Below are 56,250 nucleotides of genomic sequence, written 5' to 3'. Positions count from 1 at the left end.
GGAGGCGTCGGCGACGGGTCCGGCGTGGCCGAGCTGGGCGCAGGCGGCGGCACCTTCGGCGTGCACCGCGTCGGTGAGGCGGCGCAGACCGGGTACGGCTTCCGGGCGCATCCAGATCTGGCGGCGTTCGGTGCGGCCCTCCGGGGCGACGGCGCAGTAGGCGACGGTCGTCATGGCGATGCCGCCGGCCGCGTGCCGGCGGTGGAAGTCGACGAGGTCGTCGGTGACGAGCGCGTCGGGGGTCATGCCTTCGAAGGTGGCGGACTTGATGACGCGGTTGCGCAGGGTGAGCGGGCCGAGGCGGGCGGGTGCGAGCGGGTCGGGGGCCTGGTGCGGGCGGGGCTCGGGCATGGGGGTCAACCTCCTGACGGGTCAGGCGAGTTGCGTGTCGAGGGAGTGCGGCACGGCATGACAGCACGCCGCACCGCACTTTTCCATCGCCGCGTCCCGACGGCCGGGACCACCTACGCCGTCGGCCGCACCGGTCAGCTGTCGAAGAGACCCTTGAGGGTGCGCTCGCGGGAGGCGCGTACGTGGTCGCGGGCCGCGGTGGCGGCGGCCTCGGGGTCGCCGGCGACGATGGCGGCGGCCAGGGCCTCGTGCTCGGCCTGGATCATGCCGAAGTCCTCGACCTTGCGGCGCAGCCAGTCGACGCGGCCGACGATCGGCTCCAGGGTCTCGGCCAGCAGCTTGTTCCCGGCGAGGGCGGTGATCTCCTCGTGGAGGCTGGAGTTCGCGTCGTGCACGGCGGAGGCGTCCCCGGCGCCCGCCGCGTCCCCGGCCCGTTCGGTGGCGGCCGAGAGCCGGGTCGGCGCGCCCTCGGCGACGCGCTCGGCGGCCTGTCGCGCGGCGAGCACCTCGAGGGCCTCGCGCAGGTCGTACAGCTCGGAGACCTGGCGGCGGTCGAGGGTGCGCACGACCACGCCGCGGGTGGGCAGATGCTCGACCAGACCCTCGTGGTGCAGGATGCGCAGCGCCTCGCGGACCGGCAGCCGGGACACCTTGAACTGCTGGGCGAGTTCCTGCTCGACGAGGCGGGTGCCGGGCGGCAGGGTGCCGTCGTAGATGCTGTTGCGCAGGTGTTCGCGGACGATGTCGCGCAGCGGCTTCTTGTTGCGGTACAGCTTCGAGGACGATGAGGACGAAGTCGTCACGGGTCTCTGCTCACACTCGTTCGACGGACCGGGGGTGCCAGTCTGGGCCTGACGGGCCTGTCTTCGCCAGGCCGGGGCGCGGTGCGGGCTCGGTTCAGCCGCCGGCGGGCGCTCCGAGCAGGTCGAGGACGAGGGCGGCGGCGCTGGGGACGGGCTCGACGATGTCCACGAGGCCGAGTGCGGCGAGCCGGCGGGCGGCGTCGCTGAGCGGACCGCCCGCGATGATCACGGCCTCGGCGCCGTCCCGGTCGACGCAGGCGCGGACGGCGCCGGCTAGTTCCTCGTACTGCTGGTCGGCGGAGGCGGCGAGCAGCAGCGGGTCGGAGGGGGTGAGGCGGACGCCGGTGAAGGCGGCGGCGTGGCCGTGCCGGGCGACGAGCTCGGTGAGCGAGTCGACGAGCAGCGGGGTGCTGGTCGCCATCCCGAAGGGGCGGCCCCCGGCGGCGGCCTTGTGGACGGAGGCCTGGCCGATGCCGATGACGGGGACGTCGATCTCCTCGGCGAGGCGGTCGCGGGCGGGGTCGCCGATGGCGGCGACGATCACGGCGGCGACGGGCGGGGCGCCGGTGTCGGCGAGCCGGTCGCGGACGGTGTCGACGACGTGCTGGGCGGATTCCTTGAGGGTGATCGGGTCGGTGATCATCGCGGGGCCCCGCCCGACGGTACGGCCCTCCACCGTGAGTCCCGCGGGAGCCAGGCGGGTCCGGGCCAGCTCGGCCATCATCGAGGTCGTGCCCCGGTTGGTGTTGGGGTTGACGAGCAGGACGGTCCGGGTTCCGGTGTGCGGCGCGTGCGGGGGCAACGGAGGGGCCCTTTCGTTGGGCGCCCGAGCGGGTTCGGGCGTGGGGTGACGTGAGCGTCCCATGATGACGGCGGGGGCGGCGGGGAGGCCGGGCGGGCCCGGCCTCCCCGTGCGGCGCGCGGGCTACTCGCCGAGGTCGAGCAGGCGGTCCGGGTTGCCCTTGACCATGGTGATGATCTCGTCGGGCTTGAACTCGAGGTCGAGCAGCGAGCTGATGAGGGTGCGCATGCCCTCGACGGGCGTCGGGCCGGAGCGGATGCCGTAGTCGGTGCCGAGGATGAAGTGCTCGACGCCGATCTCGCGGATCTGCCGGGCCCAGGGCATGATGCCGGTGAACTCGGGGGCGTTGGCGATGCCGGCGATCTCGTCGGCCCACTCGCGCTCGACGTAGTAGTTGGTGCGGGGCAGGCCGCGGTGGAACATCCAGTCGGAGACGGCGCCCTCCAGGTAGACACCCCTGGCGGCGAGCTCCTTCTGCTGCTCGGTCGTCATGCGGCCGCGGCACGGGTGCGCGACGACGATCTTGCGGATGCCGGCGGCCTGCGCGAGCTCGACGAGCCGGAAGGCCTCCGGGACGGAGAGGTGCCCGGTGTTGAGGTGGACGTCGGGCCGCTCGGCGATCAGCCCGAGGATCTCCTCCAGGTCCCCGGGGACGGGACCCTCCAGCGGGATGCGGATGGCGCGGGACAGCTCCTGCTCGGCGAACTTGGGGTACTGGTCCTTGAACGGCACGGGCTTGCCGTCGACGTAGGAGCCCTCGTGGCTGGCCATGAAGTGAGTGCAGTGCGCGCCGAAGTGGACGAACTTGGCGCCGGCGCCGTAGTGCAGGGCGGTCTTGACGGCGCGCGGGTTCAGGCCGCCGAGGACGGAGGTCATGATGATGCCGCCGAAGATCTCGATCCCGGGGACCTGGCGCTTCACCAGCATCGAGGTGCCGTTGCTGATGCCCATGGTGTGGTCGTAGTAGACGAGGGACTTCATACCGGCGTCCCGTGCCTGCTCGGCGATGGCGAAGGGGTCGAGGCGGCCGGGGCAGGACTTGAGCCACGGGCCGGCGTGGACGTGGACGTCGCTGACGCCGCGGATCAGCTCGTCGGGCAGGTCCATGGAGCGTTCTTCGGAGGTCTCGTACAGAGCGGTCACTTGGCGTTCTCCTCACAGATGGCACGGATGTGGGCGGCGCTGTCGCGGATCTGGCGCACGGCCTCGGTGTAGCCGAAGGGCTGTGCGGCGTAGGTCTCCAGGTCCGGCAGTTCACCGGCGGCGATGCGCTGTTCGTAGGCGCGGACGGTCTTGAGGTAGGCGGCGAACTCGGCGGTGGTCAGGTCGGGGTGGGCGTGGAGGAACTCCTCGTCGTAGATCTCCAGGAGCCACTTCTCGGGGCTGCGCGGGCGGTCCTCGTACGATTCGTAGGTCTCCAGGGTCAGGTTGAGTCCGGGGTTGGCCTCCATGAGGATGGGGAGGACCTGGGTGAAGTCGACGACGCCGGTTCCGCAGGGGCGCAGCTGGTACCAGAGGCCCTCGTCGCCGTGGGCGAGGTGGGCGTCCTTGATGTGGGTCTGGCGGACGTAGGGCGCGACGCGGCGGGCCGTCCGCACGGGGTGCTCGACGCGGTGCAGGGCGTTGGCGGTGTCGTAGACGATGCCGACGACGTCGGGTCCGACGGCCTCGGCGAGGCGGACCAGCTCGAAGGAGGTGATCTCCTCGTGGGTCTCCAGGTTGATGTGGACGCCGAGGTCTCGGGCGTAGGGGGCGAGCCGGCCGAGGAAGCGCTCGGTGGCGGTCAGCTGCTCGTCCCAGGTGACGTCGGTGCGGAAGCGGTCCCAGGCGAGCCGGCCGTGGTACTGGGGTTTGACGAGGGCGGTGGAGCCCCACAGTTCGCGGCAGTCGATGGCGGCGGCGGCCTCCATCATGCGGCGGAAGCCCAGCAGGGTGTCGCCGTCGCCGATCGCCCGCAGTTCGGGGGCCTCGGGGATGGCGAAGGGGTTGACCTTGCCGAGGCCGGTCTCCAGGTAGAGGCCGAGGTCGTCGGCCTGCGCCCGCAGGGTGCGGAGCTCGGCGGCGTCGAGGGTGGGGCTCAGGTCGAGGACCGAGCGGAAGAAGACTCCGTCGAGGCCCAGTTCCCTGGCGTGGGCGAGCGTTCCGCCGGGTCCTCGTTTGGCGGACTCGGGGATCTTCAGCCCGTCGATTCCGATGCGCACGGCCGTGTCCAATCCTTGGGTCGGTGAAGGAGCTGTCGTGGGTGGTCAGTTCTCGTCGTGGAGTTCCTCGAGGGAGCGGCCGAAGGTCTCGGGGCCGAAGGGCACGGCGACGAGGACGACGGCGCACATGACGGCGACTAGGCCGAGGAGTGCGGTGGGGCCCATGGAGCCGAGGAGGGCGCCGGCGACGGGTGGCAGGAGCGCGCCGCCGATCATGCCGAGGTTGGAGATGACGCCGATGCCGAAGGCGCGGACGCGGGTCGGGTAGAGCTCGGGGCACCAGGTGGAGATGGAGCAGTTGGCCCACCAGGAGAAGAACTCGAAGAGGAAGCCGAGGATCAGGATCTCGGTCGCCCCGTCGGCCAGGAACGGGAAGGCGAGGGCGGAGGCGCAGGAGAGCGCGGCGGCGACGGCGATGGTGGGCTTACGCCGGAAGCGGGTGTTGAGGTAGGTGGCGAAGAGGGTGCCGGTGACCGCGCCCATGAAGATGATCATGGTGAAGGTGAGGCTGGTGGCGACGGGGTAGCCCCGGTCCACGAGGAGCGTCGGCCAGAAGGTGAGCAGGACGAACTGGGCGCCGAACAGCGCGGCGGTGCAGGAGCCGAGAACCGCGGAGTTGCGTCCGAGGCGACCGCGCAGGATCTCCGTCCACTGGGCCTTCTCCTCGCTCAGCCTGAGGCCCTCGGGCAGGTAGCTGGTGACGGCGAGGCCGCGCGGGTTCATCTTCCCGGAGGCGAGGACGCTCAGCGCGCGGTTGGCGTCGGCGGTGCGGGCCTTGGAGATGAGGTAGCGCGGGGTCTCCGGCATGTGGCGCCGGGTGCAGAGGACGAGCAGTGCCGGGAGGCAGAGCAGCACGAACACCCAGCGCCAGCCGGCCTCGGGGCCGCCGAGGAGGGCCGGCAGGTGCGGGCCGATCCAGCCGACGGTGAGCAGGCCGAAGAGGTACGCGGCCGGGTTGCCGAGGCCGCCCGCGCCGACCTGGAGCAGGGAGATGGCGGTGCCGCGGAACTGGGTGGAGGTCATCTCGGCGAGCAGGGTGAGGCCGACGACGAACTCACCGCCGAGACCGAGCCCGACGACGATCCCGCCGGCGACGAGGACCTCGAAGTTCGGTGCGAGGGCGCAGATCAGGGCGCCCAGGCTGTAGAGCGCGAGGTTGAAGTTGAACATGGTCTTGCGGCCCTTCAGGTCACTGAGCCGGCCGGCGAGCGCGGCTCCCACGTACATCGCGCCGAAGGTGGCGGAGGCGAGGAAGCCGATGCCGGTCGAGCTGACGCCCCACTGCTCCTTGAGGAACGGGGCGACGATCCCGACGGTGTTCTGCTCGATGACGTCGAAGAAGGCGCCGAAGACGACGATCGAGAGGATCACCTTGTGACAGCGGTTGGTGCCGATACGGTCCATGGCCTGGGCCAGCAGGTGCTGGGCCCGGCGCTGGTCGTCGGCGCCGGATGCGGCGGGGGCGACGGGGGTGGGGGCGGCGAGGTTCAGGGGCGGTTCTGGTTCCGAGCGGAAGTGCGTCATCGCGGGCTCCTTTGAGCTCCGGGCACGGGGCGTGGCGTGAACCTGGGGCTCCGGCCCGGGCGAGGACGCCGGGGGCCGGAGCCGTTCGAGGGGTGGTCCCGGTGTGGAGCGGCCGGGGGTTGCCCGGCGCGTCTGACACCACCGTTCCGCGGTCCGGAAGCAGCATTCCGACCCCGCTTGGGATCCCATAGTGCTCTCACGGAATCCGGGGGTCAACACTTGGGATCCCATTTATCGGATCCCCGGCGGGACGCGCTCCAGACCTCTGACAGTCATTCAACAGACTGTTGAGACACCGGAGTTGAGAGCGAGGAAGAAGTGAAGGGAGCCTTCTCCTGCTTGATGAACAGGAAGATGAGCACCACGCCGATCAGCTCCACCCCCGCGATGACCAGCAGGCCCAGCGAGTAGGAGCCGGTGTTCGCCTTCATGGCGCCGAGGAACTGGGGCGCGAACCAGCCGGCGAGATTGGCGCAGGAGTTGATGAGCGACGCCCGCGGCGAGCGCGGTGCCGGAGAGGTAGCGCGGCGGGAGGCTCCAGAAGACCGGGATCGCGCCCATCGTGCCGCAGGCGGACAGGGCCAGGGCGGCGAGCACACCGAGCGTGCTGCCCGCCGACTGGGCCGCGGCGGCCAGCACGAGCCCGACCGCGCCGGTCGCGGCGGCCCAGGCCGTGTGCCGGCGCGCCTCGCGGCGCCGGTCGGACCACCAGCCGTTGACGGGCATCCCGACCCAGCCGAGCGCGAAGACGCCCGACATGATCCAGCCGAGGGTGGCGAGGTCGGTGAATCCCGCGTCGGCGACGAGGCTCGGGCCGTAGAAGGACAGCGTGGCGTTGCTGGTGATGACGCAGAACAGGGTCAGGATCAGCACCCAGGTCGTACGGAGCCGCAGGAGCCCGCGCAACGAGTGCTCGCGGTCGCCGCCCACCTCGGCCTCGCGGCTCAACTCCCGCTCGACGAAGGCGCGTTCGTCCGGCGTGAGCCACTTGGCCTCGCGCGGGCGGTCGGTCAGGAGGAAGAAGGTGAGCAGGCCGAGGAGTACGGACGGCACGCCCTCGATGACGAACAGCCACTGCCAGTCGGCGTGGCCGAGCAGGCCGTCGGTGTGCTCCATGATGAATCCGGCCAGCGGACTGCCGATGAGCATGGCGAGCGGCGAGGCCGACATGCAGACGGCGACGGCCTTGCCTCGCCGGTGCGCGGGGAGCCAGTACGTCAGGTACAGGATGATGCCGGGATGCAGTCCGGCCTCGAACGCGCCCTGCAGGAACCGCAAGGCGTAGAAATGCCACGGGGCGGTCACCCAGGCCATGGCGACGGAGACGACGCCCCAGCCGAGGGCTATGCGCATGAGGGTCTTGCGGGCACCGATCCTCTCCAGCAGCAGGTTGCTCGGCACCTCGCACAGGAAGTAGCCGAGGAAGAAGATGCCGGCGCCGGCGCCGTAGACGGCCTCGCTCCAGGACAGGTCGTCCAGCATGGTCAGCTTGGCGAAGCCGACGTTGACGCGGTCCATCCAGGCGATGACGTAGACGATCGTGATGAAGGGGACGGTCCGCAGGACGACCCGCCGGAAGACGCGGTCACGGTGCTGCGGGTCCAGGGGTGCGGTGTGTGCGGTGCGGGAGTTCGGTGCGTGCTCGGCCATGCCCTGCTACCACCTTTTCTCCGCGGAGTGCTCCGCGGAATGCTCCGGGGAAGCGGAAGGAAGGAGTGCGCGCGGGCCGGGCGCCGGGCGTCTCGGGACGCGGGTCGGGGCCGGCGGGCGCGCGCGAGGATGGTGGGCCGGCAGGCCGAAGGGTCCCGGCGGGCGAGGGTGGGCCGGCAAGGCGCTTCGGCGAGGGCGTCACTGGCCCCGACCGGGACGCCGGAGATCCTGGCGTCGCTGCGACCGGGCGGGGCTACTGCCCGACTGTGGGGCCTCGGGTTCCGGGGCGTCAAGAGCCGTGCGGGAACAAGCCCGAGCGCCGGAACCAGTCGTTCCGGCGCCCTGTGCGCGGGGCCGCCCGGCGCACGCGTCCGGCGGGACGGTGCCGTCGTCACGGTGCCGCCCCGCGCGGAAGCGGAACCAGGTGTCGGGCCTTGTCAGACCCCGATGACCGCCAGCTGGTCGGCGACGACCACGCCGTCGTGCAGGACGGTGCGGTCGGTGCCGCGGTCCATGACGGCGCTGCTCGGGCTCTCGCCGTCGACCAGGAGGAGGTCGGCGCGGTCGCCCGCCGCGAGTCCGGGCCGGTCGGCGATCCCCTTCAGGCGGGGCACGTCGTGGTCCATGATCGAGGCGCCGCCGAGGGTGGCGACGGCGAGCGACATCTCGATGAGCTCGTCGCGCCGGTAGTTGTTGGTGAAGGCGAGCTGCCAGGTGCGGTCGAGCATGTCGCAGTTGCCGTACGGGCTCCAGTAGTCGCGCTGGCCGTCCTCGCCCAGGCCGACGCGGACGCCCGCCTCGGTGAGGTCCGCGAGGGAGAGCTGGTTGCTCACCGAGGGCGCCACGGTGGCCATGGCGACGTCGAGTTCGGCGAACTCGTCGATGAGGCGGCGGCTCACCGACTCGCTGATCGAGCCGAGTTCGTAGGCGTGCGAGAGGGTCACCTTGCCCTGCATGCCGAGGGCGCGGGTGCGCTCCAGAATGAGGTCGGTGGAGAACACGCCGAGGTGGCCGGGCTCGTGGAGGTGGATGTCGACCTCGACCTGGTACTTCTCGGCGAGGCCGAAGACGATGTCGAGGTGCTGCTTGGGGTCCTTGTCCAGGGAGCAGGGGTCGATGCCGCCCATGACGTCGGCGCCCGCCTTCAGCGAGGCCTCCAGGTAGTCGACCGTGCCCTTCTCGCGCAGGATGCCGGCCTGTGGGAACGTCATGATCTGGACGTCGGCGCGGCCCGCGAACTTCTCCTTCGCGGCCACGACCGCGTCGAACTTCTCCAGCTTGCAGTCCACGTCGACCTGCGCGTACGAGCGCACCCGGGTGGTGCCGCGGGCGATCATGCGCTCCAGAGTGCCGGCGACCCGCTCGGGCAGCGGGACCTCCGCGGTGCGCCAGTTCTCCCGGTCGTTCATCGTCATCGTCCACACGCCGGGACCGCCGGTGTGCGGGCGGAACGGGAGGCCGATGCGGGTGGAGTCCAGGTGGACGTGGACATCGCTGAAGGAGGGCAGCAGGAGCCGGCCGCGGCCCTCGACGACCTCGCCTGCCGGGGCGGCGGCCGGGTCGTGGGGGCGGATCGCGGCGATGCGGGTGCCGGACAGCTCGACGTCGCTGCGCTCGCCGCCCCAGGGGCGGACGTCACGGATCAGCACGGAGGTCACCTTTCTTCGATGTCGATGTCGATGTGGTGGCAGGCGGGGCTGCCGGTCGGGACCTCGTCGGCGCAGCGGCTCGCGCTCTTCTCGTCGAGGGTGAGGCGCAGCGGGCAGCGCGAGCGGAAGACGCAGCCGGAGGGCGGGTTCGCGGGGCTCGGCAGGTCGCCGGCGAGCCGGACGCGTCCGCTGCGGTCGGCGTCCGGGTCGGCCTGCGGCACGGCGGACAACAGGGCCCGGGTGTAGGGGTGCCGGGGGTGGTCGAAGACCTCGCGGGTGTCGCCGTGCTCCATGATCTTGCCGAGGTACATGACGGCGACGCGGTGCGCGAAGTGCTTGACCACGGACAGGTCGTGGGCGATGAACAGGTACGCGACGCCGGTGTCTTTCTGGATGTCCTCCAGCAGGTTGATGACCTGGGCCTGGACGGACACGTCGAGCGCGGAGACCGGCTCGTCGCAGATGATGAGCTTCGGGTCCAGGGCGAGGGCGCGGGCGATGCCCACGCGCTGCTTCTGGCCGCCGGAGAACTCGTGCGGGAAGCGGTTGTAGTGGTCGGGGCGCAGGCCGACGCGGTCCATCAGGTCGCGGACGGTGGCCTTGATGCCGCTCGGCGGGTTGATGCGCTGGGCGAGCAGCGGCGCGGCGATGGCGCTGCCGACGGACTGGCGCGGGTTGAGCGAGGAGGACGGGTTCTGGAACACCATCTGGACGCGCCGGCGGTAGTCCTGGAGGTCGCCGCGGCGCAGCTCGGATATCTCGCGGCCGTCGAGCTTGATGCTGCCGGAGGTGGGTTCGAGCAGCCGCATCAGGAGGCGTCCGGTGGTGGACTTGCCGCAGCCGGACTCCCCCACCAGGCCGAGGGTCTGGCCGGCGCCGACGGAGAAGCTGACGTTGTCGACGGCCTTGACGACGCCGCCGGAGCGGAAGGCGCTGGTGCGGGTCGGGAAGTGCTTGGTCAGGTCGGCGACCTGGAGCAGCGGGGTCGGGGTCATCGGGCCACCTCTCGGGCGGGTGCCGCGACGGTCAGGTGGCAGCGCGACGGGTGGTTGTCGGGCCCGGTGAGCGCCGGGCGGCTGGTGGCGCAGGCCGCGTCGGGCACGCGGTGCGCCTCGGGGCAGCGGTCGGCGAAGAGGCAGCCCTCGGGCAGGGCGAGCAGCGAGGGCGGGAAGCCCGGGATGGGCCGCAGCCGCTCGGACTGCCCGGTGAGGGACGGCATGGACGCCAGCAGGCCCTGGGTGTAGGGGTGTTGGGGGTCCTTGAAGAGGTCGGAGACGGTGGCGCGCTCCACGCACTCGCCGCCGTACATGACGACGACCTGGTGGCAGACCTCGGCGACGACGCCGAGGTCGTGGGTCACCATGATCACCGAGGTGCCGGTCTCCGACTGGAGTTCGGCGAGCAGGTCCAGGATCTGGGCCTGCACGGTGACGTCGAGGGCGGTGGTGGGCTCGTCGGCGATGAGGAGTTCCGGCTCGCAGACCAGGGCCATGGCGATCATGGCGCGCTGGCGCATGCCGCCGGAGAACTCGTGCGGGTAGGCGGAGTAGCGCTTCTTCGGGTCGGGGATGCCGACGCGGCCGAGCATGTCGACGGCGACGGCGGCCGCGGCCTTCTTCGAGACCTGGTTGTGCACCCGGTAGGCCTCGGCGATCTGCGTCCCGACGGGGTAGAAGGGGTGCATCGCGGAGAGCGGGTCCTGGAAGATCATGGCGATCTTCTTGCCGCGGTAGGCGCGCATCTGCGCCTCGGTCAGCGGGTTGAGGTCCGTGCCGTCGAGCAGGATCTGGCCGCTGATGCGGGCGGAGGTGTCCTTGAGCAGGCCCATCAGGGCCTGGCTCGTGACGGTCTTGCCGGAGCCGGACTCGCCGACGATGCCGACGGTCTCGCCTCGGGCCAGGGTGAGGTCCATCCCGTTGACGGCGTGCACGAGGCCGTCGTCGGTCGGGAAGGTGACCCGCAGGTCGCGGATCTCCAGCATGGGGGTGGGTGTCGTGGTCATCAGTTGACCCTCACTCGCGGGTCGATGACCGCGTAGGCGGCGTCGACCACGACGTTGGCGACGATGATGAAGAAGGCGGCCATCATGGTGATGGCCATGGTCACCGGCAGGTCGCCGGACTGGGCGGCGTGCACCGCGGTGAATCCGATGCCGGGGACGGAGAAGATCTGCTCGGTGAGGACGGCGCCGCCGAGCAGCAGCCCGATGTCGAGGCCGAGCATGGTGACGACGGGCGTGATGCCGGCCCGGGCGCCGTGCCGGAAGACGATCTTGGGCCGGGACAGGCCCTTGGCGCGGGCGGTGCGCATGAAGTCCTCGCCGAAGGTCTCCAGCATGTTGCTGCGGGTGACGCGGATGTACTGGGCGCTGAACAGGACGGCGAGCGCCACCCACGGCAGCAGGTAGTTGAGGACCCAGCCGCCGGGCCCGGCGGACCCGAACGGCGAGGTGATCTCGTTGGTGGTGAACGGCAGGACGTGCAGCGTGCTGACGAAGAACAGCAGGAGCAGCAGGCCGGTCACCGGGATGGGCAGGGACACGCCGACGGAGGCGGCACCGACGATGACCTTGTCGGTGAACTTCCCCTTGCGCAGCGCGGCGAGCATGCCGAGGCCGACGCCGACGACGGTCCACAGGACGATCGCGCCGACGGCCACGGACAGGGTGTACGGCAGGGCTCGCGCGATGATCGCGGTGACGTTCTCGTTGGTCTGGAACGACTTGCCGAGGCAGGGCCATTCGCACAGGCTCTGGCTGCCGGGGGCACCGACCCACCGGCCGTGCAGCAGGCCCGTCATGTAGTCGACGTACTGGGACAGGAACGGCTGGTCCATCCCGAGGGCGACACGGGCCTGGGCGACACGCTCAGGGGTGCACTCCTGGCCGCAGGCCGCCGCGGCCGGGTCCGCCGGACCGAGCTGGAACAGGCTGAAGGTCACGAAACTGATGACGATCAGCAGGGCGATCATCGCGGCGAAGCGCCGCAGCAGGAATCTGGTCATGGTCTCGTCAGTTCGCTCGTCGGTTCGTCAGTTCGTCACTTCTCGACGCCGACGGTCGACAGGTCGATCGAGCCGAAGAAGTAGCCGACCTGCGCACCGCGGATCTTGGAGCCGACGACGCTGTTGGTGAAGGAGCGGGTCAGCGGGACCAGCGGGTAGTCCTGCATGATCTTGTCGAAGAGGCCGGCCCACTTCTTGCCGAGCTCCTCGCTGGTGCCGTTGGCGCCGCGCAGCTCGTACAGCTCCTTGGAGAGCTTCTTGTCGTAGTAGCGCGGGATGTTGGAGAACCCGTAGGTCTTGCCGTCGACGCTCGGGCCGATGTTGGGGTCGATCGTGGTGCGGACCGAACCGCTGTCGGCGCCGCCGCACCAGCCGCTGCGGGCGATGTCGGGCATCTGCTCACCGGCGAGGATCGTGTAGTAGTTGGCCGCCGGGATGGGCCGCAGCTGGAGGTCGATGCCGATGGCCTTCAGGTTCTGCTGGAGGGTGTTGCCCATGCTCTTGTAGCGCGGGGTGGCGTCGGCGTAGCCGTACACGAGCTTCTTCGGGAACTTCTTGCCCTTGAGGAGCTTCTTGGCCTCCTCCGGATTCGGCTTGCCGGCCGGGTCCAGGGCGGTGTGCTGCTCGACGTAGCCGCGCTGCGCGTCGTTGATGTACGACTGGGCCAGCTGGCCGAAGCGGTTGCCGCCGTACTGGACCTGGATCGCCTTGCGGTCGATCGCTATCGCGATGGCCTTGCGGACCTGCGGGTCCTTGATGGTCTCGGTGTTGAGGTTGAGCACATCGGTGCAGCCGAGGAGGCCGGCGGCGGTGCGCTTCTTCACGTCGGGCTGGTTCAGCTTCGAGGCGTCGGAGGCCTGGAGGCCGCCCTGGCTGTCGAGGGTGATCGCCGTCGGGTCGGAGTCGGCGAGCAGCTGCTGGCTGATGGTCGCCTGCGCCGTGGAGAGGCTGAAGGTGAACGTGTCGGGCAGGGCGGGCCGGTTGGGGTCGGTGGCCGCGTCCCACTGGTCGTTGCGGACCAGCTTCATGGTGCGCCCGCGCTCGTACGACTTGATCTTGTACGGGCCGGAGGAGACCGGGTGGTTGGTGTAGTCGAGCTTGGTGTCCTTCGACTTGGGCACCGGCGCCGTGTTGGAGCGGGAGACCAGGGCGGGGAACTCGGCGAAGGGCTGCTTCAGGTGGAAGACGATCGTGCGGTCGTCCGGGGTGTCGATGGCCTTGAAGTCGCCGCCCTTGTAGGGGCCCTTGTACGTGTCGTCGGTGAGCGCGGCGTTCAGCTCCTGCGGCGCCTGGGTGTAGACGTCACGGGCGTAGGTGCGCTCGACGCCGTACTTGATGTCCTGGGACATGATCGGCTTGCCGTCCTCGAACTTCAGGCCCTTCTTCAGGGTGTACGTCCAGGTGAGGCCGTCCTTGGAGGCCTTGCCCAGGTCGGTGGCGAGGTCGGGGACCATCGTGGGCGGCTGCCCGGCGGTCTCCTTGGCCATGACGAGCGTGCGGTAGTAGAGCTGACCGACGTTGGCGGTCTGCACGTAGTTGCTGTTGCCCGGGTCCAGGGTCTGGAAGTCCGCGGACATCAGGACGTTGACGTTGCCGCCCTTGGTGTCGAAGCCCTTGCCGACCTGGACGGGGTCGAAGGCGTCGGCGTTGGCGCGGGAGCCGGAGCCGGGGGCCGGCTTGCTGCCGCTGCACGCGGTCAGGGCCATCGCGCTGCTGAGGACGATCGCGATCGCGGCTGCTGTACGTCGAGTCACTGCGTCTCCTTGAAGAGGGTGAGGAGCGGTGTTCCAGCGGGGGTTCAGTTGCGGGAGGACTTGGGGTCCAGGGCGTCGCGGACCGCGTCGCCGAGGAGGTTGAAGGCGAGCACCGTGATGACGAGGGCGCCGGCGGGGACCGCGAGGAACCACGGGTCGGACAGGTACCAGTTGCCGGACTGGGCGGCGTTGAGCATCTGGCCCCACGAGGGAGTGGGGTCCTTGACGCCGACACCGAGGAAGGACAGGGCGGCTTCCGCGGTGATGTTGGTGGGGATGAGCATGGTCGCGTAGACGAGGACGACGCCCATCACGTTGGGGATGATCTGCCGGAAGATGATGCTGCGGCGCGAGGCGCCGTAGGCGCGGGCGGCCTCGACGAACTCCTGCTCGCGGATGGACAGCACCTGGCCGCGCACGACGCGGGCGAGGTAGGCCCAGCCGAAGAATCCGAGGATGATCACCAGGGAGGCGACCGGCAGCAGGCTGCCCTGGTCCAGTGCGGTGCCGCCGAGGCGGGACTGCATGATCGGGGTCAGCGACAGGACGAGCAGCAGGTGCGGGAAGGCGAGGAAGAGGTCCATGATCCGGCTGATGACCATGTCGACCTTGCCGCCGAAGTAACCGGCCGCCGCGCCGATCACGGTGCCGAGGACGACCGAGACGGCGGTCGACAGCAGGGCGATGATCAGCGAGATCCGCGCGCCGTAGGCCATGCGCGCGAAGATGTCGCGGCCCAGGCCCGGTTCGAGGCCGAGCCAGTGCTCGGTGGACGGGTAGCGGTAGTACTCGAGCGGCAGGCCCGGGGTGTCGAACTCGTCGAGATAGTCGGGACCGGTCAGCGAGGTGTACGGGTCCTGGCCCTCGAGGTGCGTGAGCAGCGGGGCCAGGATCGCGAAGAGCAGGATCAGGGCCACGACGATCAGCGCGCCGACGGCGATGCGGCTGCGCCGGATGCGCAGCCATGCCGTGGCCAGGAGGGACCGGGCGGCGGCCGGCTCCGCGGACGGGGCCGCGGCGGCCTTCTCAAGGGGTGGGGGCAGGGTGGCCACCTGTCCGTCGGGGGGCTCCGGCATGCTGGCGCGGGGCGTCCGACGAGGCGACACTTGCGGATCCGACACGTCGGTTCCTCCGTGCTCGGGGGCAGGAATGGCGGGACGGTATACCAAGAAGTGGCCCGGCCACCAGAGCCCTGCCCGCCACCGAAACATCCGAAGTGACGCCGGAGCCCTTACCCGGACCCCGCAGCCCTCCCGACCTGCATCTGTAGGCCCCACATAAGTCCAGGTGGACGCGCATATATAGGTACCTGTAAACGCCATCGAGACACTTGATCGATCACCGGAAATTCTTTTTCGGCGCCTCACTATTTGAGACCGGGAACCCCCTCGGACACCCCTTCCGAAGAGAAGTCCCCGAACAACTTCCCTTTTGGTATGCCAGTTTCTAGGCTGTCGACCTCCGACGTTCCTCAGGAGGTCCCATGCGCACGCGCTGGCGCGCCCGACACGTACTCGCCCACCAGGACGGTGGGCACGCTCTTCTGCGGGACGGCGAGGTGGTGTGGGAGGACGACGTCATCGTCCACGTCGGCCCGCACTACGACGGCCCGGTCGACGTCGACCGCGACCTCGGCGACACCCTCGTCATGCCGGGTCTCATCGACCTGGACGCCCTCACCGACATCGACCACCTCGTCATCGACTCGTGGCACAGCCCCGAGCACGGGCGCGGACTCCAGTGGTCCCAGGACTACTTCGACCGCCGCCGCCGCGACGTCTTCACGCCCGAGGAGCGGGCCACGGTCCGCGCGTACGCCCTCGCGCAGCTCGCCCTGCACGGCATCACCACCTACATGCCGATCGCCTCCGAGGTGCACAGCTCCTGGGCCGAGCCCTACGACGAACTCGTCGCCATGGCCGAGACCTCGCGCCGGATCGGGCTGCGCGGCTACCTCGGGCCCGCCTACCGCTCCGGCGTCAACGTCGCGACGGCCGACGGCGGGCGCGACGTGGCCTTCCGCGAGGAGCTCGGCCGGGCCGGCCTCGCGGACGCCGTCCGCTTCCTCGACCACCTCGCCAAGCTCGACGACCCGCTGCTGACCGGTGTGCTCCTCCCCTGCCGCATCGAGACCCTCTCCACGGAGCTGCTGCGCGCGACCGCGGAGACCGCCCGCAGCCGTGACGTCCTGGTCCGCCTGCACGCCCTGCAGGGCACCACGGAACGCGAGATCACCCAGCGCCGGCACGGCATGACGCCTCTTCAACTCATCGAGGAGTGCGGCCTGTTCGAGGCGCGGCTGCTCATCCCGCACTCCGTGGTCATCGACCGCCACCCCACCCTGTTCGGCGAGGACCGCGGCGACCTGGACACGCTGGTCCGCTCCGGCGCCTCCGTCATCCACTGCCCGCAGACGTCCATGCGGTACGGGGAGGCCCTGCACTCCTTCCGCGCCTACCGGGAGGCCGGGGTCAATCTCTGCCTCGGCACCGACTCCTTCCCGCCGGACCTCATCCGCGGCATGGACGCCGGCGTGCACCTCGCCAAGATCGTCGACGGGCGGCTCGACGCGGCGCCGGCCGAGCAGTACGTGGAGGCCGCCACGCTCGGCGGCGCCCGCGCCCTGGGCCGGTCCGACCTGGGCCGCCTTGAGCCCGGCGCCCAGGCCGACCTCGTCGCGTTCGATCTCGGCGACATCCGCGACGGCGTCCTGGACGACCCGGTCCGCACGTTCCTCCTCAACGGCACCGCGCGGCAGGCGACCCAGTCCGTCGTCGCGGGGCGGCCGGTCCTCGTCGACCGCGAGCTGCCCGGCGTCGACCTCGCCGGTCTCCAGCGGGAGGCGCAGCGCCTGTTCGACAAGATGCGGGCAGCGTACGCCGAGCGCGACCTGCTGGGCCGCGATCCCGACACGCTGTTCCCGCCGACCTTCCCGCCGTTCCGGGACCGGTCGTGACGGCCGTCTCCGGGGTCCTCGCCCAGGCCCCGGACGCGGCGCCCGCCCCCCGCCGGGGCGGGCCGGGCGCGGCGTCCCACGTGGACCGGGCCGAGGCCTTCATCCGGGCCGGGATCCACTCGGGCGCCTATCCGCAGGGCGGCCGGCTGCGCGAGCGGGAGCTGTCCGAGACGCTGGGCATCTCGCGGATCCCGGTGCGCGAGGCGCTGCTGCGGCTCGCGCAGGAGGGGCTCGTGGTGACCTCGCCGCGGCGCGGGGCCACGGTGCGCCGGCTGACGCTGCGCGATGTGAACGAGCTGTTCGACCTGCGGCTCAGCCTCGAAGTGTTCGCGGCGGGCCGGGCGGCGGAGCGCAGCGCGCAGGGGTACGAGCATCCCGCGCTCCAGCGGATCATGGACGAGGCCGAGGACGCGACGCGGCGCAACTCACCGGCGGACATCGCCGCCGCGAACACCGATTTCCACGCCGAGATCATCACCATGACCGGCAACCGCCTCCTCCAGGCCTCGCTGCAGCCCTCGCTCGGCCTGATGCACTGGCTGTTCCGCCTCACCTCGACGGACGTCGGCCCCCGCCTGCACTGCGAGGAGCACAAGCGGATCTGCACGGCGGTGTACGCGGGCAAGGCGCAGCTGGCCGAGGCGCTCTCGTACGCGCACATCGACATCCGCCGGGAGCCCACGCTGGAGGCCTTGGAGGGGGTGCTGCCGCCGCGGTGAGCCGGTGCGCGGGGGCCTGCGGTCCCGGAGCGCGGGTCCGGGTCTCTCGGACCCGCGCTCCGGGACCTTGGTCCCGATTCCGCGCGCGGCCGGGGCGGGCAGAACCTGGGGGTCCCGGTGTCGCGTGACGGTGCCTCCGTGCGCCGGGAGACGGACGACCGCGCCGAGGTGCCCCCCTCCAGGAGGACCTTGCTGATGCTCGACCACCGTTCTCCCCGTACGACCGGACTGCCCTTCGGCGCTCGCGCGGACGACGTCGCTGATCTCGCCGTGGCGGCGTTCACCCGCGAGGTGTTCCTGACCCCCAAGCCGGGCCTGCCGGACTGCCGCACGGCGCGGCTGCCCGCGAACTCGGTGTTCTCCTCGCTCATCGACGCGGGCGTCGGACTGCACGGCGCCTTCCACGCGGCCGCGGGCGCGGGCCCGGACCTCGACCGGCTGGCCGCCGCATGCCGCCTCGCACAGGAACGCGTGCCGTACCTGGCCTCCCTCAACGGCCTCGACGTCGCCGCCCGGCTGCTGTGCCTGCTCTCCGCGGCGTACGCGCAGGGTGCCACGAGCCCCGGCCAGGCCTGCCGGATCGCGCTCGGGCTCGACGAGTTGATCGAGCCGTCCGGTCACTTCCAGGAGAGCTACCGCGCGATGTCCGGCACCGACAAGCAGCAGGCCGTCGGTGTCGTCGAGGACGCGCTGACCTCGATCCGCGCGGCCCGCGCCCGGGGCGTCCCGGCGGAGACCGCTCAGCTGGACGCGCTGCTCGCGCTGATCGCCGCCGTCGACGACGGGCGCGTGGTGCGGGAGAAGGGGCCGCTGGCGCTGCGCATGATCCAGCAGGACGCCACGGCCGCCCTGGCCGCGGGCGGGGCCGGTTCCGAGGAGGGGGCCCGGCTCCTGGACGCGCTGGACGAGGAGATGACCCGCTACGGGATCTGCCCCGCCTCCAGCGGCGCCCTGCTCACGGCCCTGCTCTTCCTCGACTCCGTGGGCGAGCGGGAGGAACCCGTCGCCCACTGAGCGGCCCGTCAGACGCGCAGGACGTCGGGGGAGTCCGTCCAGCGCAGCTCCTCGGGGAGATGGCCGACGTCGTTCAGGACGAGGACACCGGCGGGGCGTCCGGGAGCGTAACGGATGACGGTCAGTGCCGCGTTGCCGGGGTTCAGGCCGAGCCAGCGCCAGGCGGGGGCGTCGAGCGCGTCCCGCACGAGCCAGGCGACGAGGAAGCTGTGCGTCACGAGCAGCTCGTGACGGTCCTCGGTGCCTTCGGTCACGGGTCCCGTGAACCGGTCGAGGGCCTCCTGGGCGAGCCGCGCGCCCTCCGCGGCCTCCTCCTTGGCGACACCGGAGAGGTGGCCGAGGAAGAAGTCGGCGCAGTCCTCGGGGAGTTCGTGCCGCTCGGGCAGATGCGGCACGTAGTCGCCGGCGGCGTCGCAGGGGTGCAGCGGCACCTGGGCGCCGAGCCGGTCGCCGATCAGGCGGGCGGTCTGCGTGGCGCGCGGGAGCGGTCCGTGGTGGACGGCGGCGAAGGGGACGCCGCGCAGCCGTTCGCCGAGCAGACTCGCCTGCCGCCGCCCTGCCTCGGTCAGCGGTGCGTCCCCCTCTCCCTCGGCCTGGCCGTGCCGGACCACGTACAGGTATCGCGTGGCCGTACCTCGCGTCACAGGTGCCTCCTCGTTCCCCGCCGCAGCGGTGTCGATCTTGTACGACGAGGGACGCGCCGCCGTGCGTGCCGGTTGCGTACGGCTGCCGGGTGACGTCGTGGGGACGCAGGCTGTGCGGGGTCCGGTTCGGGACACATATCGGTGGCACGTCAGTGGCACGTTCCCTCACTCCCAGGAGTCACCGGACCATGAAGCTCACCGCCAGCCCCTTCGCCCGCACCGCCCGGGCCGTCACCGGCGGTCTCCTCGCCGCCGCGGTCCTCACGCTCGGCAGCGCGGGCGCGGCCTCGGCCGCCGTCGCCGCGCCCGCGGCGCACGCCACGGCCACGCCGGGCGACGTGGCGCACAGGTACCTCACCGAGTCGACGCACCTGACGATCCGCGCCGCCGCGAAGGCCGCCGAGGCCGCGATGGACGCGGCCGTGGCGGAGGGCCAGCGCGTCTCGGTCGCCGTCGTGGACCGCAACGGCAACACGCTGGTGACCCTGCGCGGCGACGGTGCGGGCCCGCAGTCCTACGAGTCGGCCATCCGCAAGGCGTACACGGCCGTGTCGTTCAACGCCCCGACGTCGGTGCTGGTCGGACGTCTTCAGCAGCAGCCGACCCTCAAGGACATCCCGGGCACACTGTTCCTCGCGGGCGGTGTGCCGGTGACGGCCAAGGGCTCCCCGATCGCCGGCATCGGCGTGGCCGGTGCCCCGTCGGGCGACCTGGACGAGAAGTTCGCCCGCGCCGGGGCGGCGGCGCTGCGCCGCTGAGCGGACGTACGGGCGGTGCGAAGGGGCCGGCTTCCCGGGAGGCCGGCCCCTTCGGCATACGCGTCCGGCGCTCAGCCGGACATCCGCTGCCCACAGGAATTCCAGTGTCCGCAGGACTGGCGGATCTTCAATGTCGGGAGCAGTTCGGTCTGTTGGGTCGGGAGTGTGTCGCCCTCGGCCAGCCGGCGCAGCAGCAGGTGCAGGGCCTCGGCGCCCACAGCGCGCTTGGGCGGGGCCACCGCGGTGAGTGGTGGGTCGGCGAGCGCGGCGTACACGTCGTCGTACGCGACGAGGGCGAGGTCGGCGGGGACGGTGAGGCCGTGGGTGCGCAGGAGCGCGGGGAGTTGGAGGGCGTCCTGGTCGTTGTGGACGAGGGCGGCGCGCACGCCGGAGGCGGCGGCCTCGGCGAGGCGTGCGGCCAGGGCGGCCGGGTCGGCGGGCCCGGGCACGTCGGTGACGGGCAGGGCGTCGAGGCCGAGGAGGTCGACGGCCTCCTGGTAGCCGCGGCGCACGTCGCGGGCGGTGTAGGTGTCGTCGCGGGCGGCGAGCAGGACGGCGCGGTGGCCGAGCCCGGCGAGGTGGCGCAGGGCGAGGAGGACGCCGTGGCGGTGGTGGGAGCAGACGGCGTCGAGTTCGGCGGCGGGGCTGCCGAACTCGGCGCGGCGCTCCACCAGGACGGCGGGCACCGGGAGTTCGCCGAGCCACTCGGTGTCGCGGCCTCCCCGGCCGGGGTGCCAGTCGGGGGCGAGGAGCAGTCCGTCGACCTCGGACTCCAGCAGGCGCTGGACCTGGACGCGGTCGCTGTCGGCGCCGTAGGGGGCGATGCCGAGGACGAGGCGGGCCCCTGCGGCGACCGCGGCGGCGCGGGCGCCGGCGACGACCTCGTCGAAGTACTGGCCGACGGTGGGCACGAGCATGCCGATCACGCGGTCGCGGCCGGGCTCGGCGCGGTCGTCGGTGAGGAGTTCGACCGCACCGTGGGTGCGGCTGAGCCGCCCCTCGTCGGCGAGCGCGGCGACATCGCGGCGCAGGGTGACCGCCGGGACGCCGAGGCGGTCGGCGAGGTCGACGACGCGGACGGCGCCGGTCCCGCGCAGTGCCTCCAGGATGCGGGTGCGGCGCGCTTGCGCGGACACGGTCATGGGCCCCTCCCCCGGCTCCGGCCGCCGTCGGTCCGTCGGCCTCCGACGCACCGTACCCGATCACTTCCGGTCATGTGATCGGGTACGGCGGAGCTGCGGTGTGGTGGGCGACGGCGCTTACAGGCCGGGGCCGTTGTAGGCGCCGCGGTGCGGTTTGACGGTCGCGGAGACGGGGTTGCCCCAGTAGTCGCGACCGCCGTTGTCGGTGATGACCGAGCCGTTGTTCAGGGCCGGCGAGGTGCTCTTCAGCTTGTACCCGTCGACGGAGTCGAGGGTGGTGCCGCCGGTGCCGGGGTTCACGAAGCCGGGGTCGCCGGTGATGCCGTTGGCGGTGGGCCGGGGGACGCCCTGGTAGACGTTCCACAGATAGGAGATGCCGGTGCCGGTGGGCAGTCGGGAGTCGGTGGTGCCGACCCAGATGTTGTTCTCGACGACGCTGGTGCTCGGCAGGGTGATGGAGAGCTTCTTGTCCGTGCAGTAGATGACGTTGTTGTAGAGGTGCAGGGCGGAGCGTCCGCTGCCGCCGCTGCTCATGCGGCAGTCGTTCTCGGAGATGTTGTAGCGGACGATCTCCTTGGCGGCGCCGCTGGTGCCGCAGCCGTCGCAGTCGAGGAAGAAGCCGCCGATGTTGTCGCGGCTGTAGTTGTACTGGACGGTGCAGTAGCCGGTGTTGCCCCAGTCGCAGTCGAAGGCCTGGCTGTCGGCGACGGACATCCGGGTGGTGCTGTGGACGACGTTCTTCTGGATGGTCGGGTTGTGGTCGCCGAGGACCCAGATGCCGGCGAAGTTGCCGCCGGAGAACGGATAGACGCCGTTGCCGGTGCCGGAGGCCACGTTGTACTGGATCATCGGGGAATCGGCGTAGCTGACGATGACGGCGTCGCCGCCGACGTCGGTCACGGTGTTGCGTTCGACGAGGACGCCGCTGCCCTTGGTGGCCATGGCGCCGACGCGGATCTTGAGGCCGCCGCCGCCGGTGTTGCTGACCTTGTTGTCGTGCACGTGGACGTCGTTGAGCGTGGAGCCGGTGCCGCTCGCGCCGGTGACGATGCCGGCGGACTGGACGTAGTCGTCGGTCGTCGGGGAGTTCTTGTTGGTCTGGCCGGCCACGCGGTCGATCACGAGGTTGCCGAGATCGAATCCGGTGTGGGCCTTGCCGTCGGTGGCGGACACGCGCAGTCCGGTGCGGCGGGCGAGGGTCCCGGCGGGGTTGGTGAGCTTGATGTCGCGGACCGTCCAGTGGTCCTGGTCGGTGAGGCGCATGGCGTCCGCCGCGCCGGCGCCGTCGACGACGGGCGGGGTGCCGGTGCCGTAGGCGGTGACGGTGATCGGCGCGGCGGCGGTCCCGCTGCCGCGCGGCGCCAGGGTGCCGGTGCAGGTGGTCCCGGCGGCGAGGGCGAGGGTGTCGCCCGGCGCGTACGTCGGGGCGTTGGCCTGGGCGAGGCTGTTGTACGGGCTGCTCGCCGTGCCGGTGCCGGGGGTGGCGGCCGAGCAGTCGACGTACGTCGTGACCCCGGCCGCGGCGGCCGGGGTGTCCTGGAGCGCGACCAGGCCGGCACCGGCGAGCGCGACCGCCAGGAGTGCTCGGCCCGGAGAACGCATGACCCTCATGGGTGCACCTCTCTGCTGGAAGTGCGCCAGAAACTAGGGCGGGCCCCTGATCGAGTCAATACGCTTCTAGCGTTCGATCAAATTCCGATCAATTGACCGAAACACCGGGCCAGTTCGATCACAACGAGCCGCGCGATGCGTGGAGTTGACGGATTCCCCTGCACTCCACGCAGGTCTTGTCACCGGAGCCGGTCGGGTGGACGATTGCGGCCGTTCCTCCTCCGCAAACTCCGCAAGGCACTTCCGGCGTCCGGCACTTCCGGTCGCCGGACACACAGCGTGCACGGACACGAGAGGACCCGACATGCGCTCCCCCACACCCCGCACGTCCCGCACGTCCCCGCGCCCTTCCAGAAGCACGTCCCCGCGCCCCTCCAGAAGACGGGGTCGAAGCCTGCTCGCCGCCGCGGGCGTGCTGATGCTCGCCGCAGGGACCGGCCTGGCCACCGCCGGCCCGGCCGCGGCCTCGGACACGCCGGGCTCGTACACGCACTACGGATTCCCCTCCGGGACGGCCGGACTGAGCGACGTGACGTTCCGGACGACCGTCACCAAGGACGCGGGGCCCGCGTCGAACATCTTCTGGAGCCACCAGTTCGGCTTCACCGCGGGCAACGGCGCATACACCGGCATGCAGTCCAACGGCCCGGGCCAGACCCGCACGTTCCTGTTCTCCGTGTGGGACGCCACGGAAGCGAAGACCGGCTCCGCCGGGAGCTACTGCCTGGACTTCGGCGGCGAGGGCGTCGGCAAGAGCTGCCGCCTGAAGACCGACTGGAAGGAGGGCGACACCTTCCGCACCCGGGTCGCGCACGAGGGCGACCGCTGGTTCGGCGTGACGGTGACGAACGAGACGACGGGCGCCTCGTTCAAGCTCGGCAGCATCCGCGCCGGCTCCACGCAGATCTCGCCGAACGGGATGGTGGACTGGGCGGAGTACTTCGAGTGGAACAACCCGAAGGCCTCGTGCGACGACCAGCCGTACTCGCAGGCCCGCTTCGGCGTGCCCGTCGGGAACGGCGGCGCGGTGACCGCGAGCGTCTCCTCCACCCAGGTCAGCTCGTCCTGCGCCGCGTACTCACGGGTGGACACGGTCTCCGGCGGCTCGGTGCAGACGAACGGGATCGGCAACTCGGTGCGCGGCCCGGTCACCGGACTCGGCGGCAAGGTGCTCGCCGGGGCACAGAACACGTCCGGCTCGCCCGCGGTCGTCACCGCCCCGACCGGCGCGGCCGAGCAGGCCTGGGTGCTCGGCAAGGACGGCGCCCTGCATCTCATGGGCCAGGGCCTGTGCCTCGACGTGCAGGGCGGGGCACAGACGAACGGGACCCCGGCGATCGTGTGGACCTGCACGGGCGGCACCAACCAGCAGTGGCGCGCCGAGAACGGGACCCTGCGCAACCCCGCCTCCGGCCGCTGCCTGGACATTCCGGGAAGTAACACCACCAACGGCACACAGGTCATCATCTGGGACTGTCAGGGCACTTCCAACCAGAAGTGGACGGTTCCGGTCGTTCCCTGACCACTGAGTGCCCCACCGTGACCACTTCGCAGCGCCGACTGAGATTTTCGTTATTACGTCATCGCCGCAAGGTCTCCATGATGTCGGACGAAACTCAGGCCGAGCGGGCCTGCGGGGCGGAGAGTGGACAGGGCATGGACAGCGAACGGCACACCGCGATGATCCGGGCGGCGCAGGGCGGGGACCAGCGGGCGCAGGACGAGGTGGTCGCCGCGTACCTGCCGCTCGTCTACAACGTGGTGGGCCGGGCGCTGCACGGGCACGCGGACGTGGACGACGTCGTGCAGGAGACGATGATCCGCGCCCTGTCCGGGCTGCCGTCGCTGCGCGCGCCCGAGCAGTTCCGGTCCTGGCTCGTGGCCATCGCCATGAACCAGGTGCGCAGCCGCTGGCAGGCCCGGCAGGCGGCCCCCTCGTACGGGGAGCTTGGCGAGGCCCACGAGCTCGCGGACCCGGCGTCGGACTTCGTGAATCTGACGATCGTGCGCATGGGGCTGTCGGGGCAGCGCCGCGAGGTGGCGGAGGCGACCCGCTGGCTGGAGCCCGCGGACCGTGAGCTGCTGTCGCTGTGGTGGCTGGAGGCGGCCGGCGAGCTGACCCGCGCGGAGGTGGCCGCGGCGCTGGAGCTGTCGCCGGCGCACACGGCCGTCCGCGTCCAGCGCATGAAGGAGCACCTGGAGAACGCGCGGGTGATCGTGCGGGCGATGTCCCGCGATCCGCGCTGCGCCCTGCTGGACGAGACGCTCGGCGCGTGGGACGGGACGCCGTCGCCGCTGTGGCGCAAGCGGCTGGCCCGGCACGCCCGGTCCTGCACGGTCTGCTCCCGCTTCGGTGCGGGCCTGGTGCCGGCCGAGGGCCTGCTCGCGGGCCTCGGCCTGGTCCCGGTCGCCTCCGCCCTCGCCTACGGAGCCGTGCCGGACCCGGCGACCGGCCTCGCGGCCCACGGCTCGTCCCCGGACCCGCTCGGGCTCCCCCTGCACGGCGAGCCGTACCTCCCCGAGACCGACGCCTTCGGCACGACCGCGTACAGCGAGACGTCGGGCACCGGCGGCACCGGGGAGATACGTACGACGCCCCGCAGCCGGACCCGGCGCGAGCGTCGGGCCCGGCGTCGCCGCACCGCGCTGCTCGGTGTCGCCGTGCTCGTCGCGGGCGGCGGCGCGGTCGGCGTGCTCACCCAGCTCGGCCCGGACGAGGGGGCGGACACCGTGCGGACGCAGGCCGCGCCCGTACCGTCCGAGACGCCGGAGCCGAGCAGCGCCTCCCCCTCCGCGTCCGCGTCCCGCTCCGCCTCGCCCAAGGCCTCCCCGTCGCGCAGTTCGGCCCGGCCGACGCGGGCCAAGAAGAAGACGTCGACGCCGCCGCGTCCCCAGCCGACCCCGACGACGCGGCGCCCCGCGCCCCCCGCCCCCACGAAGGCGCCGTCCGGCACCTTCGGCCAGCAGGTCACCCAGCTGGTCAACGCCGAGCGGGCGAAGAACGGCTGCGCGCCCGTCCGGCAGAACAGCACGCTCGACAAGGCGGCCCTCGGGCACTCCGACGACATGGCCGCGCGGAACTACTTCGACCACACCGACCCGGACGGCAACGACCCCGGCGACCGGATCACGGCCGCGGGCTACACCTGGTCCACGTACGGCGAGAACATCGCGCGCGGGCAGCAGACGCCGGCGCAGGTCATGGACGGGTGGATGAACAGCCCGGGGCACCGGGCGAACATCCTCAACTGCGCGTTCAAGGAGACAGGGGTCGGTGTCCATCAGGGCTCGGGCGGCCCGTGGTGGACGCAGGTGTTCGGGACGGCGCGCTGATCCGGCCGGCGGCGCGGTCGAGACCGTACCGCCGCTGGAAGAGGAGCGCGACGCCCATGAGGGCGGCGGGCAGCGCCGTGAACCCCCACAGCAGCGCCCGGAGCGCGGGGTCCGTCTGGGCGACGGTCGTGCCCTCCGTAGAGGAGACGAAGCCCGCCGCCGCGAGGACCGCCGCGTACACGTAGGGGCCGACGGCGGTGCCGGTCGCCTCGGTCGCCGTCCAGACCCCGGTGTACGCGCCCGCGTCGGCGGCGCCCCGCGCCTCGGCCGCCGCGACGACGTCGGGCAGCATCGAGAACGCGAAGAGCTGGAGCCCGGCGAAGGCCGCGCCCATGACGACGACCACACCGAGGGTCGCGGCCGTGCCGAGCGCCCGGCCGGGCAGGAGCGCGAGCGAGCCCGCGAGGAACATGCCCTGCGCGATCAGCAGCCCGCGCTGCTTGCCGGTCCGCCGCGAGAGCTGGAGCCACAGCGGGCCGACGACGGTGGCCGGCACCAGGAACGCGCCCATGAGGACGGCCGTCAGGGAGCGGTCCCGGAGCACGTACTGGGTGTAGAAGGGCAGCGCGGCGAGGAAGAGGTGCGTGGTCGTGCCGGTGAAGAGGTACGAGAGCAGCAGCGCGCGGAAGTCGCGGTCGCGCCAGGCCGCCCGGACGTCCTCGCGGACCGCGTGGGCGCGCTCGCCCGGGGCCTTGAACCCGCAGTGGTCGGTGAGCCGGCGGACCCCGCGCACGGCGAGCAGAGCCGAGACGACGAGCCCGCCGGCGAGCAGCAGCGCCATGCGCGCGTAGGCGCCGCGCTCCCCCGAGGCGACCAGACTCGGCGCGCTGACCCCGGCGGCCAGCAGGCCGAGGGTCAGGAACACCATGCGGAAGAGGAAGACGCGGGTGCGTTCGTGGTAGCCGATGCGCAGGTCGGAGGGGGTCGTGAGGTACGGGACCTGGAAGCAGGCGAACAGCAGGTTCCCCGCGATGTAGCAGCCGCCGACCCACAGCGCGGCGCTCGTCCCGGTCAGCCCGCCGGGGACGCTGAACAGGGCGGTCCAGGCCACGGCCAGGAGCAGGCCCCAGCGGAGCATGCCGCGGCGGTGTCCGGTGCGGCGGGCCTGCCGGTCGGAGCGGGAGCCGAGCAGCGGGTGGACCACGATGTCGACGAGCTTGGGCAGCAGCAGCGTGGTCCCGGCGAGGAACGCGGGCACGCCGAGGGTCTGGGTGAGGAAGTAGAGGAGCAGGAGGCCGGGGACCGTCACCCACAGGCCCATGCCGACGGATCCGGCGGCGTAGAGGGTGAGGTCCCCGGTGCGGGCCCGGGCGGGCGCGGTCACGGTGCGGACCGGTGGCGGCGCACGACACCGGCGGCGAGTTCGGCGCCCTCGAACGCGTCGGCGCGGACGCGTCCGGCGAGGGTGCGCGCGACGATGCGGTCGGTGAGCGCGGGGAGGTGACGGGCGAGGAAGAACTCGACGGCGCCGCGCCGGGTCGTCGGCAGGTCGCGGCGCACCCGGCGGCCGAGCCCGGCGCGGAGCACGGTGTCGACGACGCCGTCGAGGGACTCGTAACTGCTCATGCCCTCCAGGGAGAGTCCGGCGGCGGCGGTCGAGTCGTGGATGGGGCTGCGCACGGCGGACGGATAGACGCAGGTGACGCCGACGTGGGTGCCGAGTTCGAGGCGCAGGGCGTCGGCGTAGGCGACGAGGGCGCGCTTGGAGGCTCCGTAGGCGGCGGCGAGCGGCAGCTGCATGACGGCCATGCGGGAGGACACCATGACGACCCGCCCGCGGGCGGCGACCAGGGCGTCGGCGCAGGCGGCCGTGGTGCGCCAGGTGCCGAGGAGGTTGAGGTCGAGCTGGCGGCGGACCGCGTCGCCGGGCGGCAGCTCGGCCGGGGCCGGGCCGCCGATGCCCGCGTTGTTGATCAGCAGGTCGAGGCCGCCGAGCCGGTCGAGGGCGGCGGCCACGGCGACGGGCACGGCGGCGTCGTCGGTGAGGTCGCAGGGCAGGACCTCGACGGGGTCGTCCGGTCCCGGGGCCAGGTCGAGGCCGATCACGTGGGCGCCGAGCGCGGAGAGCCGGGCGCAGACGGCGCGGCCGAAGGTGCCGGAGGCCCCGGTGACGAGGACGCGCAGTCCCTGGGCGTCGCGCAGCCCGCGCGGAGGGGCGGGGGTCGTCATACGGCGGATCTCCTGTCCTGCTGGGCCGGGATGAAGGGCCGCCGGTCCGGGGTGAAGGGGCGGGCGCCGCGCCGCAGCCGGGCGGCGCCGGCCGCGAGCTCGCGCGGCACCTCGGCCACGTACTGGTCGAAGTCGATGCGCATCGCGGGGCGGCGCTCGCCCCATCGTTCGACGGCGGCGCGCAGCGCGCGGGCGGCGGCGCGGCGTCGTTCCTCGGGCGAGGGCAGGGCGTAGGTGCCGCCGAGGTGGGCGGCGGCGAGCCGGGCCTGGGCCTCGACGACGGGCAGGGCGGCGCCGGTGGACTGCATGAGGCCGACGAAGCACAGGCTGGGGTCGTCGAGGTGGAAGACCCGCTGGTAGAGGCGCAGGCGCTCGGGGTCGGGGCCGAGCCAGCGCTCGGACAGGAACGGGATGGTGACGCGGTAGCCGGTGGCCCACACGATGACGTCCACGGGTTCGCGGCGGCCGTCGGTGAAGACGACGTGGTCGTCGTCGAGGCTTGCGACGCCGGGGCGGGCGGTGACCTCGCCGTGGGTGAGGCGGTGCAGGATCGTGTCGCTGATCGTGGGGTGGTTCTGGAAGAGACCGCCCGCGGGCGCGGGCAGTCCGTAGCTCTGCGGGGTGCCGACGGCGAGCCGCAGCATGGTCTCGGCGACCCGCTGGCGCAGCCGCCAGGGCAGGACGGCGAGGGCGCCGCCGGTCGCGTCGGAGGGCCGGCCGAACAGGTACTTGGGGACGACGTGGACACCGCGCCGGGCGGAGAGCAGGACGGGGCCGCGCGACACGTAGGAGGCGTCGACGGCGATGTCCATCGCCGAGTTGCCCATGCCGACGACGAGGACGCGGCGGTCCCGGAAGGCGTCGGGGGTGCGGTAGTCGTGGGCGTGCATCTGGGTGCCGACGAAGGTGCCGGGGTGGGCGGGCTCGGGGCGCCGGGGGTCCCAGTTGTGGCCGTTGGCGACGACGACGGCGTCGTAGCGCTCGGTTTCGGTGTGGGTGCCGGTGCCGCCGTCGCCCCTCTCGTGGGTGACGAGCCAGCCGGGGCCGTCCTCGGCGCGCTCGACGGCGGTGACGGTGGTGCCGAAGCGGAGGTGTTCGGCCAGTCCGAAGGTCTCGCAGTAGTCGGCGAGGTACCCGGCGACGAGATCGGCGGACGGGTAGTCGGGCCAGTCGGCCGGCATCGGAAGGTCGGCGAACTGGGTGCGGCCCTTGCTGGTGTTCAGGTGCAGCGAGGCGTACGCCGGGGACAGGCCGCTGGAGTTGTCGCGCACCCACAGCCCGCCGGGCCCGTCCCCGCGCTCGTATCCGACGGGTTCGACGCCCGCGTCGAGCAGCGCCTTCACGGTGGCGAGGCCGGCCGCTCCCGCGCCGACGACGGCGACACGACTCGGTGGGCGCATGGTGCGGCTCCTCTGCGACGACGGGGGACACGGGCGGGACGCTGTGGCTGCCGCCAACCGTAGGAGCCGTTTCCGCCGAGGGACATGTCGCCCGGTACGTGATTGCGGCCCCCCGTTGTGCCCGGCCACAACGGGGGCGAGGATGCCGGGCATGGCACAGGACAGCTGGAGCGGCGTGGTCGACCTCATCGAGCGGGTCGTCGGCGAGGACGATCTGCTGCCCTCCGTGGTGACGGGGGTGCGCAGCTCGGTGCGGGAGGTGGCGGTGCTGCCCGCCGCGGACATCGCGGGGCACACCCGGGCGCTGCTCGTGGCGGCGACGCGGGCGCTGGCCGCGCGGCGCGGGCCGACGGAGGCGGAGCTGTCGTTCGTTGAAGAGCTGGGTTCGACGCGGGCCCGGCAGGGGGTGCCGATCGAGGCGGTGCTCGGGGCGATCCATGTCGCGGAGCGGGCCATCTGGTCGCGGGCCCGGGAGTCGGCCGCCGCGTGCGGGATCGAGGCCGGCGTGCTGCTGGACACGCGGGAGCTGTACGACGACTGGGCGCAGGCGGTGCGGGCCCGGCTGATCGCGGCGCACCGGGCCGCCGACACCGGGCGGCACACGGCGGGCGGCCGGGATCTGGCGGTGCTGCGGCGGCTCCTCGAAGGGGGTTCGGCGGCGACGCTGGCAGCGGCCGAGGCGGGTCTGCCGGCGGGCGGCGGCTTGTGGGTGCTGGTGGCGCGCCCGGACGACAGCGCGGTCGAACAGACGGTGCGCGATCAGGGTCCGGCGCTGCTCGCGCACGTGGACGGGCTCCTGGTCGGCGTCTTCGTACGCCGTCCGGGGGCGCGGGCGGTGCGCGGCGGCGGCCGGGCGGGGCTCGCGGGTCCGGCGGAGGCCGAGGAGCTGGGCACGGTACGGCGGCTGGCGCTGGCCGCGCTCACGGCGGCCGAGTCGACGGGGCGTGCGGGGGTGGTGCACGTGGCGGACGTCGCCGTGCTCGCGGCGGTGGCCGACCGGGCCGACCTCGCGGCGATGCTCACGGACCGGCACCGTGCGGCGTGGACGGCGCTGGGCGCGCACGCGGAGCCGGTCGCCTCGGCGGTGCGGGCCTGGCTGGAGTGCGGCCGCGACGTCACGGCCGCCGCCGAGCGGCTCTTCGTCCACCCCAACACGGTCCGCAACCGCGTCCAGCGCTTCGCCGACCTCACCGGGATCGACCCGGCGGACCCGTTCGGCGCGATGACGGCGTGGTGGCTGTGCCGGACGTGGCTCACGCCGGCCTAGCACCCGGGGCGCCGGCTCAGGCGGCGAGCACCGGTGCGCCCTCGACGGCACGCACCAGTGGCGCGAGCCGCTCGTCCTGTGCCGCCTCGGCGAGGGCCTCGCGCAGGGCGGCCTCGTTGGTGGGGCGGGCTTCGGCGAGGAGCTGGAGTCCCTGGTCGGAGACGTTGGTGTAGATGCCGCGCCGGTCGGTGGGGCACAGGTAGCGCATGAGCAGGCCGCGGTCCTCGAGACGGGTGACGAGGCGGGTGGTGGCGCTCTGGCTGAGGACGACGGCGTCGGCGACCTGCTTCATCTGGAGGTGGCCGCCCTCTCCGTCGTGCTGGCGGCTGAGGACGTCCAGCAGGGAGTACTCGCGCACGCTCAGGTCGTGGCGGGACTGCAGGGCGCGCTCGATGTGGGCCTCGATCCTCCCGTGGAGCAGGGAGAGGGCGCACCAGCCCTGGGCGAGGGCGGTGAGTGCGGGGGCGGTCGCGGTCATGGTGACCTCCTTCTGCTCCCATAGTTGCACACGCGGACTACATACATCCAGAGCTTCGTGCGCTTGCATTTATCCCGCGCATGCAATTATTGTCTTCCAACGTAAGCGCTCCACGCAACGACCTGGAAGGTATCTCCCCATGCCTCTCGCTCTCCTGGCCCTGGCCATCGGGGCCTTCGGGATCGGCACCACCGAGTTCGTGATCATGGGCGTGCTGCCCCAGGTCGCGGGAGACTTCGGCGTCACCATCCCCACCGCCGGCTGGCTCGTCTCCGGCTACGCGCTCGGCGTCGTCGTCGGCGCCCCGCTGCTCACCGTCCTCGGCACCAAGGTGTCCCGCAAGAAGATGCTCATGGCCCTCATGGCGCTCTTCGTCGTCGGGAACACGCTCTCCGCCCTCGCCCCGACCTTCGGCCTCATGCTCGCCGGCCGGGTTGTCGCCTCCCTCGCGCACGGCGCGTTCTTCGGCATCGGCTCCGTCGTCGCAGCCGACCTCGTCGCCCCGCAGAAGAAGGCCTCCGCGATCTCCCTGATGTTCATGGGCCTGACCGTGGCCAACATCGTCGGCGTCCCCGGCGGCACGTCCATCGGGCAGGCCGCGGGCTGGCGCGTCACGTTCCTCATCGTCGCCGCGCTCGGCATCGTCGGCTTCCTCGGCGTCGCCAAGCTCGTCCCCGAGACCGGCCGGCCCGAATCGGTCAGCGTGCGCCGCGAGTTCGCCGCCTTCAAGAACGTCCAGGTCTGGCTCGCCATGGCGATGACCGTCCTCGGCTACGGCGGTGTGTTCGCCGCGATCACCTACATCACGCCGATGATGACCGAGGTCGCCGGCTTCACCGAAGGCGCCGTGACCTGGCTGCTCGTCCTGTTCGGGATCGGCATGTTCCTGGGCAACCTGCTGGGCGGCCGGTTCGCCGACCGGCGCCTGATGCCGATGCTGTTCACCGCCCTCGCCGGGCTGAGCGCCGCCCTGCTCCTCTTCACGGCCACCGCCCACAACAAGGTCCTCGCCGCGATCACCCTCTCCCTGATCGGCGCCCTCGGTTTCGCGACCGTGCCGCCGCTCCAGAAGTGGGTCCTCGACCAGGCCTCGGCCGCCCCGACCCTGGCCTCCGCCGCGAACATCGGCGCCTTCAACCTCGGCAACGCGCTGGCCGCGTGGCTCGGCGGGATCGTCATCGCCGCGGGGCTCGGCTACACCTCCCCGAACTGGGTCGGTGCCATCCTCTCCGCGACGGCCCTGATTCTGGCCTTCGTCGCCGCCGCCCTGGACCGCCGGTCCCGCCGCGCGTCCAGCCGGGTCGTCACGGGCGCTGCCCAGCCGGCCCCGGCCCAGGTCCCGGCATCTCACTGACACCCCCGCAAGGGCCACCGGCAGGCGCCGCCCGCCGCCGCGGCCCGCACCACACCACCCCGCACCAACCCAGAAGGACCTGTACCCATGAGCACCGCCGCCCCCACCGTCACCCCCCTCACCACCGCCGAGGCCGAGAGCCTGGTCTCGGCAGCCCGTCGCGCCGCGGAGGACGCCGGGGTCGCTGTCAGCGTCACCGTCCTGGACGCCGGCGGCCACCTCCTCGCCTTCCGCCGCGACGACCGGGCCGTGCTGATCTCCGGCGAGACCAGCACCCGCAAGGCCTACACCGCCCTCCAGCTCGACGCCCCCACGGCCGACCTGGTGGACCTGGTCAAGCCCGAGGGCCCGTTCCACTCCCTGCCCACCGCCCTCGACAAGCCGCTCCTGTTCATCGCGGGCGGCCTGCCCCTCCACCGCGACGGCCGCCTGATCGGCGCGATCGGCGTCGGCGGCGGCACCCCGGACCAGGACCACGGCTTCGCCGGCACCGCGCTCGCCGGGCTCGCCCGATGAGCCGCACCCCGCAGGAGGTCTTCGCCGACCACGGGGCCCGCCTGGGCACCGGCGACCTCGACCTCATCAGCCGGAACTACACCGAGGACGCCGTCTTCGTCACCCCCGACGGAGTCCTCACCGGACGCGCCGGCGTCCAGCGGGGCATCGGCCGCCTCCTGGCCGATCTCCCCGACGCCGACTGGCAGTTGACCCCGACCTTCGCCGGGAACGTGCTGTTCCTCCAGTGGACCGCCACCACCGGCACCCACCAGGTCACCGACGGCGTCGACACGTTCGTCTTCCGCGACGGACTCATCAGCGCCCAGACCGTCCGCTACACCCTCACCACCCGCACCGCCTGAAAGGCCCACGCACCATGGCACCCGTCAGCATCCCCACCGTCACCCTCAACAACGGCGTCGAGATCCCCCAGCTCGGCTTCGGCGTCTTCCAGGTCCCCGACGCCGAGACGACCGCCGCCGTCGCCTCCGCCCTGGAAGCGGGCTACCGCTCCATCGACACCGCCGCGATCTACGGCAACGAGGCGGGCGTCGGCAAGGCCCTCGCCGAGTCCGGCATCGCCCGCGAGGACCTGTTCATCACCACCAAGCTGTGGAACGCCGACCAGGGCTACCAGGCCACGCTCGACGCCTTCGACGCCAGCCTCGCCAAGCTCGGCCTCGACCACGTCGACCTGTACCTGATCCACTGGCCGACCCCGGCCCGCGACCTGTACCGCGAGACCTGGAAGGCCATCGAGAAGCTGGTCGCCGACGGCCGCGTCCGCGCCGCCGGTGTCTCCAACTTCCAGCCCGCCCACCTCGACCGCCTGATCGAGGGCTCCGAGCTGGTCCCGGCCGTCAACCAGATCGAGCTGCACCCCGGCCTCCAGCAGAGCGAGCTGCGCGCCAAGCACGCCGCGCTCGGCATCGCCACGGAGGCCTGGAGCCCGCTCGCCCAGGGCGCCGTCCTCAAGGACGAGGCGATCACCGCGATCGCGGCCCGCCACGGCAAGTCCCCGGCCCAGGTCGTCCTGCGCTGGCACCTCCAGCTCGGCAATGTCGTGATCCCCAAGTCGGTCACGCCCGCCCGCATCCGCGAGAACCTCGACGTCTTCGACTTCACCCTCACCGACGACGAGATGACCGCCGTCGCCGCCCTCGACCGCGACCTGCGCACGGGCCCGCACCCCGACGAGCTGAACTGACCCACCCAGCCCGGGCGGGGCGGCACCCGACGCGCGTGCCGCCCCGCCCGGGCCGCTCCCCCTCACTCCCGAAAGCCGTACGTGTGATGTCTGCCGCCCCCACCGCCCTGAATCGGCTCGTGAACCCCAAGGGCCTGCCGACCCTGGGTCTCGAACTGCCCCTCGACAACGACTGGGGCCCCACCCGACAGCGCGCCGGCCAGCGCTCGGGCGCCCCGTTCGGCGTCCCCGACCTGACCCGCCACGCCGAACTCGCCGCACTCGCGGACGAGTTGGGCTTCTCGGGGCTGTGGGTGCGGGACGTTCCGCTGTACGACCCGGAGCACTTCGGTGACGCCGGCTCCGTCTTCGAGACGTTCACGCACCTCGGGCATCTCGCGGCCGTGACCCGGCGGGCCGTGCTCGGCACCGCGGCCGTCGTACTGCCGCTGCGCCGTCCGCTCCTCGTTGCCAAGGCCGCGGCCACGGTGGACGTGCTGTCGGGCGGCCGGTTCGTCCTGGGTCTCGCGAGCGGGGACCGGCCCGTCGAGTACCCCTTGTTCGGCGAGGACTTCCACGCCCGCGGTGGCACGTTCCGCCAGGGCGTCGAGACGCTGCGCGCCGCATGGGCCCGGCCTGCCGAAGGTGCCGGGATGGAGCTGCCCAAGCTCGGCCTCGACGCGGACCGCCGGCTCGACGTGCTGCCCAAGCCGACCGGCGCGACCGTGCCGATCGCCGTGGCGGGGCACGCCCAGCAGTCCGCCGAGTGGATCGCGCGGAACGCGGACGCCTCGCTCAACTACCCGCGCCCGCTCGGGGCGTTGCGCCTCAAGACGCGGGAGTGGCGGGAGCTGACGGGGGACGACCCGGCCAAGCCGTACCTCACGCCCATGCAGCTGGATCTCACCCGGGACCCGGACGCCGGCGCGACGCCGATCCGGCTCGGCCTGCGGGCCGGCGCCCACGCCCTCGTCGAACATCTGGCGGCGATGGGCGAACTGGGCGTCGCCCACGTCTCGTTCAACCTCCGCCCCGGCGACCGGCCCGTCGAGGAGGTCCTCCACGAGCTCGCCGAGACGGTCCTGCCGCACTTCCCCTCCCCCGGCACGGACCCGGACGGATCCGGGTCCGTGCCGGCTGCGGATCAGCTCCCGGCGTTCCGCTCGAACGTCGCGAACGCGGCTTCCTGACGCCACTCGGTGCGCGCCTTCGGGCTGTCGGCGAGCAGGGCACGGCAGGACCGCGTCCGCACCGGCAGGCCGGGGCGCTCACCCTGACAGGCCGGGACCGCGCGGTACCCGTCGGCCGTCGGGTTCCCGCGCCACACGCTGGTGCCCGGCAGGAACGCGTACTCCAGGGAGGCGCGGGCCAGGTCCTTCAGCTCCGAGTACGACAGGCCGTAGGTCTTCGCGGCGTACTGGTACTCGTGCGTGATGTCGATGCGCGAGATGCCCTGGTCGTCCGTGGACAGGACGATCGGCACCCCGTACGCGCGGTACGTCTCGAAGGGGTGGTCGGCGCCCTTGACCCCGAGGATCTGAGCGTTGCTCGTGAAGGGGACCTCGACGGCGGTCTCGCGGTCGGCCATCCGGCGGGCGGTGCGCTGCCAGTTGTCCTCGTGGACCAGGTCGACTCCGTGGCCGACGCGCTCGGTGCGGGCCACGTCGACGGCTTCCTGGATGTGGAACTTCAGGTCCTCGGGCTTGACCAGGCCGGGCCACAACTCGCCCGCGTGCAAGGTGACATGGGCCTTCGGGTAGACCCCGCGCAGGTACTTCAGCATGCGCATCTGGAGGCTGTAGTTCGCCAGCGAACTGTCCCAGTCCTCGGGCTGCACGAGGTTCACGGCGACGAAGCGGCCGTCGCGCTCGGAGAGCCGCATCCCGAGCGCCATCTGCGTGAAGACCCGCTCGGGTGAACTGCCGCGCGACACCTGGGAGATCCAGCGGACGGTGAGCTCGCAGCCGGGGCGCGCCTGCGGCGTGCCGCAGTGCGAGGTGGTGCGGAACTCGGCGTCGCCGTCGTCCGCCTCCTTGCGGGACTCGGCGACCAGCGCGTCGAGTCGGCCGCCGGCCAGGAGCTTGCGGTGCAGCGCGGCGAGGTCGGCGTCCCAGCCCACCTCGTTCGCGAGCTTCTTGGCGCCGTCGGACGCCGGGCTGACCATGGTCTCCAGATAGAACTGGTTCTGCCGTACGGACTCGTCGGCGACCTGGGAGAGCAGCTTGCCGCGGTTGCGCCAGGTGACCTCGCCGAACTTCCCGAAGGTGTCGAAGAAGTGGTCGTGGCCGTTCTGGTCCGCCGGGAAGTCCTGCATGGACCAGGCGCGGACGAGGTCGTCGTGGAAGGCGCGGTCGGTGCGGGCGTCGGCGGCGGGCCGGGTGCCGGGGCCACAGGGCGGGGGCACGGCGGTCATCGTGGAGTCGATGCAGAGCCCGTCCTGCGCGGCGAGCTCGATGAGGTACTCGGTGGAGACCGCGCCCGACAAGTGGTTGTGCAGGTCACCGCCCTTGGGCATGGCCCGGAAGAAGGAGCGGAGCCGGTCGGGGCTGTCGCGCAGCGAGGTCAGGTAGGCGTCCGTGCGTGCCTCGGCGGCGGTCGCGGGCCGCGGTGCGGACCGGGCCGGCTTCGCGTCGGCGGGCCGTGCGTCGGCGGGGCCGGCGGCCAGCGGCGAGAGGACAGCCAGCGTGGCGGCGGCTGCCGGAACGGCCCAGAGGCGTACGGAACTTCGAGGGTTCAGGTTCACCGGAGCATGATCGTCCGCGCGGACGGCGCGGTGGGGCGTAACGGGCCGCGCGGGCTCCTTAACCACCCGTCCGAGTGATCATGCGTTGCCACCGTGCGGGCCCGGCAGCCCGTCCTCAGGAGGCGGCGCGGCGCTGCGGCACGTACGGGGCCGGAGTCGAGGGCAGGCTCGGGGCGGGCGCGGTCCGCTGCGGGCGCCCCAGCCCTCCCGGCGCGGGACCGCCCGGCGCGTGTTTGCGCTCCTGCTTCCACTCGGCGAGGAGCTCGTCGTAGATCGGCGTGTCGGAGGCGGCGGCGCCGCCCTGCGCCTGCACCGATCCACCGGCGGCGGCCGGAGGCGGCGGCGCGACCGATTCGGCGGAAACGATTCTTCTTACGTCCTTCATGGCATCCATGAACGAACAATCCCGGCCACGAGACACCCACCTTCCCGGTACTGACCGCAATCGATCCCTTTCGATCGCGGTCAGTCCACGAGACTTACGCGAATGACATCCCGAGGGCTACGGCGTGCCGCTCCGTCACGGCAGGCGCAGCTCCACGCGGAGCGGGCGGTGGTCCGAGGCCGTCCCGGGGAGGACCTCCGCGCGGCGCAGCCGGATGGTGGGCGAGGCCAGGACGTAGTCGATGCGCTCCGTCGGGTTCGGGGCGTCGTACGTGAAGCCGTCGCCCTGGCCGACGACCGGCCAGGTGTCCTTGAGGCGTTCGGTGAGCGCGACGACCTCCGGGGTGTCGGGGGTGGCGTTGAGGTCGCCGACCAGGACGGTGGGCCGGCTCGACGTCTTCACGATGGCGTCGATGGCCTTGACCTGGGAGAGGCGCTCCGCCTGGGAGGTGTGCTCCAGGTGGGTGTTGAGGAAGCGCAGGGTCGTGCCCCGCACCATGACGTCGGCCTCCAGGAGCCCGCGCTGCTCGCCCGTCGCCGAGCGCGGCAGCAGCGTGTTGTGCGCGTCCAGGATCGGGAAGCGGGACAGGATCGCCGTGCCGTACTGGCGCCGCGGGTCGCCGGGCTCGGCCGGGTCCTCGTCCAGGTTGGCGCCGTAGGTGACGTGCAGGTCCAGGCGGTCGGCGAGCCACTGCGCCTGGTCGGCGAAGTCGCTGCGTCCGGACCAGTGCCGGTCCACCTCCTGGAGTCCGATCACGTCGGCGCCGGAGTCGGCGATCACCTTCGCCGTGCGGGCCAGGTCGAGGTCGTCGGACGGGTCGGCGCCGTGGTGGATGTTGAACGTCAGGACCGTGACGTCACGGCCGGGTACGGGCGCGGCACCGGCCGCCGGGGCGACCCCGACCGCCGCGAGCGCCACCGCGGCGAGCACCGCGCATCTGCTCCAGACCCGGGACACACGAGGTTCACGAGACACAGCACACCTCCGAAATCAAACAGAACCAACAGAACCGCAGAGACAACAGACCTTTGACGGGGAGTCATTGAACACATTCGCGCGTGGTCAAACACTCAACCGGCAGATTGCGACGGGATGTTCTGTTCGTGACATGCGCGGCGCGGCCGAGTTCGGAGGTTTCGCGGATCCGTCCGTGCACGGCTCTTGACGATCACGCCGGGCCGCCCCCACGATATCCAAACTCCTTTAACTAAAGGGCATTTACTTAATCGGAGGCGAGCACACGTGACCGTCCCGCGCCGCCGTCCGGCCGAGCGCACCAAGGCGAGTGCCGCGGACAGCCGGGTCCACAACCGCGCGCTCGTGCTGTCGACGCTCTACCACCGGGGTGCCATGAGCCGGTCGGAGATCGCCCGCACGGTGGGGCTCACCGCGCCCACCGTGTCGGCGCTGGTCGCCGATCTGGAGGGCGACGGGCTGCTCACCGACATCGGCCCCCGCAAGGGCAACCGGCTGGGCAAGCCCGCGAACCTGATGGCGATCGACGACGCCGCGGCGCACGTCCTGGCCCTCGACCTGTCCGCCGACGGCCAGTTCGAGGGAGCCGTCCTCGATCTGCGCGGCAAGGTCGTCGCCCGGGCCCGCACGCCCTACGCGTGCGCCGTCGGAGAGGCGGCGGCCGAGCGCGTGACGCGCCTGGTCGAGGAGTTGGCGCAGCTGGCACCGGGCCGGGTGCTCGGCATCGGTGTCGGGTCCCCGGGCATCATCGGCGCCGACGGCCTGGTCCATTTCGCGGGCCACTTCGACTGGCGCGAACTCCCCCTCGCCTCACGGCTCTCCGAGCGCTTCGGCATTCCCGCGTACGTCGGCAACGACGTCAACGTCGCGGCCCTCGCGGTGCTGCGCTTCCGCGAGGCCAAGACCCAGAACCTGATGGCGATCACCATCGAGCACGGGGTGGGCGCGGGCCTGATCGTCGGCGGGGAACTGGTCGAGGGCGAGCAGTTCGCGGCCGGTGAGATCGGGCACGTGACGGTCGTCGAGGACGGCGAGCCCTGCGTCTGCGGCCACCGCGGCTGCCTGGAGCCCCTCATCGACGCGGCGCGCCTGCGCGAACGGCTCGCGGGCCGGGACGCGGCCGGGCGCGCCGAGGTCCTCACCGCCGCCGGACGCGCCCTCGGCATCGCGCTCGCCCCGATCAGCAGCGTGCTCAACCTCAACGAGATCGCCCTTCTCGGCCCGCCCGACCTCGTGGAGGGCCCCTTCCTGGCGTCCGCCGCCGCGACCGTCCGGGCCCGTACGTACGCGCCGATAGGGGCCGCGCTGACCATGCGGTCGCTGGCCGGCGACTCCGATCTGATCCTGCTCGGCGCCGCCGGCCTCGTCCTCGCGGGCGAGCTCGGCGTGTGGTGAACGCACCGCGGCACGGCGACTTCCCGTCCTGACCTCTTCCAGGAGTTCCCATGACACGTACGGCCCGTACGCCCCGTAGGACGACGCACGCGGGGCACCTACCGCTCGGCGGGGTGGTGGCGGTGGTCGTGGCCGCCGCGCTCACGGCGACCGGCTGCTCCGGATCGGCCGGGCACGGCGGGGGCGGCGACGGCAAGCAGCGCGCGGTGCCCGTCGTGAAGGCGAAGGGCAAGACGCTCACCGTGTGGGTGATGGACGGCGACTACTCCGAGGCCACGCGCAAGGCGATGAAGGACCGGTTCACGCAGCAGACCGGCGCCGACGTGAAGATCGAGGTGCAGAACTGGGACGGCATCACCACCAAGATCACCACCGCGCTCGCCACGTCCACGCCGCCGGACGTCATCGACATCGGCAACACGCAGGTGGCGAGCTTCGCGGCGAGCGGCGGCCTGATGGACCTCACCCCGTACGCGAAGGACCTGCGCCAGGGCCAGCAGTGGCTGGACGGCCTGGAGGAGCCCGCGACGGTGGACGGGCGGCTGTACGCGGCACCGTCCTTCGCGGGCGCCCGCGCCGTGATCTACAACAAGAAGATCTGGGACGCGGCCGGGGTGAAGGCCGCCCCGGCCACGTACGACGAACTGAAGAAGGCGCTCCGCAAGGTCCGCGAGGCGCACCCGGCGCGGGACTTCTCCCCCTTCTACCTGCCGGGCAAGTACTGGCACACGGGCGTGCAGTGGGTGTGGGACGCGGGCGGGGACGTGGCCGCGCAGGACGGCAAGACGTGGAAGGGAACGCTGGGCTCCGGCGCGGCGCAGAAGGGGCTCGCCGAGTACAAGGCGTTCCAGAACGAGTTCTCGGCGCCGTCGACGCGCACGATCGACACGCTGAACCCGGACCAGACGCGGGTGTTCGCGGACGGCAAGGCGTCGGCGATCAGCGCGACGAACGTGACGATCGACCTCATCAAGAAGGCGAACCCGAAGATCAAGGACGCGGATCTCGGCACCTTCCCGCTCCCGGGCGCGTCGGGCCGCTCCCAGCCGGTCATGCTGGGCGGCTCCGACTGGGGCGTCGCGGCCAAGAGCGCGCACCAGGACCTCGCGCTGCAGTGGGTGAAGATCGCCACGGATCCGGCGGTGCAGACGGAGTGGGTCGCGGGACGCGACGGCTGGATCCCGAACAGCGAGGGCGCGGTCAAGGCGGCCGGAGAGAAGGCCGATCCGCTGCTGCGCCCCTTCTTCGACGCGGCGCTGCGCTCGAAGGCGACGCCCGCGTCGGCCGCCTGGGCGCAGCTCGAGGGCAACAAGGACATCGACAAGGTCTTCTCGTCCGTCGCCTCCGGGTCGCGTTCGCCGCAGCAGGCCGCGGGGACCTTCGACACGACGGCCGGCAAGGTGCTCAATGCCGGGGACTGACCAGGCGGTCGGTGGGCGCCGCCCGGCGCCCGCCGCTCCCCCGCCGCCGCTGCGAGCGAAGGCGAGCGCCCCACCCCGCAAGGGGTCCGTGCACGGCCGCGGGTCCCTCGTCGCGTGGGCGCTGCTGACGCCTGCGGGCCTGGTGATGCTCGCCGTCACCGTCGCGCCGATCGCCTTCCTGGTCTACGCGTCGTTCACGGACTACGACCAACGCTCCCTGTTCACCGGCGCGTTCGACGTCGTCGGGGCGCGGCAGTACACGGATCTGCTGGCCGACGCCGAGTTCTGGCGCTCGCTGGCGCGCACGGTCGTGTTCACGGCGGCGATGGTCGCGGGCAGTGTCGCGATCGGCGCGGGCGTGGCGCAGTTGCTGACCCGGCTCGGGTCCGCCATGCGGATGACGGTCACGGTCGTGCTGATCCTCGCGTGGGCGATGCCGACGGTCGCCTCGTCCCTGGTGTGGAAGTGGCTGTTCCAGCCCGGCTACGGGGTCGTCAACTGGATGCTCACGCGGACCGGCCTGTTCGGCGACATGACGGACACCGACTGGTCGAACAGCGCCCCGCTCGCGTACGTGTCGATCTGGCTGCTGATCGTGTGGCAGGCGGTGCCGTTCATCGCGCTGACCCTGTACGCGGCGCTGATCCAGATGCCGGCCGAACTGCAGGAGGCGGCGCGGCTCGACGGGGCGGGCGAGTGGCGGGTGTGGTGGTCGGTGACGCTGCCGTTCCTGCGGCCGACCCTGACCCTGATCACGCTGATGTCGGTGATCTGGGACTTCAACGTGTTCAACCAGATCTGGCTGGTGTCGGCGGGCGGCCCCGACTCGGCGACGACCACCCTGGGCGTCTTCGCGTACCGGACCGCCTTCGTGGCGTTCAAGGTCGGCCAGGGCGCGGCTCTGTCCGTGATCACGACGGTGCTGCTGCTCGCGGTCACCGCGCTCTACATCAGGCGGCTGCTGCGTTCCGGGGAGGACCTGTGACGGCGCGGAGGATCGGCCGGGGCCGGATCGTCGGCAACACGGTGGCGGTCGTGTTCTGCCTCGTGTGGCTGTTCCCGGTGTACTGGATGGTCAACACGGCGTTCAAGCCGCGCTCCGAGGCGATGACGGCGACGCCGCGCTTCTGGCCGAGCGCGCCGACGCTGCACAACTTCGACGTGGCGCTCAACGGCACGGAGTTCTGGACGAACCTGACGAACAGTCTGCTCGTCGTGGGCGTCACCGTCGTGATCTCCATCGTGCTCGGCATGTTCGCCGCGGCGGCCGTGTCCCGGTTCCGGTTCGGCGGCCGGCGCACCGTGATGGTGGCGATCCTCGTCGCGCAGATGCTGCCGGGCACGGCGCTGCTCGTCCCGACGTTCCTCGTCTTCAACGAGGCGGGGCTGCTCGGCACGTACACCGGTCTGGTGCTCGCCTATCTCGCGCTCACCCTGCCGTTCTCGATCTGGGTCATGCGCGGGTTCTTCCTGACCGTGCCGGTCGAGGTGGAGGAGGCCGCGCGGATCGACGGCGCGTCGACCTGGCAGGTGCTGTGGCGGATCCTGTTCCCGCTGGTGCTGCCGGGGGTGATCGCGTCGAGCGTGTTCGCGTTCATCGCCGCCTGGAACGACTACCTCATCGCGTACACGTTCATGAAGGAGCAGAGCCAGTACACCCTGCCGGTGTGGCTGGCGTCCTTCACGAACCCGGCCCAGGGCACCGACTACAGCGCGCAGATGGCCGGTTCGGTCGTCTTCTCGCTGCCCGTGGTCGTGTTCTTCCTGCTCATCCAGCGCAAACTCGTCTCCGGTATGTCGGCCGGAGCGGTGAAAGGATGATCCACCCCATGCTCCTGCCCCGTCCCACCTCGGTCCGGCACGACGACGGCTTCTTCCTCCTCGACGAGGCGACCGCGCTGGTCGCGGCGCCCGAGGCGCGCCCCGAGGCGCGGTGGCTCCAGTCGGCGCTGCGCCCCTCCACCGGCCTCGACCTCCCGCTCGTCGACCGCGCGGAGCGCGCTGTGGAGCTGCGGCTCGACGACACGCTCGGCGCCGAGGCGTACCGGCTCGACGTCACCCCGGCCGGGGTCGTCGTCACGGGCGGGGACCGTGCCGGTGTCTTCCACGGCTGCCAGACCCTGCTCCAGCTGCTGCCCGCCGAGGTGTACCGGCACGGCGAGGCGTCCGGGGTGCGCTGGGCGGTGCCGGTGGTGGCCGTCGCGGACGCGCCGCGGTTCGCGTGGCGCGGCGCGATGCTCGACGTGGCGCGGCACTTCATGCCCAAGCACGACGTGCTGCGGTTCGTCGACCTGATGGCGATGCACCGGCTCAACACCCTGCATCTGCACCTGACCGACGACCAGGGCTGGCGGGTGGAGATCCGGCGATGGCCGCGCCTCACGGAGGTCGGCGCGGGGCGGCGCGAGTCGCAGCGCGGCGCCGGTCCCGAGGCGCGGGGCGACGGCCGGCCGCACGGTGGCTTCTACACGCAGGACGACATCCGCGAGATCGTGGCGTACGCCGCGCGGCGGCACATCACGGTCGTCCCCGAGATCGACGTGCCGGGCCATTCGCAGGCCGCGATCGCCGCGTACCCCGAACTCGGCGTCGGGGGCGGCCCGGCCGAGGTGTGGACCCGTTGGGGCGTCAACCCGCGCGTCCTGAACATGGAGGAGTCCACCGCCGACTTCTACCGCGACGTCCTCGACGAGGTCATGGACCTCTTCCCCGGCGCGGTGATCGGTGTGGGCGGCGACGAGTGCCCGACCACGGAGTGGGAGAAGGACCCGCGCACCCAGGAGCTGATGCGCGAGCGGGGGCTGCGCCACGAGCACGAACTGCGCTCGTGGTTCGTACGGCGGCTCGGCGAGCACGTGAGCGCGCGCGGACGGCGGCTGTTCGGCTGGGACGAGCTCCTGGAGGACGAGGTGCCGCCCGGCACGGTCGTGGCGTCGTGGCGCGGCATGACCGGCGCGGTGACGGCCGCCCGCCGGGGCCTGCACGTCGTCTCCTGCCCCGACGACCAGGTGTACCTGGACTACCGCCAGTCCGAGGACCCGGACGAGCCGATCCCGGTGGCGGTGCCGATCACGGTGGAGAAGGCGTACGCGTTCAACCCGGTACCGGCCGGGCTGACGGACGACGAGGCCGCGCACGTGCTCGGCGGTCAGGCCAACATCTGGACCGAGCACATGGATTCGCCGCGCACCGTCGACTACTTCGCGTTCCCGCGCCTGTGCGCGGTCGCCGAGGCGCTGTGGTCCACGGGCGAGCGCCGGTACGAGGAGTTCCGGCCGCGTCTGGCGCACCACCTCGCCCGGCTCGACGCGGTCGGCGTCGAGTACCGCGCCGCGACGGGCCCGCGCCCGTGGCAGACCCGGCCGGGCGTCCCGGGCCGCCCCTCCTCGGAGGCGGACCGGGAGGCGTTCATCGAACAGCTCGTGGCCGGCATCAAGGAGCCGTCCGGCCCGTCGGACGGCACCGGCGGCTGAGGCCGCCCGGGACGCCCCGGGTCACGGGCCCGCCAGTGCGGCGGGGGGGGTGGGCCGCTGCCGCCAGGAGGTCACCCCGCGCTCCCCGCCTCCGGCACGGCGGCGGCGCCGACGGGTTCGCCGAACAGGCAGGCGCCCGTGCGCACGGTGGCGTAGAGGACGTCGGCCGCCGCCGACACCACCGGCACCTCGTGCAGGGGCCGTGCCGCCGACCGCGTACGGGCGCGCAGCGCGTCGTGCGTCAGTGCGGTGTCCGCGCCGCCCACGCGGGAGCGCAGCACCACGGCGACGTCGTCCCCGGCCCGGTGCACGACGCTCGGGCGCTGCGGCCAGAACACCATCTGGTCGAGGAATCCGGGCCCGACGCCCACCACGGTCGTGTCGTCGGCCTCGGTGTGCTCCGCGCCCGCCGCGGCGTGGAGCGGCGTCTCGGGGGCGGCCGTGCGGAACACGAGCCGCGCGCCCTGCGCCGCGCCCCGCGGGCGCACCGCGCGCGGCACGCCGCCGCGTCGGGGCGCGACGACGGCCACGGCGCCGGCCCGCAGGGCGCCGAAGTACAGGACGGGGAACACGGGCTCGTCGGGCGCCGGGAGCCCCACCCGGTCGCCGGGGCGCAGTCCGTGCGCGAGCAGGCCGCCCGCCACGCGGGCGCTCAGTTCGTCCAGTTCGACGAGGGGCAGCACGCTGCTCCCGACGCGCATCGCCGGTCGCTGCGGATGCCTGCGGGCCGCGTCGACCAGGGCTGTGGCGAGATTGCTCACGTCAGTTCGCTTTCCTACGGGCGGGGTTCGGTTCGACGTGACGATCCTCACCACCCCGGCCCGCCGGGGGCCATGTCGACGCGTACAGGGTCTTCTGTCGCCGCCGACAACGACCTCGAAGGGGTTTCGCCCGTTGGGGAGAACCACGGCCGGTGGTGCCGCCCGCCCTGACCGGGCGGCACGCGTCCGTCAGTGGAGCCGTTCGGCCCGCCGTGCGGCGCGGCGGCGCACCGGTACGACGGTGTCCGGCTCCTCGTACGCCGGGTCCGGGCAGTCCGGCTCCGTCAGGTCCGGGCTGTACACCGGAGCGACGAAGAGGTTCTGCCACTGCGGACGCGGGGACGGCATGCGCCGCCCCGCCGTGTCCGCATGCCGACGCACCTGAGATTCACTCATATGACCTTCCAGCGTTTCGACCCCTCGGCGGCGTGAACTCCGGCCGCCGTCATGACCTTCGATGTCTGACCGGTCCGGCAGGTGCCGGAACACGGTTCACCCTGGTGGCGGAGGTACGTCCCGGTGAACCGCGGCGAGGCCGAGCACCCGGCCGGTCCACCGGGCCCGCAGCCACCGGTCGTGGCTGGCGACGACGACGGCGCCGGGCCCGTCCGCGCGCAGGGCCTCCTCCAGTTCGTCGCACAGGCTCGGCGAGAGGTGGTTGGTGGGCTCGTCGAGCAGGAGGAGTTCGGGCGGCCGGGCCACCAGTAGGGCGAGCGCGAGCCGGCGGCGCTGTCCGACCGACAGATGCGCGACGGCCTTGGCGCGTTCCGGCGCGGCGAGGAGTCCGAGCGCGGACAGCGGGGTCGCCTCGGCGCGCTCGGGGCCCAGGGCGGCGGCGTACACCTGCTGCGCGGAGCGCTCCGGCCGCTCGAACTCGGTGTTCTGGGCGAGCAGTCCCACGGTGAGTCCGGGCCTGTGCCGCACCGCGCCTTCGGCCGGGAGCCGGCCGGCCAGCACCGCGAGGAGGGTGGACTTGCCCGCGCCGTTGCCGCCCGTGACGAGGAGCCGGTCGCCGGGCGACAGCGTGAGGTCCTGGACGGCCAGTCGCCCGGGGACGTGCACGCCGCCGAGCTCGACGAGGTCGCCGGTGCCGGCCTCCTGTGTGACGGCGGGGGCGGCGAGGCCGAGCGGGCGTGGTGGGGCGGGGACCTGAGCGCGCTCCAGGTCGTCGAGTCGCCGGGCCGCGTTGCGCACGCGTCGGGCGATCTGGCTCTGGACGCGGCCCGCGCGCAGGCCGTAGCCCATCTTCTCCGTGTCGCGCGGGCCCCGGTCGGGGGCGACCCGGCGGGCGGTCGTGTCCACCGAGGCGCGCAGGGCGGTCAGCGCCTCCTGCTCCTCGGCGTACCGGCGTTCCCAGCGGGCGCGTTCGGCCCGCTTCTCCGCCAGATAGGCGCTGTAGGTGCCGCCGAAGCGGACGGGTCCGTCGAGCGCCGGGTCGAGGTCGAGGAGGTCGGTGCAGACGGCGTCGAGGAAGGCGCGGTCGTGGCTGGCGACGACGACGGCGCCGGGCAGGCCGCGCAGTTGCTCCTCCAGGAAGGCCGCGGCCGTGTCGTCGAGGTGGTTGGTGGGTTCGTCGAGGAGCAGGGCGGTCGGGCGGCGGACGAGCAGCGCGGCGAGGGCGAGCCGCGAGCGCTGTCCGCCCGAGAGCGAGCCGACGGTACGGGTGTACGGGATGGCGCCGAGCCCGAGTCCGGCGAGGACGATCCCGGCGCGCCGGTCGGCGTCCCACACCTCCTTCTCCTCGGCTTCCTGGAGACGGCGGCCGTACGCGTCGAGGAGGGCGCCGTCCTCGGGGGCGTCGGCGACCCGGGCGGCGAGCCGGTCGAGCTCCGCGAGGGCGTGGCGCGCCTCGCGGAGCGCGTCGTCGACGACATCGGCGACGGTGGCGTCGGCGGGGTAAGGCAACTCCTGTTGCAGGCAGCCGAGTTCGGCGGGGCGCTCGACGCTGCCCGAGTCGGGCCGGTCCGTGCCGGCGAGCAGCCGGATCAGCGTCGACTTGCCGACACCGTTCTCGCCGATGAGGCCGATGCGGCGGCCGGGCGAGGCGGTGAGGGAGACGCCGTCGAGCACGCGCCGGTCACCGAGCGTACGGACGAGGTCGTGGGCGATGAGCGCGGCGGGCGCGGGGGTGGGTTCAGTCATGGAAGGGCTCACCTGGGGGGTGGAGTCGAGGCCTGAGGGGGCGGGGACGGAGGGGCCGGAGCCGGGGGGTGTCACTCCCCCGGCGCGGCGACCTCCGTCAGCGCGCCATCCGCGAGCCGCAGCCGGCGCTCGACCCCGATCTCGGCGAGGAACCGCTCGTCGTGGCTGACGACGACGAACGCGCCCTGGTAGGAGGCGAGGGCGCTCTCCAGTTGTCCGGCGCTGACCAGGTCGAGGTTGTTCGTCGGCTCGTCCAGGAGGAGGAGCTGCGGGGCCGGTTCGGCGCACAGCACGCACGCCAGGGTGGCACGCAGCCGTTCGCCGCCGGACAGGACGCCCGTGGGCAGATGGGCGCCCGCGCCGCGGAACAGGAAGCGGGCGAGGAGGTTCATCCGCTCGGCCTCGGTGCGGTGCGGCGCGTACGCGGCGAAGTTCTCGGCGACGGTCCGGTCGAGGTCCAGCAGGTCGAGCCGCTGTGACAGGTACGCGATGCGGCCGTCGGCCCGCCTGATCTCACCGCTCTCGGGGGCGAGGTCGCCGAGGACGAGCCGCAGCAGGGTGGACTTGCCGCTGCCGTTGGGGCCGGTGAGGGCGATGCGCTCGGGGCCCCGGATCGAGAGGTCGAGGCCGTCGCCCGCGAACAGCGGCCGGTCGCCGTGACGGACCTGGAGGTGTTCGCCGTGGAAGACGGTCCGCCCGGCGGGGACCTTGGTGTCGGGCAGGTCCAGGGTGAGCCGCTGCTCGTCGCGCAGGGCGCGGCCGGCCTCGTCGAGCCGGGACTTCGCCTCGCTGACGCGTCCCGCGTGGACCTGCCCGGAGCGTCCCGCGGCCTCCTGCGCGCCGCGCTTCATGGTCCCGGCGAAGATCTTCGGCAGTCCCGCGTCCTTGAGGTTGCGGGCCGCGTTGCTCATGCGGCGTTCGGCACGCTCGCGGGCCTGCTGCGCCTCGCGCTTCTCGCGCTTGAGGGCCTGCTCCGCGTTGCGCACGTTCTTCTCCGCGACCTCCTGCTCGGCCTGGACGGCTTCCTCGTAGGCGGTGAAGTTGCCGCCGAACTGGCGCAGTTCGCCGCGGTCCAGCTCGACGATGCGGTCCATGCGGTCGAGGAGGGTGCGGTCGTGGCTGACGATCAGCAGGGCGCCGTTCCAGTCGGTCAGGACGTCGTAGAGGCGCTGCCGGGCGTCGGCGTCGAGATTGTTGGTGGGTTCGTCGAGGAGCAGCACGTCGGGGCGCTTGAGGAGCTGGGCGGCGAGGCCGAGGGAGACGACCTGGCCGCCGCTGAGGGTGCCGAGGACGCGGTCGAGGGCGACGTCGTCGAGGCCGAGGCGGTCGAGCTGGGCGCGGGTGCGCTCCTCGATGTCCCAGTCGTCGCCGATGGTGGTGAAGTGCTCCTCGGCGACGTCGCCGGACTCGACGGCGTCGATCGCCCGGATGATCCCGTCGACGCCCAGGACCTGGGCGACGGTCAGGTCGGAGGTGAGCGGCAGGCTCTGCGGGAGGTAGCCGAGGGTGCCGGTGACGGACACGGAACCGGCGGTGGGCCGGAGCTCGCCCGCGATCAGCTTCAGCAGGGTGCTCTTGCCGGCTCCGTTGGGCGCGACGAGCCCGGTGCGGCCGGGGCCGATCGTGCTGGACAGGCCCGCGAAGACGGGCGTGTCGTCGGGCCAGGCGAAGGTCAGGTTCGAGCAGACGACGGAGATGTCGGACATCGTGTGTACCTCAAAGGCTGACGCGGGAATGCGCGAGCGCACTCCACCGCGAAGGGAGTCATGACGAAAGGGAACGACGAGGCAGCCACTTCGGCGGACGCTTCTTCGGCGTCACCGGTGGCCGTCAGGTCCGGGTCTCACCCGGAGATGTCGTCGTCACCCGCCACGGTCTGCTCCTCATAGCACGATGAATGGAAGATCCACCGTAACAGAGCGCCTCCCTCGCGCGAACTCCTTTTCTCACCGGCCTCCCTCGTCCTCTCTCGTCCATGGCCTCTCACCGGTCTCTCGTTGTGGACACTCGCGCAGGGTGCGGACCGGTTCGGTCTACGGTGATGCCGTGCTGACCGACGGCGCCAGCTCTCTTCGAAAGTGACCCACAGTGACGAGCGTCGCATACCAGGGTGAATACGGCTCCAATTCCGCGGCCGCCGCCCAGAAACTGTTCCCCGGCTGCACCGAGCTGCCCTGCACGAGCTTCGAGCAGGCCCTGGACGCGGTGACGCTCGGCTCCGCCGACCTCGCGGTGATCCCGGTCGACAACTCCGCCGCCGGACGCGTCGCCGACGTGCACCACCTGCTGCCGGAGTCGGGCCTGTTCGTCATCGGGGAGTACTTCCTCGCGATCCACTTCGACCTGGTGGGCGTGCCGGGGACGACGCTCGACCAGGTGGAGCAGGTGCGCAGCCATGTGCACGCGCTCGGGCAGTGCCGCAAGGTGCTGCGGGAGGGCGGCTGGCGCACCCTCGTCAGTGACGACACGGCGGGCGCGGCCCGCGAGGTGGCCGAGCTCGGGGACCCGCGGCACGCGGCGCTCGCGCCGCCGGCCGCGGCCCGGCACCACGGTCTCGAGGTGCTGCGGGCCGGTGTGGAGGACGACCCGGACAACACGACGCGCTTCGTCGTCCTGTCCCGCGACGCGGACTTCGCCCCGCTGACCGGCGCGCCGACGATGACGAGCCTCTTCTTCGCCGTACGGAACATCCCGAGCGCCCTGTACAAGGCGCTCGGCGGCTTCTCCAGCAACGCGGTGAACCTGACGAAGATCGAGAGCTACCAGATGGGCGCGGGCCTCAACCCGAGCTGCTTCTACGTCGAGATCGAGGGCCACGTCGACGAGCCCCGCGTGGCGCTGGCCCTGCACGAGCTGCGCTTCTTCTCCTCCGAGGTCCGCGTCCTGGGCGTGTACCCGGCCCACGAGCACCGCCTGGCCGAGCGCCCCGCCTGACCCACCCGGGGGCCCGGACGGTCACCCGTCACACCGGTTCGCCGGTGTGGACGGGGAGTTCGGCGAGCCGCCATTCGAGCATGCCGTCGTCGAGGCGGATCGCCCGGCGACCGTGTGCGGCGAGCAGCCGCACCGCGTCGTACGCGAGGACGCAGTACTCGCCGCGGCAGTACACGACGATCTCCAGGTCGCGGGGCAACTCCTCGATCCGCTCCGCGAGTTCGGCGACGGGGACGCAGAGCGCGCCCGGGATGTGCCCGGCCCGGTACTCCTCCGCCGGGCGTACGTCGAGGAGCACCACGTCCCCGGCCTCGACGCGGGCCCGCAGCTCCTCGCGGCCCATGTCGGCGCCGCGGTCCGCGCCGAGGTAGGCGTCGCGGGCGGCGGGCACCGCGGCCTGATGGGTCTCGGCGACCTTGCGCAACAGCGCGAACAGCCGCGCGACGTCGTCCCCGGCCAGCCGGTAGTGGACGCGCACACCTTCGCGCCGGGTCGCGACGAACCCGGCCTGCTTGAGGATCTGCAGATGCGCGGACGCGGTCGTCAGGTTCAGCCCGGCCGCCTTGGCCAGCGCGTCGACCGTGCGCTCGCCCTGGGCCAGCAGATCCAGCAGCTCCAGACGCTTTCCGCTGGCCAGAGCCTTGCCGCTGGACGCGAACGCGTCGTAGAGATCCGCCTTCGCACCGGCCTTCGCCGTCTTCGCCATGCCATCCTCCATAGATCCATGGATTATTGTAGTAGAGGGCCGCGGCAGCGACCAGCGGGACACGGCACCGGACACGGCACCTCGCGTCCCGCCCGCTTCACCTGATCTGGGAGGACCCGTGGGCTTCGCCGACGACCACCTCGTGCCTCTTCTCGACGAAGGGCTCGGCAACAGCGCCTACCTCGTCGATCTGGGTGACGGCCGCGCTCTGGCCGTGGACGCCGGCCGCGATCTGCGCGGCCTTTACGCCGCCGCTGGCCGGCGCCGGCTGCGGGTCGCCTTCGCCGCCGACACCCACCTGCACGCCGACTTCCTGTCGGGCGCTGTCCAGCTCGCCCACGACAAGGGCGCCGTCGTGCTCGCCTCCGCCGCGGGCCGGCGCGGCTTCGCGCACCGGGGCCTGGCCGACGGCGACGAGGTCGGCCTGGGCGGTCTGACGCTGCGCGCGCTGGCCACCCCCGGCCACACCGACGAGCACCTCTGCTTCCTGCTCCTCGACGGTGAGCACCCCGTGGGCGTCTTCACGGGCGGCTCGCTGATCGTGAACTCCGCCGCCCGGACCGATCTCCTCGGCGCGGAGCGCACCGAGGAGCTCGCCCGCGCCCAGTACCGCTCACTGCGGCGACTGGCCCGGCTGCCCGAGGACACCGCGGTCTGGCCGACGCACGGCGCGGGCTCGTTCTGCTCCGCCCCGCCCGGCAGCGAGCGCACCAGCACGATCGGCGCCCAGAAGCGGGCCAACCCGCTGCTCGCGGCGCCGGACGAGGACACCTTCGTACGGCGGCTCCTCGACGGTCTGGGCAGTTACCCCGCCTACTTCGACCGCCTCGGCGAGCGCAACCGGCTCGGCCCCGCCGTCCTCACGCACGACCCGGTGCTGCCCGCCCTCGGCGCGGACCGGGTGCGCGCGCTGCTCACCGAGGGCGGGTACGTCGTGGACGTGCGCCCGGCCGCCCGTTACGCGGCGGGCCACGTCCCCGGGTCCGTGTCGATCGCGCTGCGCGGCCAGTTCGCGACCTGGCTCGGCTGGCTGCTGCCCGACGACGCCCCGCTCGCGTTCGTCGCCGACGCGGACCAGGACCTGGACGAGATCGTCTGGCAGGCGTACAAGATCGGCTACGAGCGGATCGCCGGGCACCTCGCCGGCGGCATGGCCGCCTGGCACGCGGCCGGACTCCCCGTGGCGGAGACCGCGTACCTCACCGCTGACCGGGCGCCCGGCACGGCGTACGTCGACGTGCGTCAGGAGTCCGAGTACGCGAGCGGGCACGTCCCGGGGGCCCTCCATATCGAACTCGGCGCGCTGGCCGGGCATGCGGCGGAGACTCCCGAGGGCGCGCTCCTGGCGTGCGGGCACGGTGAGCGCGCGATGACCGCGGCCAGTGTCCTCGAACGCGCGGGGCACCCGGGCGTCAGCGTCCTGAACGGGCATCCGCGCGACTACGCGGCCGCGCACGGCCTGCGGCTCACCGAGGGCGAGGCTCCGTGAGCGGCCTCCCGGCCCGGGGTCCGGCGGGACCGGTGCGCCTGGGGCTGCGGGAGAACTGGCCGCAGTTCACACTGCTGGTCGTCGTCAACGTCTGCGTCGGTGGCCTGGTCGGCCTGGAGCGCACCACGGTCCCGCTCATCGGTACCGAGGTCTTCGGGCTGACGAGCGACCTGGCCGTGTTCTCGTTCATCATCGCGTTCGGGCTCACCAAGGCCCTGACCAATCTCGCCGCCGGAGCCCTGACCGCGCGGTTCCGGCGCAAGCAGCTCCTGGTCGCGGGCTGGCTGATCGGCGTCCCCGTGCCGTTCGTGCTCGCCTGGGCTCCGTCCTGGGGCTGGATCGTCGCCGCGAACGTCCTGCTCGGCCTCAACCAGGGGCTGGCCTGGTCGATGACGGTCAACATGAAGATCGACCTTGTCGGGCCGGCCCGCCGGGGCCTGGCCACGGGCCTCAACGAGGCCGCCGGGTACACCGCCGTCGGTGTCACCGCCCTGCTCACCGGCTGGCTCGCCACCGTGTACGGTCTGCGCCCCGCGCCCGAGCTCATCGGTGTCGTGTTCGTCGTCGCCGGACTGGCTCTCGCGCTGGCCGTACGCGACACCGCCGGGCACGTCGCCCTCGAACTCGCCCAGCACCCCGAGCCGCTGCCCTCCGGCGAGGACACCGGCCTGGCCGCCGCCTTCGCGCGGACGTCCTGGCGGCACCGCTCGCTGCGCGGCGCCAGTCAGGCGGGGCTCGTCAACAACCTCAACGACGGCCTCACCTGGGGTGTCTTCCCGCTCCTGTTCACCGACCACGGCCTCGGTCTCGCCGCGGTGGGTCTCATCAAGGGCCTCTATCCGATCCTGTGGGGCCTCGGCCAGATCCCCACGGGGCACCTGGCCGACCGCGTGGGCCGCAGACCCCTGATCGTCACCGGCATGCTCGTCCAGTCCGCCGGCTTCGTGATCGCCCTCGTCCTGCTGGACACGCCGCTGCTCGCGGGCGTCCTGTCCGCCGTCGCGCTGGGCCTCGGCACGGCGATGGTCTACCCGGCGCTGATCGCCTCGGTCTCCGACCACGCCCACCCCGCCTGGCGGGCGAACGCCCTGGGCACCTACCGGTTCTGGCGCGACATCGGCTACGCGGTCGGCGCCCTGGTGGCCGGAGTCCTCGCCGACGCCCTCGGCCTGAACGCCACGGTGATCGCGGCCGCCGCCCTCACCGCCGCGTCCGGTCTGCTCGCCGCCCGGTGGATCACCGACCGCCCGGCGCCGCCCCGCGCCGCCCGGCCCGCGGGACCGGCTCTTCCGCGCTGAGGAGTTCGCCGACACACTGGCCTCCCGCCCGGAGCCGCGCGCCCGGGACCGACAGAACGAAGAGGTGCACCCATGACCGACCTGTCCGCCCCTCCCCCGACCGAAGTGCCGTACGGGGCGGTCTCGGTGCTGGTCGGGGACCGGCGCGGCGCGTTTCCGTACGGGAACTCGCTGCTGGTGCGCGGGACGGACACGACCGTCGTCGTGGATCCCTCGCTGTCGCTGGTGGACCACGTGCCGACGGCGGATCTGGTCCTGGTCAGCCACGGGCACGAGGACCATGTGGCAGGACTGGGCGGCTACGACATGCCCGTGCGCGTCCACGAGAAGGATCTCGCGGCGGTGCGCTCGCGGGCCGCGATGGTGGCGAGCTTCGGGCCGGCCGAGGAGCACCGCGCCGCGCTCGACCGGCAGCTGCGGGACGAGTTCCGGGTGACGGACCGGCCGGACGCCCAGGGGTTCACGGAGGGCACGGTCTTCGATCTCGGTGGGCGCACGGTGACCGTGGTGCATCTGCCGGGGCACACGGCGGGGCACTGCGGCTTCCTCGTCGAGCCGGACGGGTTCCTGTTCGTCGCCGACATCGACCTGACCTCCTTCGGCCCGTTCTACGGGGACGCGGGGAGCAGCCTCGTCGACTTCGAGGCGTCGCTCCGACGCTGCCGGGAGATCGACGCCCGCTGGTACGGCACGGCGCACCAGAAGGGCGTGATCGAGGGGGCCGCCGAGTTCCGCAGGCGGCTGGACGCGTTCACCGGTGTCGTCGAGCGGCGTGACGCCACGCTGCTGTCCCTGCTCGACGAGCCCCGAGTCGTCGACGAGCTCGCCGCCCATCGGCTGGTCTACCGGCCGCACGTCGAGGGCGTCCACATCCCGCGGGTCGAACGCCGCACGCTGGTGCGGCACCTGGCCCGGCTGTCCGACCAGGGCCGGGTCGAGGAGGTCGAGCCGGGCCGGTTCCGCTCGACCGGGAAGTGACGGCGGGCCCCTTTCCGCGGCCCGTCACCCGGCTGCGCGCGTCCGTCACGCGTTCGCGCCCTTCCGGGGTGCGCTGCGGCCGTCCGGCGTGAAAGCTGAGGACAGCGGCTCGGGCCCCTTGTCCTCCCCCCTCGTGTCAGGCGCCGGAGCCGTGCCCCGCCGGCAGGCCGTACCCCGTACGGCCTGCCGGCGTTCGTGTGTTCTCACCGCGATCGACGGCTTCGCCTCACCCCACGTCTGCCGATGTCGTCCGCGTGCAGCGGGGCGAGCGGGCGCGGGTCACTGATCCCGGCGCCGGGCAAAAGCCGTCGACATCCCGCGCCGCTCTCCGCGATGCTGGGCGCGATGACTCGTATCGACGACACACCTGCCGCCTGGGACGACCGCACCCAGCTGACCACGTTCCTCGACTACACGCGCGACACGGCTCGCGCCAAGTGCGAGGGCGTCTCCGCGGAGCACGCCCGCACGGCCCTGCTGCCCGGATCCCCGCTGATGACCATGAGCGGGCTGATCAACCATCTGCGCTGGGTCGAGTACTTCTGGTTCCAGGTCGTCTTCCTCGGCGAGGAGGACGAGGGGCCGTGGACCGACGAGGACCCCGACCGCGAGATGCGCATCGCCGTCGACATCCCGCTCCCGGAGCTGCTCGACGCGTACGCCGAGCAGAGCGCCCGCTACCGGGAGATCGTGGCGAAGCACCCCCTGGACACGAAGGCCCAGCGGACGACCCGCCAGGGACACGCGATCGATCTGCGCTGGATCCTGCATCACCTCACCGAGGAGACCGCCCGGCACAACGGGCATCTCGACATCCTGCGGGAAATGCTCGACGGCTCGACCGGCAGCTGACGGCAGGCATCCAACTGCGCTGAGGCGCCCGGGAGTTCACCACTTCCGGGCGCCTTCTCGCATACCGGGGCATATCGCATGGCGAGACGATCGTCTCGTCTCGCGTTGACATCTCCTGATCATCTGCTTCATATTCCTGTCCATGTCACGCAGCCCCGTCACCCTGGAGAGCGCCGCCATCGAGCTGGCGCTCATCGGCGTGACCCGGCACAGCGTCTCCGACATTCACTGTTGCTGACGTCTGCAGACGTGCGCGCGGGCCGTCCGGCCCGGACGGTTCCCGTTCCGAGCGCGCACCCGTGCGTACTCCGCCCGCAGGCGTGACAGTTCCCGGCGCTCCCCTCCGTACCCTCGCTCGTCGACCTCCCGGCCTCCCGCCATGTCGACGTGTCGACACGGTCGCGTCCGTGCGCCCCTCTCGCTGCCTGCGCG

Annotated in this window: 51 protein-coding genes (1 of these 51 only partly in view); 23 read left to right on the top strand and 28 right to left on the bottom strand. The window is 72.5% G+C overall.

The annotated features are described in order from the left end of the window. The 13 genes from ACZ4E1_RS04860 to ACZ4E1_RS04800 form a co-directional block, all read right to left on the bottom strand. Positions 1-351 carry the 5' portion of an NADH:flavin oxidoreductase gene (locus ACZ4E1_RS04860; protein WP_467535872.1) on the bottom strand. 885 nt of this gene lie to the left of the window's left edge, so only the first 351 of its 1,236 coding nucleotides appear in the window; the start codon lies at positions 349-351; its stop codon lies off the left edge, out of view. Positions 352-485: 134 nt separating this feature from the next. After that, complete coding sequence (locus tag ACZ4E1_RS04855; RefSeq protein ID WP_188340733.1) at positions 486-1,154, bottom strand: GntR family transcriptional regulator; 669 nt, start codon at positions 1,152-1,154, stop codon at positions 486-488. 94 nt (positions 1,155-1,248) lie between these two features. Continuing rightward, positions 1,249-1,956 (bottom strand): aspartate/glutamate racemase family protein, encoded by a 708-nt coding sequence (locus ACZ4E1_RS04850; RefSeq protein WP_467535870.1) that lies wholly within the window; start codon positions 1,954-1,956, stop codon positions 1,249-1,251. A 123-nt stretch (positions 1,957-2,079) separates the two neighbouring features. Next, positions 2,080-3,099 carry a DUF6282 family protein gene (locus ACZ4E1_RS04845; RefSeq protein ID WP_467535868.1) on the bottom strand — a complete coding sequence of 340 codons (1,020 nt, stop codon included), beginning with the start codon at positions 3,097-3,099 and terminating at the stop codon, positions 2,080-2,082. After that, a complete protein-coding gene (locus tag ACZ4E1_RS04840; protein ID WP_467535867.1) occupies positions 3,096-4,157 on the bottom strand; it encodes a sugar phosphate isomerase/epimerase family protein in 1,062 nt (353 codons plus the stop codon). The genes ACZ4E1_RS04845 and ACZ4E1_RS04840 overlap by 4 nt, the downstream gene beginning before the upstream one ends. Before the next feature lie 45 nt (positions 4,158-4,202). Next, the gene (locus tag ACZ4E1_RS04835) at positions 4,203-5,681 is read right to left on the bottom strand and encodes an MFS transporter (RefSeq protein ID WP_467535866.1); all 1,479 of its coding nucleotides are present in this window, start codon (positions 5,679-5,681) and stop codon (positions 4,203-4,205) included. Between the two features lie 276 nt (positions 5,682-5,957). Then, positions 5,958-7,331: an MFS transporter gene (locus tag ACZ4E1_RS04830; RefSeq protein ID WP_467535865.1), complete on the bottom strand. Its 1,374-nt coding sequence runs from the start codon at positions 7,329-7,331 to the stop codon at positions 5,958-5,960. Between the two features lie 437 nt (positions 7,332-7,768). Continuing rightward, the gene (locus ACZ4E1_RS04825; protein ID WP_467535863.1) at positions 7,769-8,980 is read right to left on the bottom strand and encodes an amidohydrolase family protein; all 1,212 of its coding nucleotides are present in this window, start codon (positions 8,978-8,980) and stop codon (positions 7,769-7,771) included. A gap of 5 nt (positions 8,981-8,985) precedes the next feature. Beyond that, on the bottom strand, positions 8,986-9,975 hold the full coding sequence (locus ACZ4E1_RS04820) for an ABC transporter ATP-binding protein (protein ID WP_467535861.1): 990 nt from the start codon (positions 9,973-9,975) through the stop codon (positions 8,986-8,988). Further along, the gene (locus ACZ4E1_RS04815) at positions 9,972-10,982 is read right to left on the bottom strand and encodes an ABC transporter ATP-binding protein (RefSeq protein ID WP_467535859.1); all 1,011 of its coding nucleotides are present in this window, start codon (positions 10,980-10,982) and stop codon (positions 9,972-9,974) included. The genes ACZ4E1_RS04820 and ACZ4E1_RS04815 overlap by 4 nt, the downstream gene beginning before the upstream one ends. Next, a complete protein-coding gene (locus ACZ4E1_RS04810) occupies positions 10,982-11,983 on the bottom strand; it encodes an ABC transporter permease (RefSeq protein WP_467535858.1) in 1,002 nt (333 codons plus the stop codon). Before ACZ4E1_RS04810 ends, ACZ4E1_RS04815 begins: the two co-directional genes overlap by 1 nt. A gap of 35 nt (positions 11,984-12,018) precedes the next feature. After that, positions 12,019-13,737, bottom strand: a complete 1,719-nt coding sequence (locus ACZ4E1_RS04805) for an ABC transporter substrate-binding protein (protein ID WP_467535857.1) — start codon at positions 13,735-13,737, stop codon at positions 12,019-12,021. A 44-nt stretch (positions 13,738-13,781) separates the two neighbouring features. Beyond that, positions 13,782-14,813 (bottom strand): ABC transporter permease, encoded by a 1,032-nt coding sequence (locus tag ACZ4E1_RS04800; RefSeq protein WP_467535856.1) that lies wholly within the window; start codon positions 14,811-14,813, stop codon positions 13,782-13,784. A 407-nt stretch (positions 14,814-15,220) separates the two neighbouring features. Here ACZ4E1_RS04800 and ACZ4E1_RS04795 point away from each other — a divergent pair, with 407 nt between their 5' ends. From ACZ4E1_RS04795 to ACZ4E1_RS04785, 3 genes are all read left to right on the top strand, one after another. Continuing rightward, on the top strand, positions 15,221-16,693 hold the full coding sequence (locus ACZ4E1_RS04795; RefSeq protein WP_467535855.1) for a chlorohydrolase family protein: 1,473 nt from the start codon (positions 15,221-15,223) through the stop codon (positions 16,691-16,693). Next, on the top strand, positions 16,690-17,412 hold the full coding sequence (locus ACZ4E1_RS04790; protein WP_467535853.1) for a GntR family transcriptional regulator: 723 nt from the start codon (positions 16,690-16,692) through the stop codon (positions 17,410-17,412). Before ACZ4E1_RS04795 ends, ACZ4E1_RS04790 begins: the two co-directional genes overlap by 4 nt. Before the next feature lie 138 nt (positions 17,413-17,550). Next, positions 17,551-18,426, top strand: a complete 876-nt coding sequence (locus tag ACZ4E1_RS04785; RefSeq protein WP_467535851.1) for a triphosphoribosyl-dephospho-CoA synthase — start codon at positions 17,551-17,553, stop codon at positions 18,424-18,426. A gap of 8 nt (positions 18,427-18,434) precedes the next feature. On the opposite strand, the gene ACZ4E1_RS04780 is transcribed toward ACZ4E1_RS04785, so the two are convergent. Continuing rightward, positions 18,435-19,070, bottom strand: a complete 636-nt coding sequence (locus ACZ4E1_RS04780; protein ID WP_467535849.1) for a histidine phosphatase family protein — start codon at positions 19,068-19,070, stop codon at positions 18,435-18,437. A 188-nt stretch (positions 19,071-19,258) separates the two neighbouring features. Here ACZ4E1_RS04780 and ACZ4E1_RS04775 point away from each other — a divergent pair, with 188 nt between their 5' ends. Next, positions 19,259-19,828, top strand: coding sequence for a GlcG/HbpS family heme-binding protein (locus ACZ4E1_RS04775; protein ID WP_467535847.1), 570 nt, complete (start codon positions 19,259-19,261; stop codon positions 19,826-19,828). A gap of 71 nt (positions 19,829-19,899) precedes the next feature. Here ACZ4E1_RS04775 and ACZ4E1_RS04770 read toward each other — a convergent pair whose 3' ends face one another. Next, positions 19,900-20,970, bottom strand: coding sequence for a substrate-binding domain-containing protein (locus tag ACZ4E1_RS04770; protein WP_467535845.1), 1,071 nt, complete (start codon positions 20,968-20,970; stop codon positions 19,900-19,902). Between the two features lie 117 nt (positions 20,971-21,087). Then, entirely contained in the window at positions 21,088-22,581 is a 1,494-nt protein-coding gene (locus ACZ4E1_RS04765) for a right-handed parallel beta-helix repeat-containing protein (RefSeq protein ID WP_467535843.1), read from the bottom strand. Between the two features lie 418 nt (positions 22,582-22,999). On the opposite strand from ACZ4E1_RS04765, the gene ACZ4E1_RS04760 reads away from it, so the two are divergent. Together ACZ4E1_RS04760 and ACZ4E1_RS04755 are read left to right on the top strand one after the other, a co-directional pair. Then, positions 23,000-24,103, top strand: a complete 1,104-nt coding sequence (locus ACZ4E1_RS04760) for an RICIN domain-containing protein (protein ID WP_467535841.1) — start codon at positions 23,000-23,002, stop codon at positions 24,101-24,103. A 134-nt stretch (positions 24,104-24,237) separates the two neighbouring features. Continuing rightward, on the top strand, positions 24,238-25,914 hold the full coding sequence (locus ACZ4E1_RS04755) for a sigma-70 family RNA polymerase sigma factor (protein WP_467536649.1): 1,677 nt from the start codon (positions 24,238-24,240) through the stop codon (positions 25,912-25,914). Here the strand turns inward: ACZ4E1_RS04755 and ACZ4E1_RS04750 are convergent. The 3 genes from ACZ4E1_RS04750 to ACZ4E1_RS04740 are packed head-to-tail and all read right to left on the bottom strand — an operon-like array spanning position 25,838 to position 29,483. Further along, positions 25,838-27,238: an MFS transporter gene (locus ACZ4E1_RS04750; RefSeq protein ID WP_467535838.1), complete on the bottom strand. Its 1,401-nt coding sequence runs from the start codon at positions 27,236-27,238 to the stop codon at positions 25,838-25,840. The two genes, ACZ4E1_RS04755 and ACZ4E1_RS04750, sit on opposite strands and share 77 nt — an antisense overlap. Further along, on the bottom strand, positions 27,235-28,083 hold the full coding sequence (locus ACZ4E1_RS04745; RefSeq protein ID WP_467535836.1) for an SDR family NAD(P)-dependent oxidoreductase: 849 nt from the start codon (positions 28,081-28,083) through the stop codon (positions 27,235-27,237). The genes ACZ4E1_RS04750 and ACZ4E1_RS04745 overlap by 4 nt, the downstream gene beginning before the upstream one ends. Further along, positions 28,080-29,483, bottom strand: a complete 1,404-nt coding sequence (locus tag ACZ4E1_RS04740) for a flavin-containing monooxygenase (RefSeq protein WP_467535835.1) — start codon at positions 29,481-29,483, stop codon at positions 28,080-28,082. The genes ACZ4E1_RS04745 and ACZ4E1_RS04740 overlap by 4 nt, the downstream gene beginning before the upstream one ends. Before the next feature lie 151 nt (positions 29,484-29,634). On the opposite strand from ACZ4E1_RS04740, the gene ACZ4E1_RS04735 reads away from it, so the two are divergent. Next, positions 29,635-30,750: a helix-turn-helix domain-containing protein gene (locus tag ACZ4E1_RS04735; protein ID WP_467535833.1), complete on the top strand. Its 1,116-nt coding sequence runs from the start codon at positions 29,635-29,637 to the stop codon at positions 30,748-30,750. Positions 30,751-30,766: 16 nt separating this feature from the next. Here ACZ4E1_RS04735 and ACZ4E1_RS04730 read toward each other — a convergent pair whose 3' ends face one another. Further along, entirely contained in the window at positions 30,767-31,228 is a 462-nt protein-coding gene (locus ACZ4E1_RS04730) for a MarR family winged helix-turn-helix transcriptional regulator (protein ID WP_467535832.1), read from the bottom strand. 139 nt (positions 31,229-31,367) lie between these two features. Here ACZ4E1_RS04730 and ACZ4E1_RS04725 point away from each other — a divergent pair, with 139 nt between their 5' ends. From ACZ4E1_RS04725 to ACZ4E1_RS04705, 5 genes are all read left to right on the top strand, one after another. Further along, positions 31,368-32,582 (top strand): MFS transporter, encoded by a 1,215-nt coding sequence (locus tag ACZ4E1_RS04725; RefSeq protein WP_467535831.1) that lies wholly within the window; start codon positions 31,368-31,370, stop codon positions 32,580-32,582. Positions 32,583-32,669: 87 nt separating this feature from the next. Further along, entirely contained in the window at positions 32,670-33,098 is a 429-nt protein-coding gene (locus ACZ4E1_RS04720; protein WP_467535829.1) for a GlcG/HbpS family heme-binding protein, read from the top strand. Further along, entirely contained in the window at positions 33,095-33,442 is a 348-nt protein-coding gene (locus tag ACZ4E1_RS04715; RefSeq protein WP_467535827.1) for a nuclear transport factor 2 family protein, read from the top strand. The genes ACZ4E1_RS04720 and ACZ4E1_RS04715 overlap by 4 nt, the downstream gene beginning before the upstream one ends. A gap of 14 nt (positions 33,443-33,456) precedes the next feature. Further along, entirely contained in the window at positions 33,457-34,287 is an 831-nt protein-coding gene (locus ACZ4E1_RS04710; protein ID WP_467535825.1) for an aldo/keto reductase, read from the top strand. Between the two features lie 119 nt (positions 34,288-34,406). Further along, on the top strand, positions 34,407-35,456 hold the full coding sequence (locus ACZ4E1_RS04705) for a TIGR03571 family LLM class oxidoreductase (protein WP_467535822.1): 1,050 nt from the start codon (positions 34,407-34,409) through the stop codon (positions 35,454-35,456). Here ACZ4E1_RS04705 and ACZ4E1_RS04700 read toward each other — a convergent pair. The 3 genes from ACZ4E1_RS04700 to ACZ4E1_RS04690 form a co-directional block, all read right to left on the bottom strand. After that, entirely contained in the window at positions 35,411-37,003 is a 1,593-nt protein-coding gene (locus ACZ4E1_RS04700) for an adenosine deaminase family protein (protein ID WP_467536647.1), read from the bottom strand. The two genes, ACZ4E1_RS04705 and ACZ4E1_RS04700, sit on opposite strands and share 46 nt — an antisense overlap. 121 nt (positions 37,004-37,124) lie before the next feature. Next, positions 37,125-37,403 carry a hypothetical protein gene (locus ACZ4E1_RS04695; protein ID WP_467535820.1) on the bottom strand — a complete coding sequence of 93 codons (279 nt, stop codon included), beginning with the start codon at positions 37,401-37,403 and terminating at the stop codon, positions 37,125-37,127. Between the two features lie 126 nt (positions 37,404-37,529). Continuing rightward, positions 37,530-38,324 carry an endonuclease/exonuclease/phosphatase family protein gene (locus ACZ4E1_RS04690; RefSeq protein WP_467535819.1) on the bottom strand — a complete coding sequence of 265 codons (795 nt, stop codon included), beginning with the start codon at positions 38,322-38,324 and terminating at the stop codon, positions 37,530-37,532. Positions 38,325-38,636: 312 nt separating this feature from the next. Here ACZ4E1_RS04690 and ACZ4E1_RS04685 point away from each other — a divergent pair, with 312 nt between their 5' ends. From ACZ4E1_RS04685 to ACZ4E1_RS04665, 5 genes are read left to right on the top strand one after another with little or no spacing between them, the layout of a single operon-like run. Then, complete coding sequence (locus ACZ4E1_RS04685; RefSeq protein ID WP_467535817.1) at positions 38,637-39,764, top strand: ROK family protein; 1,128 nt, start codon at positions 38,637-38,639, stop codon at positions 39,762-39,764. 50 nt (positions 39,765-39,814) lie between these two features. Continuing rightward, complete coding sequence (locus ACZ4E1_RS04680) at positions 39,815-41,185, top strand: extracellular solute-binding protein (RefSeq protein WP_467535815.1); 1,371 nt, start codon at positions 39,815-39,817, stop codon at positions 41,183-41,185. Further along, positions 41,172-42,170, top strand: coding sequence for a carbohydrate ABC transporter permease (locus tag ACZ4E1_RS04675; RefSeq protein ID WP_467535813.1), 999 nt, complete (start codon positions 41,172-41,174; stop codon positions 42,168-42,170). Before ACZ4E1_RS04680 ends, ACZ4E1_RS04675 begins: the two co-directional genes overlap by 14 nt. Further along, on the top strand, positions 42,167-43,006 hold the full coding sequence (locus ACZ4E1_RS04670; protein ID WP_467535811.1) for a carbohydrate ABC transporter permease: 840 nt from the start codon (positions 42,167-42,169) through the stop codon (positions 43,004-43,006). Before ACZ4E1_RS04675 ends, ACZ4E1_RS04670 begins: the two co-directional genes overlap by 4 nt. Before the next feature lie 8 nt (positions 43,007-43,014). Next, a complete protein-coding gene (locus ACZ4E1_RS04665; protein ID WP_467535809.1) occupies positions 43,015-44,658 on the top strand; it encodes a beta-N-acetylhexosaminidase in 1,644 nt (547 codons plus the stop codon). A 71-nt stretch (positions 44,659-44,729) separates the two neighbouring features. Here the strand turns inward: ACZ4E1_RS04665 and ACZ4E1_RS04660 are convergent, their stop codons facing one another. From ACZ4E1_RS04660 to abc-f, 4 genes are all read right to left on the bottom strand, one after another. Beyond that, a complete protein-coding gene (locus tag ACZ4E1_RS04660) occupies positions 44,730-45,419 on the bottom strand; it encodes an AMP-binding protein (protein ID WP_467535807.1) in 690 nt (229 codons plus the stop codon). Positions 45,420-45,608: 189 nt separating this feature from the next. Then, positions 45,609-45,767, bottom strand: coding sequence for a hypothetical protein (locus ACZ4E1_RS04655; protein ID WP_467535805.1), 159 nt, complete (start codon positions 45,765-45,767; stop codon positions 45,609-45,611). Positions 45,768-45,911: 144 nt separating this feature from the next. After that, positions 45,912-47,561, bottom strand: coding sequence for an ABC-F family ATP-binding cassette domain-containing protein (locus tag ACZ4E1_RS04650; protein WP_467535804.1), 1,650 nt, complete (start codon positions 47,559-47,561; stop codon positions 45,912-45,914). 71 nt (positions 47,562-47,632) lie between these two features. Beyond that, on the bottom strand, positions 47,633-49,267 hold the full coding sequence (abc-f, locus tag ACZ4E1_RS04645) for a ribosomal protection-like ABC-F family protein (protein WP_467535802.1): 1,635 nt from the start codon (positions 49,265-49,267) through the stop codon (positions 47,633-47,635). 382 nt (positions 49,268-49,649) lie between these two features. On the opposite strand from abc-f, the gene ACZ4E1_RS04640 reads away from it, so the two are divergent. Continuing rightward, complete coding sequence (locus ACZ4E1_RS04640) at positions 49,650-50,495, top strand: prephenate dehydratase (RefSeq protein ID WP_467535801.1); 846 nt, start codon at positions 49,650-49,652, stop codon at positions 50,493-50,495. Positions 50,496-50,523: 28 nt separating this feature from the next. Here ACZ4E1_RS04640 and ACZ4E1_RS04635 read toward each other — a convergent pair whose 3' ends face one another. Then, positions 50,524-51,201, bottom strand: coding sequence for an ArsR/SmtB family transcription factor (locus ACZ4E1_RS04635; protein WP_467535798.1), 678 nt, complete (start codon positions 51,199-51,201; stop codon positions 50,524-50,526). Positions 51,202-51,319: 118 nt separating this feature from the next. On the opposite strand from ACZ4E1_RS04635, the gene ACZ4E1_RS04630 reads away from it, so the two are divergent. The 5 genes from ACZ4E1_RS04630 to ACZ4E1_RS04610 all read left to right on the top strand — a co-directional run bounded on the left by ACZ4E1_RS04630 (position 51,320) and on the right by ACZ4E1_RS04610 (position 56,056). Next, positions 51,320-52,690, top strand: a complete 1,371-nt coding sequence (locus ACZ4E1_RS04630) for an MBL fold metallo-hydrolase (RefSeq protein ID WP_467535795.1) — start codon at positions 51,320-51,322, stop codon at positions 52,688-52,690. Next, positions 52,687-53,988 (top strand): MFS transporter, encoded by a 1,302-nt coding sequence (locus ACZ4E1_RS04625; protein ID WP_467535792.1) that lies wholly within the window; start codon positions 52,687-52,689, stop codon positions 53,986-53,988. The genes ACZ4E1_RS04630 and ACZ4E1_RS04625 overlap by 4 nt, the downstream gene beginning before the upstream one ends. A gap of 72 nt (positions 53,989-54,060) precedes the next feature. Continuing rightward, positions 54,061-54,966: an MBL fold metallo-hydrolase gene (locus tag ACZ4E1_RS04620; RefSeq protein WP_467535789.1), complete on the top strand. Its 906-nt coding sequence runs from the start codon at positions 54,061-54,063 to the stop codon at positions 54,964-54,966. 345 nt (positions 54,967-55,311) lie between these two features. Further along, positions 55,312-55,818 (top strand): DinB family protein, encoded by a 507-nt coding sequence (locus tag ACZ4E1_RS04615; protein WP_467535787.1) that lies wholly within the window; start codon positions 55,312-55,314, stop codon positions 55,816-55,818. Between the two features lie 142 nt (positions 55,819-55,960). Then, on the top strand, positions 55,961-56,056 hold the full coding sequence (locus ACZ4E1_RS04610) for an Ms4533A family Cys-rich leader peptide (protein ID WP_317453348.1): 96 nt from the start codon (positions 55,961-55,963) through the stop codon (positions 56,054-56,056). Positions 56,057-56,250 lie beyond the last annotated feature (194 nt).

The organism is Streptomyces sp. NPDC025806 (assembly GCF_055558275.1).
Note: the sequence above shows the minus strand (reverse complement) of the source record. Positions and strands in the feature narration are given on the sequence as shown.

What these genes read in the sequence shown, in the direction of transcription:
- ACZ4E1_RS04655 (WP_467535805.1), bottom strand. Translation starts at nt 45,767, where the DNA reads ATGCCGTCCCCGCGTCCGCAGTGGCAGAACCTCTTCGTCGCTCCGGTG.
- ACZ4E1_RS04665 (WP_467535809.1), top strand. Translation starts at nt 43,015, where the DNA reads ATGCTCCTGCCCCGTCCCACCTCGGTCCGGCACGACGACGGCTTCTTC.
- ACZ4E1_RS04735 (WP_467535833.1), top strand. Translation starts at nt 29,635, where the DNA reads ATGGCACAGGACAGCTGGAGCGGCGTGGTCGACCTCATCGAGCGGGTC.
- ACZ4E1_RS04810 (WP_467535858.1), bottom strand. Translation starts at nt 11,983, where the DNA reads ATGACCAGATTCCTGCTGCGGCGCTTCGCCGCGATGATCGCCCTGCTG.
- ACZ4E1_RS04715 (WP_467535827.1), top strand. Translation starts at nt 33,095, where the DNA reads ATGAGCCGCACCCCGCAGGAGGTCTTCGCCGACCACGGGGCCCGCCTG.
- ACZ4E1_RS04745 (WP_467535836.1), bottom strand. Translation starts at nt 28,083, where the DNA reads ATGACGACCCCCGCCCCTCCGCGCGGGCTGCGCGACGCCCAGGGACTG.
- ACZ4E1_RS04740 (WP_467535835.1), bottom strand. Translation starts at nt 29,483, where the DNA reads ATGCGCCCACCGAGTCGTGTCGCCGTCGTCGGCGCGGGAGCGGCCGGC.
- ACZ4E1_RS04800 (WP_467535856.1), bottom strand. Translation starts at nt 14,813, where the DNA reads ATGCCGGAGCCCCCCGACGGACAGGTGGCCACCCTGCCCCCACCCCTT.
- ACZ4E1_RS04765 (WP_467535843.1), bottom strand. Translation starts at nt 22,581, where the DNA reads ATGAGGGTCATGCGTTCTCCGGGCCGAGCACTCCTGGCGGTCGCGCTC.
- ACZ4E1_RS04650 (WP_467535804.1), bottom strand. Translation starts at nt 47,561, where the DNA reads ATGACTGAACCCACCCCCGCGCCCGCCGCGCTCATCGCCCACGACCTC.
- ACZ4E1_RS04635 (WP_467535798.1), bottom strand. Translation starts at nt 51,201, where the DNA reads ATGGCGAAGACGGCGAAGGCCGGTGCGAAGGCGGATCTCTACGACGCG.
- ACZ4E1_RS04615 (WP_467535787.1), top strand. Translation starts at nt 55,312, where the DNA reads ATGACTCGTATCGACGACACACCTGCCGCCTGGGACGACCGCACCCAG.
- ACZ4E1_RS04730 (WP_467535832.1), bottom strand. Translation starts at nt 31,228, where the DNA reads ATGACCGCGACCGCCCCCGCACTCACCGCCCTCGCCCAGGGCTGGTGC.
- ACZ4E1_RS04610 (WP_317453348.1), top strand. Translation starts at nt 55,961, where the DNA reads ATGTCACGCAGCCCCGTCACCCTGGAGAGCGCCGCCATCGAGCTGGCG.
- ACZ4E1_RS04795 (WP_467535855.1), top strand. Translation starts at nt 15,221, where the DNA reads ATGCGCACGCGCTGGCGCGCCCGACACGTACTCGCCCACCAGGACGGT.
- ACZ4E1_RS04820 (WP_467535861.1), bottom strand. Translation starts at nt 9,975, where the DNA reads ATGACCCCGACCCCGCTGCTCCAGGTCGCCGACCTGACCAAGCACTTC.
- ACZ4E1_RS04680 (WP_467535815.1), top strand. Translation starts at nt 39,815, where the DNA reads ATGACACGTACGGCCCGTACGCCCCGTAGGACGACGCACGCGGGGCAC.
- ACZ4E1_RS04695 (WP_467535820.1), bottom strand. Translation starts at nt 37,403, where the DNA reads ATGGATGCCATGAAGGACGTAAGAAGAATCGTTTCCGCCGAATCGGTC.
- ACZ4E1_RS04760 (WP_467535841.1), top strand. Translation starts at nt 23,000, where the DNA reads ATGCTCGCCGCAGGGACCGGCCTGGCCACCGCCGGCCCGGCCGCGGCC.
- ACZ4E1_RS04720 (WP_467535829.1), top strand. Translation starts at nt 32,670, where the DNA reads ATGAGCACCGCCGCCCCCACCGTCACCCCCCTCACCACCGCCGAGGCC.
- ACZ4E1_RS04725 (WP_467535831.1), top strand. Translation starts at nt 31,368, where the DNA reads ATGCCTCTCGCTCTCCTGGCCCTGGCCATCGGGGCCTTCGGGATCGGC.
- ACZ4E1_RS04815 (WP_467535859.1), bottom strand. Translation starts at nt 10,982, where the DNA reads ATGACCACGACACCCACCCCCATGCTGGAGATCCGCGACCTGCGGGTC.
- ACZ4E1_RS04770 (WP_467535845.1), bottom strand. Translation starts at nt 20,970, where the DNA reads ATGACCGTGTCCGCGCAAGCGCGCCGCACCCGCATCCTGGAGGCACTG.
- abc-f (WP_467535802.1), bottom strand. Translation starts at nt 49,267, where the DNA reads ATGTCCGACATCTCCGTCGTCTGCTCGAACCTGACCTTCGCCTGGCCC.
- ACZ4E1_RS04835 (WP_467535866.1), bottom strand. Translation starts at nt 5,681, where the DNA reads ATGACGCACTTCCGCTCGGAACCAGAACCGCCCCTGAACCTCGCCGCC.
- ACZ4E1_RS04775 (WP_467535847.1), top strand. Translation starts at nt 19,259, where the DNA reads ATGAAGCTCACCGCCAGCCCCTTCGCCCGCACCGCCCGGGCCGTCACC.
- ACZ4E1_RS04675 (WP_467535813.1), top strand. Translation starts at nt 41,172, where the DNA reads ATGCCGGGGACTGACCAGGCGGTCGGTGGGCGCCGCCCGGCGCCCGCC.
- ACZ4E1_RS04620 (WP_467535789.1), top strand. Translation starts at nt 54,061, where the DNA reads ATGACCGACCTGTCCGCCCCTCCCCCGACCGAAGTGCCGTACGGGGCG.
- ACZ4E1_RS04755 (WP_467536649.1), top strand. Translation starts at nt 24,238, where the DNA reads ATGGACAGCGAACGGCACACCGCGATGATCCGGGCGGCGCAGGGCGGG.
- ACZ4E1_RS04830 (WP_467535865.1), bottom strand. Translation starts at nt 7,331, where the DNA reads ATGGCCGAGCACGCACCGAACTCCCGCACCGCACACACCGCACCCCTG.
- ACZ4E1_RS04710 (WP_467535825.1), top strand. Translation starts at nt 33,457, where the DNA reads ATGGCACCCGTCAGCATCCCCACCGTCACCCTCAACAACGGCGTCGAG.